The organism is Micromonospora sp. NPDC049060, assembly GCF_040649055.1.
In the GTDB taxonomy this organism is placed as follows: Bacteria; Actinomycetota; Actinomycetes; order Mycobacteriales; family Micromonosporaceae; genus Micromonospora; species Micromonospora reichwaldensis.
Window position 1 is genome coordinate 1 of the sequence record NZ_JBEZEV010000033.1, and the last position, 56,880, is coordinate 56,880.

Consider the following 56,880-nt stretch of genomic DNA (forward strand, 5'->3'; position numbering starts at 1 on the left):
GACCCGCAGGCCGGGCCGGGAGGCGAGCCGCCGCAGGTTGCCCACGTGGGCCAGCCTCGGACCACCCTGGCGGGGTGGTCGCCGGGCCGGCGACGGTACGGCTACGTCAGGAGACGTTCAGCGCGGTGTCGTCCACGACGAAGGACGTCTGGAGCGACGAGTCCTCGACGCCGGTGAACTTCAGGGTGACGGTCTGCCCCTTGTACGTGGCCAGCGAGAACGACTTCTGGCTGTAGCCGGCGGCCTTGTTCAGGTTCGAGTACGTGGCGAGGGTCGCCAGCACCGTCCCGGAGGAGTTGAGCACCTGCACCCGCAGCGTGTCGTACGCGGTGCTGCTGGTGGTCTCCGCCGAGTCGATGTGCAGCCAGAAGCTGAAGTTGTACGACGTGCACCCGGCCGGCAGGCTCACCGACTGGGCGAGCGTGTCGGTGCGGGTGGTCCCGTACCCGTTCAGCCAGGCGCTCCACGTGCCGGTGCGGGCCGGCTGCGAGGTGCCGTGCTGGCCGATCACGCCGGAGGTCTGCGTCCAGCCGGTGGCCCCGGACTCGAAGCCCGCGTTGGCGAGCTTCTGACCCGGGCTGGTGCAGCCGCCGCCGGTGCCGTTGACCGTCAGCGTGTAGGTGGCGCTGCGGGTGACCGAGCCGGCGCCGTTCACGGTGACCGTGTAGGTGCCGGGCGCCGTGGCGGCCGTGGTGGCGATGGTGAGGGTCGACGAGCCGCCCGAGGTCACCGAGGCCGGGCTGAACGAGGCGGTCGCCCCGCTCGGCAGGCCGGCGGCCGACAGCGTCACGGTCTGCGCCGAGCCGCTGGTGGTGGCCGTGGCCACGGTGGTGGAGACCGAGCCGCCCGGGTTCACCGCGCCGGAGGTCGGCGAGAGCGAGACCGAGAAGTCGTTGCCGGTCGAGCACGGCGCGTCGTTGCCGGCCACGTTCACCGCGGTCCAGGCCGCCTGGACGGTCTTGTACTCGGTGGAGCAGCTGCCGTACAGGTCGGTCGCGGCGCGCAGGCTGTACGCCCGGGCGGTGTTGGCCGGGTTGCTGGTGTTGACGTACGAGGTGTTGGAGGTGAAGTACGCGTCCAGCGCCCGCCACCAGATCTTCTCGGCCTTGACGCGGCCGATGCCGGTCACCGCCGGGGCGGAGCCGCAGATCGGCGAGGTGCCGTACGGGGTGGCCCCGGTGCCCTCGGCGAGGTTGAAGAAGAAGTGGTTGGCCACGCCGGACGAGTAGTGCACGTCCTTGGTCCGGGTGGAGGTGGACCAGCAGCTGTCGCCCTTGCCATCCAGGGCCGGGTTGTACATGTAGCGCAGAGGGGTGCCATTGCCGTTGATGTCGATCTTCTCGCCGACCTGGTAGTCGCCCGGGTCGGCGGGGCTGTTGGCGTAGAACTCGACCATGTTGCCGAAGATGTCGCTGGTGGCCTCGTTGAGGCCGCCGGACTCGCCGGAGTAGGTCAGGCCGCCGGGGACGACGTTCTCGGTCACGCCGTGGCTCATCTCGTGGGCGGCCACGTCGATGGAGACCAGCGGCCGGGAGTTGCCGCTGCCGTCGCCGTACGTCATCCGGGAGCCGTCCCAGAAGGCGTTGACGTAGTTGTTGCCGTAGTGCACCCGGCTGGGCACGCCCCGGCCGTCACCGAAGATGCCGTTGCGCCCGTGCACGTTCTTGAAGTAGTCGTACGTCTTGGCGGCGCCGTAGTGCGCGTCCACGGCGGCGGACTGCCGGTTGGAGGTGGCGCCGGTGCCCCAGGTGTTGTCGGCGTCGGTGAACGTGGTGCACGTCGACGTGCCGTTGTTCATGTCGCACGTGGAGCCGTTGCCGCGCAGCGGGTCGATCATCTGGTACGTGCTGCCGGAGAGCGTGGTGTCCACGGTGACGGTGCCCGAGTAGACGCTGTTGCCCGTGCCGGCGACGGCCTCGATCTCGTCGTACGAGCCGACGACCTTGCCCGTGGTGGCGTCGGTGACGACGTGGAACCGCGACGGCGTCTGCCCGTCCGGGTGCCAGCCGGTGACGACGGTCTCCCAGGCGAGCCGGCCCTTGCCGGAGCTGGCGTCGACGAAGAGTTCCGGGGTGCCCACGGCGGTGAGCGTGCCGGAGAACTCGGCGCGGGCGGCCTTCTTCGCCGCCGCGGCGGGGACCTTCGCCGTGGTGGGCAGGGTCAGCGGGGCGTCCAGACCGACCGAGGAGCCGGCGTAGCCGCCGGTCGGGGTCGTGTGGATGACGAAGTCACCGCCGTACACCCGCAGGCCCTGGTAGGTCCGGGTGTAGCGGGTGTGTGCGGCGCCGTTGGCGTCGACCTTGGTGCTGTGCACCTGGTAGGCCTCGGCGCCGGTGCCCTGCACGGCGCCGGGGTTGGTCCGCAGGACGCTCGCCGCGGCGGCGGCGGGGCCGCCCGGGGCGGGGGCGGCAGCAGGTGCCGCGAGCGTCGGGGTACCGACGCCGGTCAGCAGACCGCCGGCTAGCAGGGCCGCACCGACGGCGGCAAGGGGTCTCTTCACGTGCCCTCCTGGACAGGAACGCGTGACGGGGGTAGTCACGCATGTAGATACAACGATGTTTTAGCCAAAAAGAGAAGGGTTGATCGGATTTCCGCTTGAGACATTGGCCGTTCGGTGGAATCGACGCTGGTGGGAACCGGATCGCCATCCCGAGCGTCCGACGAACATGAGATCAGCTTCGATGGCCGGCGCCGGGATCGCGCTCGCGGCGACCCTCCTGGCCGGCTGCGCGCCGACCGGACCGGCGGACCAGGACGCCCCGCCCGGTCCGGCGCGAACGCCGGCCACACCGACGGCCGCCGCGCCGTCCCCGCAGCCGACGACCGCGCCGCGCTCTCCCGGGCCGGCGGCCACGACGGCCCGGATCATGCTGACCCGGTCGGGCGGGTTCGCCGGACGCGGCGACACCGTGACGGTGGAGCACGACGGCCGGTGGACGGTCGTCGACCGCGCCGGATCCCCACGCACCGGCCGGCTCTCCAGCGCGGATCTCGACCGGCTGCGCCGGCTCGTCGTCGACCCCGGGCTCGCCGCGGAGGCGGGCCACCCGTCGGCGCCCACCGCCTGCCAGGACGCCTTCAGCTACCGGCTGACCGTCGGGGCGGTCGAGACCGGTTACGTCGACTGCCCGGCCGACGCCGCCCCACCGGGGACGACCCGGGCGGTGGTGGAACTCCTGCTCACCGCCATCGGCTGAGCGCCGCCCGGGCAGACCGGGCCGGTGGACGACGCCGGGTTGACGGTCGCGACGGCCCGCAGCAGGCGCTGCCCCAGCGGGGTCAGCGAGTGCCGCACGGCGGAGCCGGTCCGATGAGTCGTGATCAGCCCGGCCGACCGCAGGACCGCGGTGTGCTGGCTGACCGAGGCCGCGGAGACGCCGACGTCGCGGGCGACCTGGGTGGTGCTCCGTCCGTCAGCCACCGCGCCCAGCACGGCCGCGCGGGTACGACCGAGCAGGTCGGCCAGCGGTGCGCCGGTGGTGAGCTCACGACGTGTCCGCTCGACGGGGTAGGCAAGGACCATCGGGCCCGCCGGGTCGTCGAGGACGCACGGCTGCGGAAGGAAGTACGACGGCACGAGCGTGACGCCCCGACCGCTCGGCTCGACGTCCAGCCGGGTGCCGAACGCGCACTCGTAGGACAGCCGGTAGGCCCCGCCCGACGACGACCAGTGCAGGTACGGGCTGAGGTTACGCAGCACCCGGTCGATCCCGGCATCGACCATGGTGTGCCCACGGGCGGCCCGGTCGGCGTGCACGGCCGCGTCGATCTCCGCACGGTACGGGGCGACCGCGACGGCGTGGAACGCCGCAACCGCCGTACGCAGCCGCTGCCGCGCGGCGGGAGCACCGGCGGCCAGCTCACCGACCCGGGACGGCAGGTCGCCGGCGGCGACCCGGGGCCCGAGTTCGGCGCTCAGCGTCGCGGCGGGAGTGGCGGCCAACCGGTCGAGGGCGGTGGCGACGTCCGGGTCGGCGCCGATCGGGGTCAGGAAGTCCGGCAACCACCACGGCAGGCGGCACAGATCGAGGTACGGCCGCATGACCGGGCGCAGAGCCGCCCGGGTCCGGGCCCGCCACCCTTCGAGGTGCCCGGGGACGGTCGGCAGGAACATCCGCTGCCCCGCCGCAGCCAGTTCCAGCGAAACCGACGGGCGGGAGCGGACCACCGTGCGACTGAGGTCCGCCGCGTTCAGGTGCAGGGTCAGCACGCCGCCGACGGTAGCCGCCTTTCAGGCCCGTGTGAAAGGCGTGGAGACACGGTCGGGGGTAGCCGACGCTTCCCTCATGAGAAAACTGATCGCCGTCGCCGTCGCGGCCGTACTCGCGTCGACCGCCGCCCCGCCGTCACCCGTCACGGCCACCACGGCCTGTCCCGACACGTACGTCGTCTCGCGGGACGCGGGCGTGCTGCCGGAGGGCATCGCGGTCACCTCCGCCGGCACCATGTACGTGACCAGCGTCGGCACCGGAGCCGTCTACCGGGGGCACACCCGGTCGGCCGAGTTGGCGCCCTTCCTGCCGGCGGGGGCCGACGGGCGGACCAGGGCGGCGGGTGTACAGGTCGACGGGCTGGGGCGGATCTTCGTGGCCGGTTGGGACACGGGGGCCCTGTTCGTCTACCGCCCGGACGGCTCGTTGGTGGCCAAGCGGGTGGCACCACTGGCCGGTGCCGCCCTCAACGACCTGGCCGTCACCGACAACGCGGTCTACGTCACCGACTCGGGCACGGGCACCCTGTGGCGAGCGACGACAGCCGGCCCCCGGATCGGCGAGCTGACTCCCTGGCTCACGCCCGCCGACTTTCCGGAGGCTCCCGGCTTCCTCAACGGCATCGTCGTCGACAACCGGGTCGCGCTCGTCGCCGACCAGGGCAGCGAGCGCCTGTACCGGGTGGATCTGTCCCGCAGGAGAGCGAGCGTGGTCGAGGTGGCCGGCGGGCGGATGGCCGCCGACGGCCTGCTACTGGAGGGGGACCGCCTCTACGGGGTGGTCAACTTCCCGGACGGCGCGGGCGGCGTGGCCTTCGCGGTCGACCTGGCGATGTTGGACGACGACCGTCGCACCGCCCGGGTGGTGCGACGGTCGGCCCCCGCGTCGTTGGACCGGTCACCGACGACGATCGCCCGGGACGGCTCCCGGCTGCTCTGGGTCCACAGCCAGCTCAACAATCCGTCGCCAGCCCCACCGTTCACCGTCACCGTGGTCCCCGGCCTCCGCTGACCGGCGGCGCCGCCGTCGCCCGGGCCGCACGGGCGCCGTGGTCGGTCTCGGCCCGTCGGCCCGCTCGACGGCCATGAGGCCCGTCAGCAGCCGGCGTACGGGGGCGGACCTCCGGTCACGACCGCCCGCCGCGCGGCTCAGCCCCTGGGGAACATCTGGCCGATGCGGATCTTGTTGCCGAACGGGTCGCGGATGCCGAAGTCGATCCCGTACGGGCGCTCCATCGGCTCGTCGGTGATCTCGACGCCCTTGGCCACGAGGTCCTCGTACGTCTTGTGCGCGTCGTCGGTGGTCATGAAGAGGTAACCGCCCAGCGCCCCTTTGGTGAGCAGCTCACGGACCTGCTCGGCGGTCGCCGGGTCCAGCGCCGGCGGGCCCGGCTTCTCCAGCAGGATCTCGCGCTCCGGGTCGCCGGGCAGGTTCACCGTCAACCAGCGCATGAAGCCGAGGTCCTGGTCGGTGTTGACCTCCAGGCCGAGCTTGCCCACATAGAAGTCGAGGGCCTCGTCCTGGTCGAGCACGTAGATCTGGGAGCGGCTGATCGCGTTCATCGTCATGTCGGGAACGCTACGGGGCTCCCCTGACCTGCTGCTTATCCAAAACTGAGGTCTCTCATCCGAAGCTGCTGGGCCGGGTCCAGGCCTTCGTGAAGCACACCGGCACGGCGGCGGTCGGCGCCTTGCGCCGGCGGTACTCCGACGGCGACTCCCCGACGATCTGCCGGAACGTGCGGCTGAACGTGCCCAGGCTGGCGAAGCCGACCGCGTAGCAGACGTCAGTGACGTCCCGGTCGGTGTGCAGCAGCAGGTACATGGCCCGCTCCACCCGCCGCCGCTGGAGGTAGCGGTGCGGGGTCTCGCCGAAGGTCGCCCGGAAGGTGCGGATGAAGTGCGCCTCGGAGACGTACGCGATCCGGGCCAGGGCGGGGATGTCGAGCGGCTGGTCGTACGCGCGGTCCATCGCGTCCCGGGCGCGCAGCATGGCCCGGTTCGACTCCTCCGTCGCCCTGCTCACGCCGCCCAGCATAGGTGCGCCGGTTACCGGCCCGCCGCATCCTGCCGGTCGGCGACCTCCCGCGCTCGCAGCGAGTCGATCACCCGTGTCGCCTTGGACGGGAGTCGCGCGGTGGAGCGGATCAAGAGCCGATGCCGATCGCCCACGCTGTCCTCAGCCAGGATCTCGACGTCCAGGTGGCCGATGGCAGCCAGGGCACGATAGGAGAATTCGCCGATCTTGAGGCCGTCGACCCCCCGCTGCTGCGGAACGACCGGGGTGCGCCCGATCCACGTCAACTCGGCGTCCGCTTCTTCGATGCCACGACGCCGGAGTCGAGCGTCCAGATCGGGAAACCTGATCCACTCCGACGCGCCCGTCCGCTCCTCCCCGTGAAAGGCGATCCGGTAGAGGATCTGCGTCACCGTCGCGTGACCTGGCCCCGCGTTGAAGAAATAGAGGATCCAACGCCCGCCGTCGCCCTCCTTCTGCATCCAGCCGTAACCGAAGTGGGGCCGGACCGTCTTGGCGAACTGCGCACGGGCGAGCATGAGCCCGCCGAACACGGCGAGCAGGTTCGCAGTGGTGGGAAGGTCCAGGACGGAAAGTCGCCACGGCAGTTCGCCCACGGGCACCTTCACGTTCGCCCGCACGGCTTCCCAGAGGAAGTTGCCCGCCAGAATCGACACGAGCGCGGCGGGGAGCGCCGTGAACATCTTGGATCGCCGCACCTGGTGCCAGTGCCTGTCGTGTTCCGTCACGCCCTGACGCCAGCGCTGAACCCGCTTCGCACCAAGAGACTCCACCAGATCGGCTCCTGACCATCCTCGGACGACAGGCGTATCGACCATCCTCGGAGGGAGAGCGTATCGACCCGAGGCAACCGGCTGCGTAGTCGTCCGCTGCACGATGAGTTCGTCGATCGGCCGCCACTGCTACTTCCTCTACTGCGACGGCTGCCCGATGCGGGTGGATGTCAGTTACTACGACAGCACGGCCATGGCCATCGCGGACGCGCTCCCTGCCCGGGACGAGACCTACCCCACGCTGATGGCGGCATTCGAGGCGCGGCTACGGCGATGCGACTGCGGCGGGCGGTTCCGGGACTCGGCTCCTCGGCGCTGCCACCGATGCGCCACCATCCTCGCGACCATCAGCGCGCCTTCCGGTGTCGATGTCTGGCCAGGCTGGTGGACGGATGAGGCGAACACGGACTCCCTGGAAGAGGAGTTCACCGCCCGGTACTTCCGGGCGGAGTGCCTCTGGAAGCACTGACGCCGGGCGGTCGGGCGGTCGGCCGCGTGCGACAGCGCCCGGCGAAGGATGCCTGATGAAATTTGGAGCCCCCGGCCGGGATCGAACCGGCGACATCTCGCTTACAAGGCGAGTGCTCTGGCCAGCTGAGCTACAGGGGCGTGTGGTGCCGACGCCAGCATAGCGACTGACGTCCGGATTTCCGCCGCGGCAGGCCTCCCGACCACCGGAAACGTCTCCGCCCCCCTGCGGCGGACCGACATTGACGGTCGATTGATGTCCGCCCGTGCCCGAGTGACCGGAATGTCTATGCGGTCCGTCCCATCCCGTGCGCCCCGCCTTGGCAGGTGGCGGAAAGCCGTTTACGGTGCAGTGACACGGACGACATCTCGGTCACCGAGAGGCTGCCCGTGGGCCGGCGCGTCCCGTGCCGGCCGCTCCTTCACTCGGATCGTCCGGCACGTTCCTGCCGGTGAAAGGAAGCACCCCACCATGGCTACGGTCACCTACTCCAAGGCGTCCCGGATCTACCCGGGCACGGAGCGTCCCGCCGTCAACCAGCTCGACCTGGAGATCGGCGACGGCGAGTTCCTCGTCCTGGTCGGCCCCTCCGGTTGCGGCAAGTCCACCAGCCTGCGCATGCTCGCCGGCCTGGAGGACGTCGACCAGGGCTCGATCCACATCGACGACCGGGACGTCACCCACCTGCCGCCGAAGGCCCGCGACATCGCGATGGTCTTCCAGAACTACGCCCTCTACCCGCACATGACGGTGTACGAGAACATGGCGTTCGCGCTCAAGCTGCGCAAGACCTCGAAGGCCGAGATCGACCGGCGGGTCAAGGAGGCGGCGGCGCTGCTCCAGCTGGAGGAGTACCTGGGCCGCAAGCCGAAGGCCCTCTCCGGCGGTCAGCGCCAGCGGGTGGCCATGGGCCGGGCGATCGTCCGCGAGCCGCAGGTCTTCCTCATGGACGAGCCGCTGTCGAACCTCGACGCGAAGCTGCGTGTGCAGACCCGTACCCAGATCGCGTCGCTCCAGGCGAAGCTGGGCGTCACCACCGTCTACGTCACCCACGACCAGGTCGAGGCCATGACCATGGGTCACCGGGTGGCGGTCATGCTCGACGGCGAGCTCCAGCAGGTGGACACCCCGCGGGCGCTCTACGACACCCCGGCCAACGTCTTCGTCGCCGGCTTCATGGGATCCCCCGCCATGAACATCAAGACCGTGCCGCTGAACGAGCGGGGCGCCGCCTTCGCCGACCTGCAGATCCCGCTCACCCGTGAGCAGGTCGAGGCGGCCCGCGCCGACGGCGGCGACAACAAGGTGACCGTCGGCTTCCGCCCCGAGGACTGCGACCTGGTCAGCCCGACCGAGGGCGGCATGCCCGTCGTCGTCGAGCTGGTCGAGGACCTCGGCTCGGACGCCAACATCTACGGCCACGCCGCGCTCGAGGGCAGCAACGAGCGCTTCGTGGTCCGTACCGACCGGCGCACCATGCCGAACATGGGCGACACCGTGTTCGTCAAGCCGCGCGAGGGCCGCAGCCACGTCTTCAACGCGGGCACCGGCAACCGCATCTGACGTACGACGAGATGGGGGTGCCCGCCGACCGGCGGGCGCCCCCATCGTCGTCTCCGGCTGAAGGCCCCCGGACAGACGAAGGGCGGCCCGCCATCGGCGGACCGCCCCTTCTCCGTGTCTGCGGATCAGCCCTCGGCGGCCCGGCGGCGCGCCACCTCGGCGAGGGTGACGGCCGCGGCGACGCTGGCGTTGAGCGACTCGACGTCGGAGACCATCGGGATGCTTACCGTCAGGTCGCAGGTCTCGCCGACCAGGCGGGAGAGCCCCCGGCCCTCGGAGCCGACGACCACGACCAGCGGGCCGACGGCGGCCTCCAGGTCGTAGAGGTCGGTCTCGCCGTCGGCGTCCAGGCCCACCACCAGGAAGCCGGCGTCCTGACAGGCCTTCAGCGACCGGGTCAGGTTGGTCACCTGGGCGACCGGCACCCGCGCCGCCGCGCCGGCGCTGGTCCGCCAGGCGGTCGCGGTGATCCCGGCAGCCCGCCGCTCCGGTACGAAGACACCCTGCGCGCCGAAGGCGGCGGCGGACCGGATCACCGCGCCGAGGTTGCGCGGGTCGGTCACCCCGTCCAGCGCCACCAGCAGCGGGGCGGTCTGCTCCAGCGCCGCCGCGACGAGGTCCTCGAAGGGCTCGTACGCGAACGCCGGCACCTGGAGCCCGATGCCCTGGTGCAGCACGCCGCCGGTCATCCGGTCCAGCTCGGCCCGGCTGACCTCCAGGATCGCGATGCCCCGGTCGGCGGCCGTCCGGACGATCTCGTTGATCCGGTCGTCGGCGTCGATGCCCTGCGCGGTGTAGAGCGCGGTCGCCGGCACCTGGGCGCGCAGCGACTCCAGCACCGGGTTGCGCCCGACCAGCAGCTCCGGCGTGTCCTTGGACGGGTTGGACTTGCGGCCCGGCGCGACCCGGGGGCCGCCACGACCGGTGGGCCTGGCGCCCCGACCGCCCGTACCGCGCCCGCCGCCGGTCGGCACGCCCCGGCCACCGCCCTTGCCCCAGGTGGTGTCCTTGCTGCCCGGCTGGCCGATCTTGGGGGCGCGCCCCTCCTCGGCCGCCGCCCGGCGCTCCTTGTCCTGCTTCCAGGCGGTGCGCTGGGGCAGCTTCTCGGTGCCCGAGTAGGCCTTGTGCCAGGGCCGCTCGTCGGCGGGCAGGGTCTTGCCCCGCCCGGCGAGGGAGTCCTTGTTCTTGCCACCGGAGCCCTTCGGGGCTCCCGCCTTCGGCGTCAGACGCCGGCCACGGCGCTGCGAGTTGCCGGCCATCAGTCCTGCTCTCCAATAGTCCAACGGGGGCCCTGGGGGGTGTCCTCGACCACCACGCCGGCCTGCTTGAGCTGGTCGCGTACGGCGTCCGCGGCGGCCCAGTCCTTGCGACCGCGGGCCTGTGCGCGCTGCTCCAGGGCCAGCGCGACCAGCGAGTCCACCACGCCGCGCAGGTCGTCCGTGCGGCCGCCACCGGTCCACGCCGGGTCGAGGGGGTCGACCCCGAGGATATCCAGCATGGCGCGCGCGGAGGCCAGCGCCGTGCGGACGGTCACATCGTCGCCGCCGGTCAGCGCGGTGTTGCCGTCGCGGACCACCTCGTGCAGGACGGCGAACGCGGCGGAGGTGTTCAGATCGTCGTCCATGGCCGCCGCGAACGCGCCCGGCAGCTCGCCGAGCTGGCCGGCGCCGACGCGCTCGACGGCCCGCTGCACGAAGCCCTCGATCCGGCGGTACGCGACGGCGGCCTCGCGCAGCGCGTCCTCCGAGTAGTCGATCCGGGACCGGTAGTGGGCGGCGGCGTAGTAGTAACGCAGCTCCACCGGGCGCACCCCGAGCGAGTCGACGTACGTCAGGTCGAGGGCGTTGCCGAGCGACTTGCCCATCTTGGCGCCGCCGATGCTGAGCAGCCCGTGGTGCACCCAGTAGCGGGCGAACGGCAGCCCGGCGGCCTGCGACTGGGCGATCTCGTTCTCGTGGTGGGGGAAGGTGAGGTCCAGTCCGCCGCCGTGGATGTCGAACTCGGCCCCGAGGTAGCGCCGGCACATCGCCGAGCACTCGATGTGCCAGCCCGGCCGGCCCCGCCCCCACGGCGACGGCCAGTAGGCGTCCGCCGGCTCGTCGGGCTTGGCGCCCTTCCACAGCGCGAAGTCGCGCGGGTCGCGCTTGCCCCGGTCGGGCGCGTCCCCCGCCGACTGCATCGCGTCCGGCGACTGCCCCGACAGGGAGCCGTAGGCCGGCCAGGAGCAGACGTCGAAGTAGACGTCGCCGGAGTCGTCGGTGGCCGGGTAGGCGTGCCCGTCGGCGATGAGCTTGGCGATCAGCTCGTGCATCTCCGGGATGTGCCCGGTGGCCCGCGGCTCATACGTCGGGGGCAGCACGTTGAGCGCCCGGTAGGACTCGGCCAGGACCAGCTCGTTGGCGTACGCGATCGACCAGAAGGGCTGACCCCGCTCCATGGCCTTGACCAGGATCTTGTCGTCGATGTCGGTCACGTTGCGGATGAAGGTGACCTCGTAGCCGGCGGCGAGCAGCCAGCGGCGCAGCACGTCGTAGTTGACGCCGGAGCGAAGGTGACCGATGTGCGGCGGGGCCTGGAGGGTGAGACCACACAGGTAGACCCCCACCTTGCCGGCTTCCCGCGGGACGAAGTCCCGCACCGATCGGGTGGCGGTGTCATACAGGCGTAGCGTCACCGTACAAGGGTAGCCGTCCCCGCATTCCTGGGTTGTCCGGAGCCGGGTCGTACGCTGCTGGGCGTGGATACGACGGCGCGGGGCGGGGAGACGGCGCAGACGCTGGACCGGGGGCTGCGACTGCTGCACCTGGTTGCCGACGCGCCGGGCGGGCTGACCGTCACCGAGGCGGCGAACCGGTTGGGCGTCGGCCGGGCGGCGGTGTACCGGCTGGTCGGCGCGCTCGCCGCGCACGGCATGCTGCGCCGCGACGGCGAGGGCCGGCTGCGCCTCGGCGCCGGGGTGCTGCACCTGGCCCGGCGGGCCCAGCCGCTGCTCGCCGAGGGGGCGCTGCCCGCGCTGCGCCGCCTCGCGGAGCAGGCCGGCGCGACCGCCCACCTGACGGTGGTCGAGGGCGGCGAGGGGGTCGCGCTCGTCGTGGTCGAGCCGAGCTGGACGTCGTTCCACGTCGCGTACCGGACGGGGGCGCGGCACCCGCTGGAGCGCGGGGCGGCCGGGCGGGCCATCCTCGCCGGCCGGGCGGGCGCCGCCGGCCCGGTGAGCACCGCCGGGGAGTTGCAATCCGGGGCGTACGGCGTGGCCGCCCCGGTGCTCGGCGTGCCGGGCCTGGAGGCGAGCGTCGGGGTGGTGGCGCTGGCCCCGCTGGACGCCGAGGTGGTCGGCGCGCAGGTCCTCACCGCCGCCACCGCCATCGCCACCGCCCTCTCCTGAGCCGTCACTCTGTCCTGAGCCGCCGCCCTGTCCTGAGCCGCCGCCCTGTTCGGAGCCACCGGCCCTTTCCGAACCGTCGCCCGTCCTCGGGCGCGGACGGGTGCTCTACCACATCCGCGCCCCGCCGTGCCGGTTGTCCACAGTCGGCATTGACCGGGGTGGCCCCGGTTGTCCACAGGGCTGTCGGGCGGGGCCGGACGGCGGGCACGCTGCCCACATGCCACCTCCACCGCACCGTCCCGGCGTACTGGCCTGGCAGGTCTTCCGCGGCTCAGACGCGATCCGACAGGCACTGGTCACCGAGCACCAGCTGCGCAGTTCGGCCTGGCTGCGCCTGCGCCACGACGTCTACGCCGACGCCCGGCTGGACCGGGACCACGCCCTCGCCTGCCGGGCCGCCGCCCTGCGGCTGCCGCCCGAGGCGGTCGTCGCCGGCCCTTCGGCGGCCTACCTGCACGGCGTCGAGCACGCCGCCTCCTTCGCCGACGACGTGCACGTCCTCGTCCCCAGGGCGATGCGCCTCGGCCCGCAGCGGGGCCTGCGCGTGCACTCCACGGGCCCGGCCACGTCGCCGTCGTACGCGTCCGCCCGGTCCCGAGGGACGGGCTGCGGTCCGGGCACGGCGGTCGGCCAGCCCGCTGGAAGCCTGGGCGCCGCGGTCCGCCAGCCCGCCGTCCGCCGGGACGTCCCGGTCAGCCCGGGCGCTGGAAGCCTGGGCACGGCTGTCCGTCAGCACGCGGGCGGCAGCCGGCGCACCGCGGTCCGCCCGTCCCCGGGCGGCCTGCGGGTGGCGGACCTGCGGACCGCCGGCGTGCCGGTCGCCACGGACCCGACCTCGGCGGCGTGGGAGACGGCGGTCTGGTTGGAACCGCTCCGTGCGGTCGGCATCGTCGACTCGCTGCTCCGGCAGGGATCGACCAGCCGCGAGGCACTCGCCGACGTCGCCGACCGCAACGCCGACCGGCCCGGCGGCCGCCGGGCGCGCTGGGTGTTCGGGTTGGCGGATCCGGGCGCCCGGTCGCCGGCCGAGTCCGAGCTGCGGGTGCGGCTGGTGCTGTCCGGGCTGCCGCGCCCCACCGCCCGGCACCCCGTCCGGGTCGCCTCCGGGCTGGTGCTGCACGCCGACCTGGCGTGGCCGGCGTACCGCGTCGCCGTCGCTCAGGACGGGCAGCACGCCGAGGCCGGCGGCGGGCACCTCGACCGGATCGCCACGCTGGTCGGTGCCGGCTGGCTCGTGCTGCCCGTGACCGGCAGGCGACTGCGCCAGGACTTTCCCGGTGTCCTGCGCGAGGTTCGCGCCGCGCTCGGGGCCCGGGGCTGGCGCCAGTGACCGGGGCGCTCCCGCCACCGTCCGGCGGGTCGGCCGCCCACCGCCGGACATGCGAGGGGCCCGGCCGAACGAGTCGGCCGGGCCCCTGCCGTCCACCCCTACGGGCGGGCGTTGGGCTTGAGCGGGGTCTTCACCGCCGCGTACGCGTCGACGATGCCGTAACCGTAGAAGCCGTTGAAGTTCAGCCCTCCGGCGCAGTAGGCGTCGAACTCGGCGTCCCGGCCCTCGTTGGCGTACGACTGCAGGCGCGGCTCCGGGCAGGCGTGCTCGGCCGCCGTCCGGTAGAGGTGCTGCTCCACCAGCTTCGGCGCCATGCCGAAGCCGCCGTGCCGCTCCTTCTTGCCGTGCTTGCTGACGATCAGCGCGGCGACGCCGGAGGCGTGCGGGGCCGCCATGGAGGTGCCCTGAAGGTAGGTGTAGTACCCGCACTCACCGTTGGCCTTGCACTCCTTGAAGACCGTCTCCTCGAACCCGGCGACGATGTTGCCGTCCGCGTCGACCGAGCCCTCCTCCTGGAGCACCTTCTTCGGGTACGTCGAGAGGATCATGTTGGCGTCGGTGCGGAAGGTGTCCGTGCCGAAGCCGTCACGGAACCAGCCGCCGGGGGCCGCCACGGCGGTCTGCTCGGTGCCGTAGTTCGAGAAGTCCGACTTCTTGCCCGACGGCCCGACCGCCGACACGCTGATCACGTTGGGGCCCTCGGTGGGCAGGTCCCAGCAGCTGTCGTTGTCGATCTCGCGGGGGTAGGGCGCGGTGTCGCCGTAGTCCGGGCTCGACACGTCGGTACGCGGGGCGCCCAGGTCCTCGTGGTTGTTGCCCAGCGCGCCGACCAGCGTGACGCCCCGGTCGTGGGCGAAGTTCAGCGCCCGCTTCATGGCCTTGATGGTGGCCCGCTGCTCGGCCTGGTCCTCCGGGGAGTCGGCCGGGTTGGCGGTGCAGTTGTAGAGCCAGGGGTCGACGTAGAAGGACATGTTGACCACATCCAGGCCGACCTTGCCGGCGTGCAGCAGGCTGTTGACCACCGGCTCCAGGAAGAAGTAGCCGGAGTCCTGGCCGCCCTTGAGCTCGACCAGGGAGATGTTCGGGGCGACGCCGGAGAGGCCGAAGCCGTTGGCGGCGGCGCCGATCGTGCCGGCCACGTGGGTGCCGTGCCCGCCGTCGTCGGTGCCGACCGGGTCGAGGCAGCTCGCCACCTCGCACGGGCCGTCGACGTCCACCATGTCCGGGGCGAAGTTGCGGGACAGCGCCCAGTTGAAGTTCGGCGCGATGTCGGGGTTGCTGGCGTCGACGCCGGTGTCCAGCACGCCGACGGTGACCCGGCGGTCGCCCGGCTCGACCTTGCGGGCCTGGTCCGCCCGGATCATCTCCAGGCCCCAGAGCTTGTCGTCCAGCGGATCCATCTTCTTGCCACGCTTGGCGCCCGCGCCCTTGGCCGCGGCGGCGGCCAGCAGGTGCTCCTGCTCGACCCGGTCCAGCTTGGGCTTGCGGCCGATGGCCTTCTGCTCGGTGGCGCCGATCAGCGCGGTCGCGGCGGTGGCCTTCGCCGCGAAGTCGGCCCGGTCGCTGGTCACCCGGAACATGCCGACGTCGTCGGAGCGGGAGACCACCGTGCCGCCGGCCGACCGGATGGCGGCGATCGCGGCGTCCGCCGAGACGCCGTCCTCGGCGACGACGGTGAAGGTACGGGCACTGCTCGGCTCGGCGCTGGCCGGCACGCTCATGCCGGTCACCGCAAGTGCCAGTGCCGTCGCGGACGCGACGGCACCGGCGGTGAAGCGCTTGCTCACCACATCGGATCCTCTCGTTGAGGGACGTGGCAGCCATCAGACAACACCGCGGCACTTTCCGCCACAGCAAGGTCGGGCTGTGGCGCGAATCTGTCTTTCATCCGTGGTGGGCGCCGTCGGACGGCCCGTTCGAGTCACGGCAGGGCGGGCTCGGCGACCTGCGGCCGCGGGTCGTCGGCACGGGGAGCGCGCAGCTCGTCGACGCGTACCAGGGCGACACCGGCGACGATCAGAGCGCCGCCGAGCAGTTGCACCACGGTGGGCAGTTCGCCCAGCACCAGCCAGGCGATCAGCACGGCGAACATCACCTCGGTCAGCCCGACGAACGACGACAGCCGGGCGCCGAGGATCCGGGTGCCGGCGATCCCGGCGAGGTACGCGACGACGGCGGCGACCAGCGACAGGCCGATCACCGGCACCAGCCAACTGGTGCGCTGCCCGGCGAAGGTGACCTCGCCGAGGGACACCCGCAGCGGCAGCGCGCCGACGGCGCCGAGCAGCAGCAGGACGGCGGCCCCGACGGCCATGCCGCCGCTGGCCATGGCCACTGAGGGCAGCTCCTCGTCGACCCGTCCGGCGAGCACGAAGTAGCCGGCGAGGCCGACCGCCGCCCCCAGCCCCCAGAGCACGCCCACCGGGTCGAGCCCGCCGGCGCCGGTCAGGTCCAGGACGAAGAACAGGCCGGCGAGGGCCGCCACCGAGCCGACGACGGTCAGCCGGCGGGGACGCTGCCGGTGGACCAGCCACATCCAGCCCACCACGAGCACGATCCCGAGGTACTCCAGCAGCAGCGCGACGCCGACCGGCAGGTAGCGGACCGCGTTGAAGAAGCAGACCTGTGCCGTGGCGACCCCGAGCAGCCCGAACACGCCGATCGCGGCGAGGTTGCGGCGCAGCACGCCCCATTTGCCGCGCAGGGACAGCACGGCCGGGACCGCCACGACCAGCGCGGCGACGCCGACCCGGGCGGCCACGGCGGCTTCGGCCGACCAGCCGGCGTCGATGAGGGACCGGGCGAACGTGCCGGACGTGGCGAAGGTGACGGCGGAGAGCAGGGCGAGGCCGAGACCGAGCCCGGCGGCGGGTGGTTGACGCATCGATCCACTCCCACTGTCATGAGTAAACTGCCACTATGCTCATGACGCTAGGCGGGCGCCACGACAGGAGTCAAGTTGCTCTTCACCCATGACACGGAATGCTCCCTGACTGCCGTGGCCGCGCTGGTCAACACCGACGGCCGCGCCGGTGAGGGCCTGCCCGACGTCGCCGCCCTGGACGCCTTCTTCGTCGCCCACACCTACAGCGGGCGGCACGAGCACAGCGAGGACGAACTGCGGGCGGTACGCGACCTCCGACCCCGGCTGCGCCGCGTCTGGTACGCCGACACCGAGGGGATCGTCGCCATCGTCAACGGGCTGCTGCGCGAGAACGACGCGCTGCCCCAGCTCATCACGCATGACGACGAGCCGTACCACATCCACGCCGTGCCGCGTGACGCGCCGCTGGCGACCCGGATGGCAGTCGAGGCCGCGATGGCGCTGGCGGATCTCGTACGCACCGGCGAGCTGCGCCGGCTGCGGATCTGCGACCACCCGGACTGCGAGAACGTGCTGGTCGACCTGTCGAAGAACCGGTCCCGACGGTTCTGCGACGCGGGCTGCGGCAACCGCGCCGCCGTCACCGCCTACCGTGCCCGCAAGACCGCCAGCCGGAACTGAGCCGACCACGCGCACCGCCGGCACTGCGCCCCCCGGCGCCCACCGGAAGTGTTTCCATGCCTGTCGAGCTGCCCCATCTGTGCGACCGGGCGGACCTGGCGCCACTGGCCGGTGCGGACACCGGCCGTCGCGCGTCACCAAGGCGCAAGACGGACAACTGGTCCCATGCACAAGGCAGCTCGACAGTGATGCGACGCCCAGCCTCAGGCCGAGCCGAGCCGAGCCAGGCCAGGCCAGGCCGAGCCAGGTCCAGCCGGGCCAGGTTCAGGGGTGGGTCATCCGGAGCAGGTCGAGTGCCTCGTCGAGCTGGGTCTCGCTCAGCTTGCCTGAGTCGACGTGCCCCCGGGAGACGACCACCTCGCGGATCGAGACCTGCTTGGCCAGCGCCTCCTTGGCGATGGAGGCGGCCTCGTCGTACCCGAGGTAACGGTTGAGCGGGGTGACGATCGACGGCGAGCCCTCCGCGTACGCCAGGCAGACCTCGGCGTCCGCGACCAGGCCGACCACCAGTCGGTCGGCGAAGAGCCGGCTCGACGCGGCGAGCAGGCGGACCGACTCCAGCAGGTTGCGGCCCATCACGGGGAGCATGACGTTCAGCTCGAAGTCGCCCTGGGAGCCGGCGAACCCGACGGCGGCGTCGTTGCCGATCACCTGGGCGCAGACCTGCCGCACCGCCTCGGCGACCACCGGGTTGACCTTGCCCGGCATGATCGACGAGCCGGGCTGGAGGTCGGGGATGCGCAGCTCGCGCAGGCCGGCGCGGGGGCCGGAGCCCATCCAGCGGATGTCGTTGGCGATCTTGTAGAGACCGACGGCGACCGTACGCAGCTGCCCGGAGGTCTCCACCAGCGCGTCCCGGGCGCCCTGCGCCTCGAAGTGGTTGCGCGCCTCGGTCAGCGGCAGCCCGGTCGAGCCACGCAGCTTCTCGATGACCTTCGCGGCGAAGCCGAGCGGGGTGTTGATGCCGGTGCCCACCGCCGTGCCGCCCAGCGGCAGCTCGGCCAGCCGGGGCAGCGCCCCCTCCAGCCGCTCGATGCCGTAGCGGACCTGGGCGGCGTACCCGCCGAACTCCTGTCCGAGGGTGACCGGGGTGGCGTCCATCAGGTGCGTACGCCCGGCCTTCACCACGGTCTCGAACTCCGCCGCCTTGCCCTCTAGCGCCTCCGCCAGGTGGGCCAGCGCGGGCAGCAGGTCCCGCGCGACCGCCTCGGTGGCGGCCAGGTGGATCGAGGACGGGAAGACGTCGTTGCTGGACTGCGAGGCGTTCACGTCGTCGTTCGGGTGCACGTCCCGGCCCAGCTCCCGGCTGGCCAGCGTGGCGATGACCTCGTTGGTGTTCATGTTCGACGACGTGCCGGAACCGGTCTGGAACACGTCGATCGGGAACTGGTCGTCGTAGCCGCCCTCGGCCACGTGCGCGGCGGCGGCGGCGATGGCTGCGGCCACGTTCGCGTCGATCACGCCCAACTCGCCGTTGACCTCGGCCGCCGCCCCCTTGATCTGGGCCAGCGCCCGGATCTGGGTCGGCTCGATGCCCCGGCCGGAGATCGGGAAGTTCTGCACCGCGCGCTGGGTCTGCGCCCGCCACAGCGCCTCGGCGGGCACCTCCACCTCGCCCATCGAGTCGCGTTCGATCCGGTAACCCGTCGCCTCTGGAGTCGTCACGCGTACCATCCTGCCGCCTCGACGAGGGACTCGCAGATGATCGCCCAGTCCAGCCCGGCCGAAAGTCTGGCGCCCGGCGTCGACTCATCGATTTAAACTCACGAAAATTTTGCCTCTTCGATGGAGGACTCCGACTTGCACGACAACGGGGGTACCACCGGCGTGCCCGCCGCACGCCAACGGCGCGTTGCGCGCCGACTCCTGGCCACCGGCCTCGCCACCCTGCTCGCCGCCACCGGCGCGTTGGCCGTCACCGCACAGCCCGCCTCGGCCGGCTCCACCTTCCTCCGGCCCACCAGCGTCGCCGTCACGGACGCCGAGCGCCCCACCGGTACGTTCCCCTCCACCGACGGCACCGTGCCGGTCGGCACGTGGAAGGACCCGGACGGCGACCGGCACACGTCCCGGGCGTACTTCACCTTCGACCTGACCCGGTACCACGGGCAGCGCATCATCAGCGCCCGCGCCATCACCGGCGAGCACTCGGTCAACAACTGCGACAAGCCACGACAGCTGGAACTGTGGCGGACCGACACCCCCGCCACCCCGCCGACGTGGAAGGACGCGCCCACCGCCCGGGCGAAGATCGCCGATCTGAGCCTGCCGGAGGCGCCCTGCCCCTGGAGCTACCTCTCCAGGCTGATCACCGAGACCGTCGCCACGGCGGTCACCGGACAGCAGGAAACCCTGACCCTCATGATCCGGGTCGGCGACGCGGAGGAGTCCCTCCACTACGGGCGGCGGATCACCAACCTCGGCCTTGCGCTGGAGCACAACGCCAATCCGGACGCGCCCGGCAAGCTGAGCGTCGGCGGCGTCGCCTGCACGGAGGCCACCTTCGTCGGCACCACCACGCCCGAGCTCCAGGCCGAGCTGACCGACCCGGACGTCAACGAGACCGGCGGCGGCGACCAGGTGACGGCGACCTTCGCCTGGTGGCCGGTGGACCGGCCCACCGAGCGGACCGAGTTCACGTGGCCGAGCTCGATGCACGCGCCCGCCCGGTTCCGGTACGTCGTACCGCAGGGGCAACTGGTCGACGGCGGACATTACGCCTTCGCCGTCCGCGCGGCCGACCAGTACGGGGACACCTCGGCCTGGTCGCCGGAGTGCCGGTTCACGGTCGACACCCGCAAGCCGGCGGAGCCGACGGTCGTCTCGACGGACTTCCCGCGCTACCCGGAACAGTCCGTCAGCGGGCCGAACGTCCCCGGTCGGTTCACCCTGGGCGCCAACGGCTCCGACGATGTCGTCCGCTACCAGTACTGGGGTTACGACGGATCCGGGCAGGTCGCCGCCGACGGGCTCGGCGGCGCCACCTTCACCTACATCCCGAAGCGCCCCGGTCCGCACCGGATCGAGGTGTACAGCGTGGACCGCACCGGCAACCGGTCCACCACGGTCAGCTACGAGTTCTGGGTCCGGGACACCGCGCCCCGGATCACCGACGGCAACCCCGAGGGTCGGCTGGGCCAGCCACGGGAGATCACCTTCTCGCCGATGATGGCGGGCGTCACCGAGTACGTGTGGTGGTTCAACGGCGAGGAGCACACCGTCGCGGCCGACGCCGACGGCGTCGCCACGGTGACGGTGACCCCCACCGAGATCCAGAACACGCTGCGGGTGCGCAGCCGCACCAGCGGCGGCGTGCCCTCCGGCGACGCGGAATACAACCTGTACGTCCGGACGTCGCCGTTCGTCACCTCCCCGAACTGGCCGGACAACGGGTGGCCCGGTACGCCGGCGGGCACCGAGGGGACCTTCGTGTTCCGGCCGGCGATGGACGACGTCGTCGAGTACGTCTACAGCTTCGACGGCGGCGACCCGCAGACCGTGGCGGCCGGCCCGGACGGCAGCGCGACGATCACCTACACCCCGCGCGACGTGTCGAATCAGACCCTCGAGGTGTTCAGCCGGACCGGAGCCGGGGTGCAGTCGGAATCCACCTACTACGCGTTCCACGCGGCCTCCGTCGCCCCCGGGGTGGATTCGCAGGTGTACCCGCGGAACCTGACCGGTGGCGGGCCCGGGGTCCCGGGCACGTTCACCTTCACGCCGCACGCCGGCACGAGCGGGGTCACCTCGTACGTCTACCGGTTCGCGGACGAGCCGGAGCGGACGGTCGAGGCCGGCGCCGACGGCACCGCCACCGTGGAGTGGACGCCACGGAGCGTCGACAGCGGGTTCGGTGGCTGGGTCCAGCTCCAGGTGCGGGCCAGGACGGCCGGCGGGATCGTCACGGACGCCCAGTACTACTCGTTCCGGGTCGACCCGAAGAGCCCGCTGGTCACCTCGGACGTGTTCGGCCCCCAGGGCGGGGCGGTGGTCGGCCAGACCGGCGAGTTCGTGTTCACCAGCCAACTGGCCGGCAGCACCGAGTTCGTCTACTCCATCGACAGCGGCCCGGAACGCACCGTCGCGGTCGGCGCGGACGGCACGGCCAGGGTGACGTGGACGGCGGACTCGCCCTACAGCCACAACATCACCGTCCGGAGCCGGACGGTGACCGGGATGGTCTCCGGCGAGGCGTACTACGGCATCTGGATCGACTGGAGCTGACCACGGGAACGTCGAGGGGGCGTCGGGCGGCAGGCCCGGCGCCCCCTTCGCGTACGCGGCAGGGACCGGCCGGCGCACGGAGTCGGTCGAAAGTCGGGCGCCGGCACCGGGACCAGGCACTTAAGATCGTGGAAGTATTCGCACTCCATCGGAGGGTCTTCCACCTTGCACGGACAACGGGGTTCCACCGGCGTGCCCGCCGTACGCCGACGGCGCGCTCCGCGCCGGTTCCTCACCACGGGGCTCACCGCGCTGCTCGCCGCCACCGGGGCGGTCGTCGTCACCGCCCAGCCCGCCGCCGCCGCACCGATCCGCTGGGTCCTGCCGACGAGCGTGAGCTACACGGACGCGCGGCAGCAGGGCGCCGCCTTCACCACCACCGAGGCGGACGTCCCGGTCGGCACCCTGGTGACCGCCGGGGTCAAGCACACGACCAGGGCCTACCTCACGTTCGACCTGACGCCCTACCGGGGCAAGGAGATCATCGACGCCACGTTGCGCACCGGGGAGTCGGCGGTCGCGGACTGCGACCGGCCGCGCGAGCTGGAACTGTGGCGCACGGACTCGCCGGCGACCGCGCCGACCTGGGACGACGCGCCGACCGTACGGGAGAAGGTCGGCGACCTCGGTCCCACCGCGCCCTGCCCGGCCGCCCACCTCGAACTGCCGCTCACGCAGACCGTGCAGCAGGCGGTCGACGCCGGGCGGGACTCGCTCACGCTGATGATCCGGGTCCCCGGGGACCACGAGGAGAACAAGCACCACGGCCGGCGGCTGCGTACGCCGGGCATCTCGCTGACCGCGAACGCCGCCCCCGACGTGCCGGGTGCCCTCACCGTCGCCGGTCGGGCCTGCGGTGGCGACCAGGTGGTCGGCACCGCCACGCCGACCCTCTCGGCCGAGGTCACCGACCCGGACGCGGGACCGTCGAACGCCGAGCCGGTGACCGCCACCTTCGCCTGGTGGCTGGTGACCGATCCGACCAGGCGGACCGAGTCGACATCCCCGGCCAAGGCCGCCGGGTCGATCTTCCAGTACACGGTGCCCGCCGACGCGATGGTCGACGGCGGCAGCTACGCCTTCGCGGTCCGCGCGGCCGACCAGCACGCCAGCTCCGCCTGGTCGGCGGAGTGCCGGTTCACGGTCGACACCACCAGCCCCGCCCAGCCGACGGTCAGCTCCACCGACTACCCGGCCGACGACGGCTGGTACGGCGGCCCCGGCATCCCGGGCCAGTTCACCTTCTCGGCCGGCGGCGACACCGACACGGTGCGATTCCGCTACAGCATCTCCGGGCAGCCGGCGACCGACGTGGCGGCCGACGCCCCGGGCGGCTCGGCGACCGTCACCATCACGCCGGACCGGGACGGGCCGAGGACGCTCACCGTCGAGGCGATCGACCTCGCGGGCAACCGCTCCCCCGCCACGAGCTACGTGTTCCGGGTGCGCACCACCAGCCCGACGATCACCGACGCCAACCCGACGGCCGGGTACGGCCAGCCGCGCACCCTGACCTTCGCGCCCCGCATGGACGACGTCGTCGAGTACACGTACCGGCTCGACGACGGGCCGGAGCAGATCGTGGCGGCGGCCGCCGACGGCACGGCCACGGTCACGATCACGCCGGCGAAGCCGGGCTACACCACCGTGTACGTGCGCAGCCGGACGGCCGGTGACCTGCCGTCCGGCGAGGGCACCTACCGGTTCCACCTGGCGACCAAGCCCACGGTCAGCTCGGTCGAGTACCCGATCAACAAGTTCCAGGGGGCGGTCGCCGGCACGCCGGGGACGTTCGTCTTCCAGGCCGGCATGCCCGGGGTGACGGAGTTCGTCTACTCCCTCGACGGCCGCCCGGCCGAGACGGTCGCGGCGGGCGCCGACGGGTCGGCGTCGGTGGCTTACACCCCCATGACCGCCGGAATCCGCCGGGTCACCGTCTACACGCGGACCGGCGACGGGACCGTGTCGGAGACCTTCAGCGGCACGTTCTACGTCAGCCGGGCGAGCTGACGTAGGAAGACGACGAGGGGCGCCGGGCCACTGCCCGGCGCCCCTTCGCGTACGCGTGGATCAGCGGCGACCGACCGTCAGCACCGGCTTGGTGACCTCGGCGAAGAAGTCGTTGCCCTTGTCGTCGACCACGATGAAGGCCGGGAAGTCCTCGACCTCGATCTTCCAGACCGCCTCCATGCCCAGCTCCGCGTATTCCAGGACCTCGACGTGCTTGATGCAGTCCTGCGCGAGCCGGGCGGCCGGGCCGCCGATCGAGCCGAGGTAGAAGCCGCCGTGCTGCTGGCAGGAGCGGGTGACCTGGGCGGACCGGTTGCCCTTGGCGAGCATGACCTGCGAGCCGCCCGCGGCCTGGAACTTCTCCACGTACGCGTCCATCCGACCGGCGGTGGTCGGACCGAACGAGCCGGACGCGTAGCCCTCCGGGGTCTTGGCCGGGCCGGCGTAGTAGACCGCGTGGTCGCGCAGGTACTGCGGCATCGGCTCGCCGGCGTCCAGCCGCTCGGCGATCTTGGCGTGCGCGATGTCGCGGGCCACGACGAGCGGACCGGTCAGCGACAGCCGGGTCTTCACCGGGTACTTCGACAGCTCGGCGCGGATCTCGTCCATCGGCCGGTTGAGGTCGACGCGGACAACCTCGGACGCGTCGAGCGTCTCGTCGGTGACGTCGGGCAGGAAGCGCGCCGGGTCGGTCTCGAGCCGCTCCAGCCACACGCCCGACGGGGTGATCTTGGCGACCGCCTGCCGGTCGGCGGAGCAGGAGACGGCGATCGCCACCGGGCACGAGGCGCCGTGCCGGGGCAGCCGGACCACCCGCACGTCGTGGCAGAAGTAGCGCCCGCCGAACTGCGCGCCGATGCCGAAGTTGCGGGTCAGCTCCAGCACCTCCGCCTCCAGCTCCAGGTCCCGGAAGCCGTGCGCGGTCATCGAGCCGGAGGTGGGCAGCGCGTCGAGGTACTTGGCGCTGGCGTACTTGGCGGTCTTCAGCGCGTACTCGGCGGAGGTGCCGCCGATGACGATGGCGAGGTGGTACGGCGGGCAGGCGGCGGTGCCGATCAGCCGCAGCTTCTCCTCCAGGAACTGCATCATCCGCGTGGGGTTCAGCAGCGCCTTGGTCTCCTGGTAGAGGTACGACTTGTTGGCCGAGCCGCCGCCCTTGGCCATGAAGAGGAACTTGTACGCGTCGGGCTGCCCGTCCGGATCCTCCGCATAGAGCTCGACCTGGGCCGGCAGGTTGCTGCCGGTGTTGCGCTCCTCCCACATGGTCAGCGGGGCGAGCTGCGAGTAGCGCAGGTTGAGCCGGGTGTAGGCCTGGTAGACGCCGCGCGAGACGGCCTCGGCGTCGCTGCCGTCGGTGAGCACGTGCCGGCCGCGCTTGCCCATCACGATGGCGGTGCCGGTGTCCTGGCACATCGGCAGCACGCCGCCGGCCGCGATGTTGGCGTTGCGCAGCAGGTCGAGCGCGACGAACCGGTCGTTCGGCGAGGCCGCCGGATCGTCGATGATCGCCCGCAGCTGGGCCAGGTGCGCGGGGCGCAGGTAGTGCGCGATGTCGTGCATCGCCTCGGCGGTCAGCGCGGTGAGCGCGGTCGGCTCCACGGTGAGGAACCGGCGACCCCCTGGCCCGTTGACGACGTCGACGCCCTCGTCGGTGACCAGGCGGTATTCCGTCTGGTCAGGGCCGGTCGGCAGCAAGGGAGCGTACGAGAACGCGGCGGCACTGCTCATGAGCGGAAAGCCTAGGGCAGAAGGGTCGATCAGTCCCACCCGCCGGGTGGGTCCTGGGACGACGCTCTCACCCGGGGCAGAGCTCCCGCTTCGGGCCGCAGGTGTCCTCCGGCCCGGGTACGCCCGCCGTGCCGCCGGGACCGGGTACGCCGCCGTCGCGCGGCGGGACGGGGGCGCCCGGCACCCCGCCGAAGCGGACGTAGCCGATCTCCCGCCCCTCGCCGATGATCATGCCCCTCGGGCCGACCGCGAGGGCGTTCGCGGAGCTGCGCAGGCTCGCCAGTTCCCGCCCGGTACGCGGGTCCAGCGCCACCAGCCGGGACGGCTTCTCGTCGGCGATCACGGCCGCGTACGGGGTGAGCGCCGCGCCGGCCTTCGGCCCGGTCGGACGGGTCCACCGGACCCGCCCGGCGCCCAACTCCCGGCCGACCACCGCGCGCTTGTCGGCCGGCCGGACCAGGGCGTACCGGTCGTCGACCGCGAGCAGCTTCTCCCCGGCGGAGGTGACCAGCAGCAGCCGTCCGTCGTAGCCGTCGAGGACCGCCTCGCGGGCGTCCGGGGCCACCCCGATCAGCACGTTGCGCGCGCCGTGCGGGTCCTCCCGCTGCACGCAGCCGGCGTTGTCGGCGGTCCGCAGGTTGATCCCGGCCCGCTGCCACGTCTCCTGGCCGGTCGCCGCGTCCCGGCCGGAGATGGCGAAGTAGCAGGTGCCGTCCTGGGAGCGGGCGGTGATCCGCAGCAGCCGGCCGCCGACCACCGACAGCCGTTCGTCCCGGCCGGGCTCGACGTCCTGGAGCACCCGCCCGGTGGCGGTGTCGAGGACGTGCACCCGGCCGTCGATGGGGAAGCCGAGCAGCGGCGGTACGGGCTCCGGGCCGGCCACCCCGTCGTCGATGCGGACGGCGTCGAGCCGGCGGGTGTCGAGCAGCCCCGGATTGTCGCCGAGCAGCCCGCTGCGCACCCCGGGCACGAAGGCCGTCCAGAGCGGGGCGGTGCCGCGCGCGTCCCAGGCGCTGACCGTGCAGTCGGTGGCCTCGACGCAGCGGGCGTCGAGCAGCATGTTGCGGTACGTCCAGACGGCCACCGCGTCGCCGTTGCGCCGCCGGGTGGCGCCGGTCGTCGGGTCCAGCACCTCGTAGCCCTTGACCAGCAGCTTGCCCACGACGACGACGGAGTCCCGGTCGCCGCCGGCCACCGCGGCCCAGTCGGCCTTGCGCTCCCACAGCTGGGCGCCGGTGGCCAGGCTGCGCGCCTCCACGCGGGTGCGCTGCTCGACCACGACGGTCTCGCCGGCGATTGTCACGCTGCGCGGGGTGCCGCCGACGCGCTGCTGCCAGACCACGTCCGGCTCGGAGATGGGCTGGCTACGGTTCACCCAGTCCCACATCCCGGGGAACGGGTTCCACACTCCGGTCGCGGCGAGCGCGACGACGACGACGAGCGCGAGCAGCAGCCCGCCACGCCACCCCCCGAGGCCGCCCGCCTTCGCCACACGCACACGGTAGCGACGACCGCCGCGGCGCCGCCGTCCCGCGCCGCCGTGTCGCCCCCCTTTCTCGCGCGCCTGCTCAGCGTTGGGCGGCGGAGCGGATCAGGGGGAGGGTGCGGTAGGTGATCTGTTCGGCCAGGGCGATGATCGTCGAGGCGCGGCGGATGCCCTCGTACGACACGATCTGGTCGATCACCCGCTGGAGGTCGGTGTTCGATCGGGCCACGATCCGGCAGAGCAGGTCGCTGGAGCCGGTGATGGTGTGCGCCTCCAGCACCTCCGGGATCGCGGCCAGGTGCGCGGCGACCAGGTCGTGCCCGTCCCGCTGGCTGATCTCCAGGGTGACGAAGCTGGTCACCCCGAACCCGATCGCCGCCGGGGAGATCTCCGGCCCGAAGCCCGAGATGACGCCCCGCTCGACGAGCTTGTCCAGCCGGGCCTGCACGGTGCCCCGGGCGACCCCGAGGCGCCGGGAGCACTCCAGCACCCCGATCCGCGGTTCCTCGGCGAGCAGTTCGATCAACCGCGCGTCGAGGGCGTCGAGCTGTACACCCTGACCAGCACTCATGGCAGATCACCCTACTGAATGCGCAACCTGACCAGGCTTGGGCGCGACAGTTGCCCAGTGCGGCACTTCCCCGCGATCCTCGCCACAGCACCACCGCACACGACCGACGGCGGCGGCCACGGGGCCGACCGGAACTTGAGGGAGACCGCGATGACCCAGGCGATCGACCGACCCCAGGCGACCGACGACGTCGACGTCGACGTGCTCGTCGGCGCCGTCGACCACGACATCAGCCGCGACCCGTTCCCGGTCAAGGGCCTCGACCACGTGCACTTCCTGGTGGGCAACGCCAAGCAGGCCGCGCACTACTACTCCACCGCGTTCGGCATGACCTGCGTGGCGTACCGGGGCCCCGAGCAGGGCTACCGGGACCACGCCCAGTACGTGCTGACCAGCGGCTCGGCGCGGTTCGTGCTGACCGGCGCGGTCCGCCCGGACGCCCCGGGCGCCGAGCACGTGACCAGGCACAGCGACGGCGTCTCCGACATCGCGCTGGAGGTGCCGGACGTCGACGCCGCGTACGCGCACGCGACCGCGCAGGGCGCCACCGGCCTGACCGAGCCGCACGACGTCAGCGACGAGCACGGCACCGTCCGGATGGCCTCCATCGCCGCGTACGGCGACACGGCGCACACGCTTGTCGACCGCTCCCGCTACACCGGCCCGTTCCTGCCCGGCTTCGTGGCCCGCAAGCCGATCGTGGACCGGCAGCCGATGATCGACGCCGGCCTCCAGCCGAAGCGCTTCTTCCAGGCCGTCGACCACGTGGTCGGCAACGTCGAGCTCGGCCGGATGGACGAGTGGGTCGAGTTCTACAAGCGCGTCATGGGCTTCTCGAACATGGCCGAGTTCATCGGCGACGACATCGCCACCGACTACTCGGCGCTGATGAGCAAGGTCGTCGCGAACGGCACCCGCAAGGTGAAGTTCCCGCTCAACGAGCCGGCGATCGCCCGCAAGAAGTCGCAGATCGACGAGTACCTGGAGTTCTACCGGGGCCCGGGCGCCCAGCACATCGCCGTGGCCACCAACGACATCCTGGCCAGCGTCGACGCCATGCGCGCCGCCGGCGTCGAGTTCCTCGACACCCCGGACTCGTACTACGACGACCCGGAGCTGCGCGCCCGGATCGGCCAGGTGCGGGTGCCGATCGAGGAGCTGAAGGCCCGCAAGATCCTGGTGGACCGGGACGAGGACGGCTACCTGCTCCAGATCTTCACCAAGCCGGTGCAGGACCGCCCGACGGTCTTCTTCGAGCTGATCGAGCGGCACGGCTCGCTCGGCTTCGGCAAGGGCAACTTCAAGGCGCTCTTCGAGGCCATCGAGCGGGAGCAGGAAGCGCGCGGCAACCTGTAACACTGACGAGCGTGACGCAGCCTCCGACGTACCCGACGCCGCCGGCCGGTGGGTTTCCGCCCGCCGCCGGCGGCTTCGCGCCGCCTTCCGGTCCCTCCAGTCAGGGGTACGCGGTGCCACCGCAACACGCCCCGTCGCCCGGTCAGGTCCCGCCCCCGGGCTGGACCCCGCCGCCCCCGGGCTGGGCCGGGCCGCCCCGTCCGGCCCCGGCGCTCGGGCCGGGCGGCCAGCCGCTCGCCAGCTTCGGGGACCGGCTGCTCGCCGCGCTGATCGACGTCGCGCTGAGCACGCTGGTGGCGACGGTGCTCTTCCTGCCGCCGTTCCTGATCGTGATCTGGAACATGATGGACGACCTGACCCGGACCAACCCGGACGGCACCCTCGCCGATCCCGACCCCGCGTCGTTCCTGACCGACTTCATGCTGCCGATCCTGCTGCTTGAACTGGGCCTGATGGTGGTCATGCTCGGGCTCTACTGGCTCTACCACGTGGAGTACATGAAGCGCACCGGGCAGACGTACGGCAAGCGGGTGATGAAGCTGCGGGTCGTGCCGCTCGACCCGGCCGCCACGCTGGACCGGCGGATGACCGGCAAGCGGTACGCCGTGCAGTACGTCGCCGCCATGTTCCTGCCCGGCCTCAGCTACCTCGACGGGCTCTGGCAGTTGTGGGACAAGCCCTGGCAGCAGTGCCTCCACGACAAGTTCGCCGGCACCGTCGTCGTTAAGGTGTCTGCGTGAGCGAGCGCAGCGAGGCCAGGCCATGAGTGTCGGACCGGGATGGTACGTCGACCCGGCTGATCCGGAGACCCGACGTTACTGGGACGGCGAGGGCTGGATCGGCGCACCGATCCCCGTCGACGCCACCCCGCCCGAGGGGCCGCCGCCGGCCGAGCCGCCACCCGCACCCGCCCCGACGTCACCCGCGGCCCCGGTGCCCGCGTCGGGCGCCCCCGCGGGCGGGCAGCCCTTCCCGGGGCAGCCGCACCCCGGGCAGCCACACCCGGGGCAGGCCTATCCCTGGCAGCCGCCGCAGGGTCACGGCCACCCGCAGGGGCCGGGCCACCCGCAGGGGCCTCCGCCCGGCTGGCCGCCCGGCGGCGGTCCGCCGCCCGGCTGGCCGCCCGGTGGCTGGCCCGGACGGCCGCCGGAGCCACGCCCGCACGGGCTCCCGCTGGCCGGGTTCGGCGCCCGGCTGGTCGCCCGGCTGATCGACTTCACGGTCGTCTTCGCGCTGAACGCCGTGGTGAACGGCTGGTTCGTCTGGCGGCTGGTCGAGGAAACCACGCCGTACTGGCGGGAGGTGTTCCGGCGGGCGATGGCGGGCGACAGCTCCACCGACAACCTGCCGCAGCCCAGCGAGCAGGCCGGCGGCCTCCAGGTCGTCATCCTGCTGATCGCCACCGCCCTCTGGCTCGCGTACGAGGTGCCGACGACGGCCTCGGGCGGGCAGACCTTCGGCAAGCGGCTGGTGGGCGTCAAGGTGCTGCCGGTGAGCGCGGACGAGCCGCTCGGCTTCGGCCGGGCGCTGCGCCGGTGGAACACCCTCGGCCTGCCCACCCTGCTCTGGTACTGCTGCGGCCTGGGCCTTCTGCTCCAGCTCGTCGACGCGCTCTCCCCGCTCTTCGACCACCCGCTGCGTCAGGCGCTGCACGACAAGCGGGCGCAGACCGTGGTGGTCCAGCTCCCCCGCAGCAAGCGCGGCACCACGGGCGAGCGCGGCACGCCGGACGACCGCACCAGCACGCGCGAGCCCACCACCACGGACGACCGCACCCCCGACGACCGCACCGACCCCTCGGGAGACACCCCATGACCGACCCCGGACGTCACCAGCCGGAGCTGCGGCTGACCCGCCCCGACCTGAACGCGCTGCCCAACTACGTGCCCGGCCGCAGCCCGGCCGACCTGGCCCGCGAGCTCGGCCTCCCCGAGGCGATCAAGCTGGCCAGCAACGAGGTGCCGTACGGGCCGCTGCCCGGCGTCGTGGAGGCCGTCGCCGGGGCCGCCGCCGGGGTGCACCGCTACCCGGACATGGGCGCGCTCGCGCTGCGCGAGGCGCTGTCCGAGCGGTACGGCGTGCACGTCGACCAGATCGCCACCGGCTGCGGGTCGGTGGCGCTGGCCGAGCACCTCGTCCGGGCCACCTGCCTGCCCGGCGACGAGTTCCTCTACGCGTGGCGCTCCTTCGAGGCGTACCCGATCATCGCGGCGACCAGCGGCGCGACAAGTGTGCGGGTGCCCAACGACGCCGGGCATGGGCACGACCTGGCGGCGATGGCGGCGGCGGTGACCGACCGGACCCGGCTGATCGTGGTCTGCAACCCGAACAACCCCACCGGGACGTCGGTGCGCCGGGCGGAGCTGGACCGGTTCCTGGACACGGTCGGCGAGGACGTGCTGGTCGTGATCGACGAGGCGTACCGCGAGTTCGTCACCGACCCGGACGTGCCGGACGGCCTCACCTACCTCGACCGGCCGAACGTGGTCGTGCTGCGCACGCTCTCCAAGGCCTGGGGCCTGGCCGGCCTGCGGATCGGCTTCCTGGTCGGCCAGCCGGCGGTGGCGGCGGCGATCCGCAAGGTCGTGACGCCGTTCTCCAGCAACATGGCCGCGCAGGCGGGCGCGCTCGCCGCACTGGCCCAGGAGGACGAGGTACGGCGGCGGTGCGCCCTCGTGGTCAGCGAGCGCGACCGCGTCACGGAGGCGCTGCGCAAGCTCGTCCCGGACGTGCCGGACAGCCAGGCGAACTTCGTCTGGCTGCCGCTGGGCGACCGGGCGGTGGACTTCGGCAAGGCGTGCGAGGCGAGGGGCGTGATCGTCCGGCCGTTCGCGGGCGACGGGGTCCGGGTCACCATCGGCACCCCGGCCGAGAACGACGCCTTCCTGGCGGCGGCGGAGACCGCGCTGGCCTGAGGCAGGTGCCGGTCCGGTCCGCCATCCCCTCGCGGACCGGACCGGACTCTCAGGCGGCCTCCACCGGCCCCGAGCCGCACCCGTCAGGCGGCGGGACGGTCGTCGGCGCCGTGGTGGACGCCGCCGGCCGGGCGGGTCGGCGCGGCGTCGGCCGGCGAGGCGGTGACGAGGATGAGGATCGCGCCCAACAGGGCAGCCAGGAAACGCACAAATGGACTCTAAGTAACTTATGTCCGTTTTGTCGAGCAGCCGGGCCGGCGTTTCACGTCGCGGCGAAGAGCATCGGCTCCGAGGTCAGGTAGTACCGCTGGTCGTCCGCCGTCGGATCGACCGGCTTGCGGAGCCGCTCCACGGCCACGAAACCGCCGGCCGCGTACACCGCGCCGGGCACCCAGCCGATCCCGTCCGAGCCCACGTTGAGCGCGAAGAAGGACCGCTGCGCCCCCGTCGCCGGGTCCAGCGTCAGCAGGTCGTTCGTCTCCGTCAGCAGGTGCACCCGGTCGGGCTGGACGGCGAGCAGCCGCGCCTGCGACGGGCCGGGACGGCGCCACAGCTCCGCGCCCGTACGCGCCGAGCGGCCGACCGCCACCCCGTCCACGACCGCCACGGCCGTCCCGCCGACGAGTTCGGCGTCCGGCCGGTCCAGGGCCGGGGCGGTGACCGGTTCCCCGGCGCCGAGCAGCCAGCCCCGGCCCGCGTCGTCGCCCGGCCTCGCCGTCCGCAACCCGGTGCACCCCGTCCGGCCGGTGCCGCAGCCCAGCAGGGTCGCCACCAGCTCGTCGCCGGCATCCGGCGGTCGCCAGCGCAGGCCCACCGCCCCGGTCGCAGCGTCGCGGAACTCCATCGTCGCCGGCCCCGCGCAGGAGTCGACGGTGATCAGGTGTCCCGACGCGGTCGTGCCGAGCGCGTCCCGGCACCCGGCGACCGTGTCGCCCGGTGGCAGCGTGACGGTGACGTGCGACCGCCACAGTTCGCGGCCGTCGGCCAGGTCCACGGCACGCGCCCACTCCGCCCCGGCCGCCACCACCACCTGCCGCCCGTCGGGCGCGGGGGCCACGAAGATGCCCTGCGGGTCCCAGACGGTCGCCGCGCCCGTGCGCCGGACCGCCCGCTCCCCGACCGGTGCTGGCCCGTCCGCCCGCCAGGCGACCCGGCCCGTCCGCGCGTCCAGCGCCACGAGCCGCCCGTCGGACCAGCGAGTGACCACAGTCGTCCCGCTCGCCACGACCCCGTCGAGCGTCGCCGGCCAGCGGCGGTACGACCAGTACGGGGTCGTCCGGTGCCGGCCGTCGACCGGGCGGTCGGCGTAGACCTGGCGGTGGGCCGCGTAGACCCGCAGCCGGCCGTCCACGACGAGCGGGGCCACGGGGAGCCGGCCGATCACGCCGGCTGAGGGGGACGCGGCAGCCGGGTACCCGGCCCGCGCGGGCGTGCTGACCTCGGCGGGGGCGAGCACCCGGTAGACCGTCGCCGCGACGGCGACGGTGCCGAGCAGCGCCGCGACCGCCACCGCGATCCGCCGCCGGCCGTTCGGGAACCCCATGCCGCACCTCCGCCCGGCACCCTACCCAGCGGAACCGGTCAGGGCCCTGTCAGGTCACCGGCGCCCGGGCACTCCGGCGGTGACGTGCCGGGGGCATCCACGAAGCGCCCTGGGCATGCGCCTCGGACCACCCGGCGTGCGCCTCAGATCGCCCGGCGTGCGCCTCAGACCGCCCGCGTGCGCCTCGGACCAGCCCGGCGTGCGCCTCAGGCCGCCTCGGTCGCGTTGGCGGCCGCCGCGGCGGCGGCCAGGTCGGCGAGGTCCTGCCGCAGCGCGCGCTCGACCGCCCGGGCCGCCAGCCCGCCGAGCAGCAGCGCGACCACCCGACCGTAAGGGGCGGTCGGCACCGCCTCCTGCTCGACCGTGACGGCGGTGCAGCCCCGGCGACGCCGCTCGACCGGGCGCAGCGCCCAGGTGATCCGGTAGTCCACGCCGGCGCCCCGCGAGCCGAGCACCAGCCGTCGGGGCGGCTCGGCCTCGATGACGAGGAACTCCTCGACCAGCGCGGTGCCGTCGGGCTGGGAACGGGTCTCCCGCCACACGGTGCCGGGGCCGAACGGGTTGGGGGTGAGCACCTCCACCGGGCCGGTGAAGCGCCGGGTGCGGGTGGTCAGGTCGGTCAGCAGCCGCCAGAGGTCGACGTCGTGCGCCTCCACGAACTCCGTGACCGCCACCGTCGACATGCCACCTCCCGTGGCCTCGACGGTACGCCGGGTGAGCGCGGATCGGGGCCCCCGGAGCGGATTTTCCACCGCCGGGAGCCCCGATCCGGAGCGGTCGACCCGTCAGCGACCGAACTGGCCGGCCCGGATCGCGCCGACGAAGGCCGCCCACCCCGGCGGGCTGACCGCCAGCGTGGGGCCTGCCTGGTCCTTGGAGTCGCGTACGCCCACCACGCCGAGGTCGTCGACCAGGTTGTCCGCCACCTCCACGCAGAGCCCCTGGTCGTTGGAGCGGCTGCTGGTACGCCAGACCGCGCCCGGGAGATCGTTCATCGTCGTCACCTTCCTGTCGTCGGTACGCCAACCGGCGGCCGGGGCCGGAACCGGAAGGGGGACGTCCGGCCCGGCCCCGGCGCGGCATGGCGACGGAATCCGCGACGATCAACGCGCAAGCAACGGTCCCCGGTCGCACCAACTGTGCGACCGGGGACCGTCGATGATCGGAAGGTGGGTCAGCGGGCGGCGAGGACCTGCCCGGTCACCTCGCCCAGGGCGATCGTGGTGCCGTCCGGGCCGGGCGCGGTGGCGGTGATCGTCACCGTGTCGCCGTCCTCCAGGAAGGTGCGGGTCCCGCCGTCGGCGAACTTCACCGGCTCGCTGCCGCCCCAGGTGAGTTCCAGGAACGAGCCGACCTGTCCCCGTTCCGGCCCGGAGACGGTGCCCGAGGCGTAGAGGTCGCCGGTGCGCAGCGAGGCGCCGTTGACCGTGAGGTGGGCCAACTGCTGCGCCGGCGTCCAGTACATGGTGGCGAACGGCGGCTCGCTGACCCGCTCGCCGTTCCACTCCACCGACAGGCGCAGGTCCAGCCCGAGGTGCGGCACGTCGCGCAGGTAGGCGGCGACCGGCGGGTCCTGGTCGGGGGCGGGGACGAAGGCGTCGCCCAGCGCGTCCAGCGGGGTCACCCAGGCCGCGACCGAGGTGGCGAAGGACTTGCCGAGAAACGGGCCGAGAGGCTGGTACTCCCAGGCCTGGATGTCGCGGGCCGACCAGTCGTTGACCAGCACGACACCGAAGACGTGGTCGGCGAAGTCGTCGACGGAGACCCGATCGCCCAGCGGGCTGGGCACGCCGACCACGAAGCCGACCTCGGCCTCGATGTCGAGGCGTACGGACGGGCCGGTGACCGGGCCCTGCGGGGTGGCCCGCTGCCCGCTCGGCCGCACCACCGGCGTGCCGGAGACGACCACCGTGCCGGCCCGACCGTGGTAGCCGATCGGCAGGTGCTTCCAGTTGGGCAGCAGCGGCGGCTGACCGGGGCGGAAGATCTGGCCGACGTTGGACGCGTGGTGCTCGGAGGAGTAGAAGTCGACGTAGTCGGCGACCTCGAACGGCAGCTGCATCCGCACCTCCGCCAGGGGCACCAGCAGCGGCTCCACCGCCGGCCGGTGGGCGGCGTCGGTGAGCAGCTCGGTCACCCGCTGCCGGACGACCGTCCACTGTGGTCGACCGAGGGCCATGAAGTCGTTGAGGGTGGGCCGACCCAGCGTCCCTGCGGCCAGCACCAGGCCGGCCTCCTCCGCGCCGGCCAGGTCGAGCACGAAGTCGCCGATGCGTACGCCGACGCGCGGCGCGCCCTCCGCGTGGCGGAACACCCCGTACGGGAGGTTGGCGACCCCGTACGACGAACCGTCGGCACCCGTCACCCAGGTCATGCTTGAAAGCCCCCGTTCACCAGCCCCAGCCGGATCAGATCGGTAAGTGGTTCCAGGATGCTGCACGAGCCGAAGCCGATCCACAGCGGGCGCGGGGCGTCCAGCCCGGCCTCGGCGTACTGCACGAGCGGGCGCGGATCGGTCGCGGTGAGCAGCTCGGCGACCGACTCCACGGTGGCACCCCCGGCGGCCGCCAGCGCCGCCGCCAGCACGTTGACGAAGCCGTGGTGGGTGAAGCCGGTCTCCGGGTCGAGGTGCCGGACCGCCTGGTGCAGCCCGGCGGTCAGCTTGAACGGCAGGTCCCGGTCCCGGCAGGCGCAGATCACGGCGGCCAGCTCCGCCGGGGTGGGGAACAGCTCGGCGGCCAGCCCGCCGGTGCGGAACTTCGCGGCGATCGGCAGGCCGTCGGCGCGGGCGGCGGCGAGCGCGTCCAGCGCCCCCATCAGCCCGAACGTGAGCGGCAGTTCGGCGTAGACGGCGTCGAGGGTGGCCGGACCGGCACCGGCGCGGCGGGCCAGCGCCACCAGCTCGGTCAGGCCGGGCAGCGGGTCCTCGCCGCGCTTGGCGACCGCCGCCTCCACCTGGCGCACGCGGATGCGCGGGTCGGCCGTGGCCCGCACCTCGTCGAGCCGGTCGAGGGGCACGTCGCCGATCACCCCGACCGCGATCCGCTCGTCGGCGCCGAGCAGGCCCGCCACCTCGGGCAGCCTCGTGGCCGGGACCAGGAGCGGGCCGACCAGGTCGGCGTACCAGGAGGTGCGGTGCCGCCGGTGCGCGGCGACGGCGGCGGGCAGCGGCGCGCTGCCGGGCGGGAAGACGGCGGCGTCGTCGACGAGGCCGTCGACGAGCGCGGGCACCTGCGTTGACACGAGACAAGAATGTACGGGACGCTACAAGGAACGGACAACAGCGTCCGATTATCGGACGCCGTTGGATCGGTGAACGGGACGAACCGGGAGGCGAGATGCCGTACTACCGCAGCGTCGGCGAGGTGCCGCGCAAGCGCCACACCCAGTTCCGCCAGCCCGACGGCAGCCTCTACGCCGAGGAGCTGATGGGCCAGGAGGGCTTCTCCTCCGACTCGTCCCTGCTCTACCACCGGCACGCGCCGACCGCGATCGTGGCCGCCGAGGAGTTCACCCCGCCGGCGTTCACCCGGGTGCCGAACCTTCCGCTCAAGCCCCGCCACCTGCGCACCCACAAGCTCGACGGCGCCGGCGCCGACCCGGTGCTCGGCCGGCAGTACCTGCTCGCCAACGACGACGTGCGCATCGCGTACGTGCTGGCGGACCGGCCGTCCCCGCTGTTCCGCGACGCCACCGGCGACCACTGCCTCTACGTGGAGTCGGGCACCCTGCGGGTCGAGTCCACGTTCGGCGTGCTCGACACGGTGCCCGGCGACTACGTCGTCATCCCCACCTCGACCATCCACCGGCTGGTGCCCACCGGCGACGCGCCGACCCGGCTGCTCGCCGTCGAGGCGGCCGGCCACATCGGCCCGCCCAAGCGCTACCTCTCCGTGCGGGGCCAGTTCCTGGAGCACTCGCCCTACTGCGAGCGCGACGTCCGGGGGCCGGACGCGCCACTGCTGGTCGACGGCGAGGACGTGGAGGTGCTGGTCCGGCACCGCCGCGGCTGGACCCGCTACACCTACGCCCACCACCCGTTCGACGTGGTCGGCTGGGACGGGCACATGTACCCGTGGGCGTTCTCCATCCACGACTTCGAGCCGATCACCGGCCGGATCCACCAGCCGCCGCCCGTGCACCAGACCTTCCAGGGCCCCAACTTCGTGATCTGCTCGTTCGTGCCCCGCAAGGTCGACTACCACCCCGACGCGATCCCGGTGCCGTACAACCACCACAACGTCGACTCCGACGAGATGCTCTTCTACACCGGCGGCAACTACGAGGCCCGGCGCGGCTCCGGCATCGAGCAGGGCTCGATCTCGCTGCACCCGTCCGGCTTCACCCACGGCCCGCAGCCGGGCGCCGCCGAGCGTTCCATCGGCGCGGACTTCTTCGACGAACTCGCCGTCATGGTCGACACCTTCCGGCCGCTGGACCTCTGCGACGCCGCGACCGCGTGCGAGGACGACGGCTACGCCTGGACCTGGGCCCGCCGGCCCTAGGCGGACGGTTCCGGGTGAGCGGTGCCGCGGTCCGGCAGAAGCGGACCGCGGCACCTTCGTGCGCGCGGGGGCGGGCGGGCGTCTGCAGCCGCGTCCGCAGTGCCTCCTGCCTCCCGCGCATCAGCCGCGGGAGCGCACTTCCTTCTCATCGTCCGTCCACAGCCGTCGTACGGCCATCGGCGACTGGACGCTCGGACGAATAGTTCGTGGGCAGAGCTGACTAACATCTTGCGCACTGTCCATCTTGTCATCGACAAGTGCGCTTGTTCGTCGACGACATCCCCTGAAATCGGAGTACACGATGCGCGACATGACGGCCACGCTGGCCGACCTCGAAGACCTCAACCTGGCCGACCTCGAGGTGTCCGACCTGCTGGAGGTGCACGCCGTGCGCGAGTCGGTGGCCCTGCCGGAGACCGGCGCCTCCGCGAGCGTCTCGATCGTCTGGGAGTGGCTCGGCTACTCCTCCTGCGCCTACGAGCTGCCCCAGTAACAGGCCGTGACCGACCGGTGGGGCCGGGACGCCGACAGCGGCGGCTCGCCGGCCCCACCGGCTCGACCGTGGTCGCGGTCGACGACCGCGTACGGAGGAACGCGTGACAACCACCCGCCAGTCCCCTGCCCCGCCGCCGGCTCCGGCAGCGGATCACCGCGCCGCGTCGGCCGTGCAGGTCGCTCCGTACGTGCTGATCCGCCGGACGGCGGTGGACCAGCCGGCGGCCGGACCGGCCGGACGGCACCTGCGTCGCCTCCAGGACCAGCTCGTCGACCGGCTGGTCGAGTGCCGCACCCTCGGCCCCGGACTCACCGAGGAGCTGTACCGGCTCGGCGGTCAGGTGCCGCCGGCGTACCGCCGCTCGGTCCTGCTGCCACTGCGCCGCGACGTCCACAACGGCCGCTCCCCGGCCGACGACCTCCGGACCCGGCTCGGCGACCTGCCCGGCCGGCTGCCGGCGCTGGGGCGCTGGCTGCGGGCCCGGGCCGAGGTCGACCGGCTCACCGCCGCCCTCGACGCCGGATCCGACGCCACGCTGGCCGAGGAGCGCGCCGCGCTCGCCGCCCTGTGCGGCAGCGAGGCGTTCGGTCGGGCCGCCGCGTTGACCAGCCCCGAGCTGTTGGCGGCGGTACTGCGGGCGGCGGCGCGCGGCGGCGACCCGGACGCCCGCGGCCGCAAGTCCGAACCGACCGTGCTCCGGTACGCCTTGCGGGCCACCACCCGGACCAGCCCGCTGTCCTGGTACACCGTCGTCGGCTGGGCCTCCTGGCCGGACGCGGAAGCAGTCCCCGCCGCAGCGGCGTCCCCGCCCGGCGGGGCAGACCTCGCGGCGGGCCTGGACCTGACGGCAGCGGGCGAACCGGTGGCGGTGACCCGTCCTCCCGCCAGCCTCGTCGCCAGCCTCTTCCTGGCCGGGAGCAGCCGCCCGGGCCAACTGCCGCGCATCCCGCACCGGCTGGCGCCGGGCACCCGCGTGCACGACGGGCACGTGGTCTTCTACCGGGAGCACCCGACGACCGGCGCCGACGGCATGCCGGTGATCCGGGAGGAGCGCGTCCGGATGCCGCTGCGGCCCGCGCTGGCCGCGATCGTCCGGGTGCTCCGCGCCGCACCGGGCGGACACCCGCCGGCGGAACTCGTGGCGGCCCTCGGCCGAGGCGCCGGCCGCCCCGCCGCTGACGCCGCCGAGGCCGAAGGTCTAGCGCGGCGTCTCGTCACCCAGCTCTGCGACGAACGCCTGCTGATCCCGGTGCCCCCGACCACCGAGCACGACCCGGCGGCGCTGGCGGCGGTCGCCGACTGGCTCGGCGACACCGGCGCGCCCGCCCTCGCCGACCAGGTACGCCAACTCGACCAGGACATCCGGTCACTGGCCGAGGTCGACGCGGCGCGACGCGGCGCGTTCGTACGACGGATCGGGGCCGGCTGGCAGCAGGCCCTGGGGCAGCTCGGCGCCACCGCGCCGCCCCACGCGCCCGTCACCGAGGACGTCGTGCTGCCCGGACCGGTGCGCCTCACCCGGCCGCCCGCGGACACCGCCGACCTCGCCGCGCTGACCGGCCTCGCCCTGCTGTTCGACAGGGACCAGGTGTCGCGCCGGCTCCTGCGACACCGGTTCGTCGAACGCTACGGTCCCGGTGGCCGCTGTGCCGACCTCGGCGAGTTCTTCGCCGAGGTGGGTGCCGGTTTCGGTGACCTGCCGACGGTGGCCCCGGACGGGACCCTGACGGGCGGCTCCGTCGACCGGGTGCCCGAGCTGGCCGAGCTGGCCGCGCTGCGCCAGCAGGTGGTCCGCGCCGTACGCGCCGACGGGGCGAGCGACGGCGTACAGACCGTCGTCGCCGCCGAAGTCGTCGCCGAGGCGGCCGCCGCGCTGCCCCGCTGGCTGCGGTCCCGACCGGTGTCGTACGCCTTCTTCGGCCAGCACGGCCCGGACGGATCGCTGCACCTCAACCACATCTACGGCGGCTGGGGCCGGTTCACCAGCCGCTTCCTGGACCTCTTCGGCGACACCGGCATGCGCGACGCGGTCGCCGCCCAGCTCCGCCGGGTGCTGCCCGGCCGGGTGGCCCAGTTCCGGCCGGTGCACGGCTTCAACGCGAACCTGCACCCGCTGCTGGTGGGCGAGGACATCGGCGACGACCGGCGACTGGGCGGGCTCGACCTCACCTCGATCGAGCTGGTGCACGACCTGGTAGACGACCAGATCCGGCTGCTCGACCCGGCCACCGGCGAGCTGCTCGACGTGTTGTACCTCGGCTTCCTCGCGCCGCCCGCGCTGCCGGCCCGGGTGGCCGCGCTGCTCGGCGACCTGGGCACCAGCGAGGTCGGGCTCCGCCACCTGGCCGCGACCCGCACGGTGTCCGGGCCGGGCGGGCAGGCCGTGGTCTCCGACCGGCTCCGCTGCGGCCGCGTCGTCCTCGCCCGCCGGAGCTGGCGCTTCGACGAGGGCGCCGAGCGGCACCTACGCGGGCTCGGCTCGCCGTCAGTGGCCGCCGCCGCGGCGCTGCGGGCGGGCTGGGACCTGCCCGACCAGGTCTTCCTCAACCAGGGCGGCCGGCACGCCGGGCAGCCGCCCGCACCGGGCCACGCCGCCCGGCACTCCGGCGGCCAGGCCCGGCAGCCGTCGGAGCTTGCGTCCGCACCGCCGCCTTCCCCGGCGATCGCCGGGCTCCGGGAGGCCGTCGCCCGACCCAAGCCGCAGTTCGTCGACCTGGCCAGCCCGCTGCACCTGCGCTGCGTGCCCCGCTGGCTCGCGCGGATCACCGGCCGGCTGGTCGTCGAGGAGGCCCTGCCCCGCCCCGCCGGCCACGACCGGCCGCACCGGGTCACCGAACTGGTCGTCGAGACCTACCTGCCGGCGGCCCGACCGTGACCGCCCGCGTGGCCCCGGAAGTCGTCGACCGACATGAACGTGAGCGGCGCCGGCCGCCCGACCGCACCATCGAGCCGAGTGGAGCCGAGCGATGACCGAGCCGAGCACGACCGGACCGTCCCCGACCACCGACGTCGTGTGCCACTACCACGAGGAGGCCAAGGCACCGCTGCTGCGCGACGCCGTCCTGCCCGTCGCCGAGCGGCTGCGCGACGCCGGGCTCTCCGTCCACCTGGAACGGCACTGGCTGCACGGCCCGCACGTACGCCTTCGGCTGCGTGGGCCCGAGGCGCACCGGGCCTCGGCGGCCGCCGAGGCCGCCGAGACGTTGCGTGCGCACCTGGCGGTGGCGCCTTCGCGTGCCGGCCTCGACGAGGAACTGCTGCTGCGGCGTTCCGAGGCGGCCGGCCGGGCCGAACTCGTGCTGCCCCCGTACGACCCGATCCGGCCCGACAACACGGTGCTGGTGACCGACGGCGACCAGAGTGCCCTGGTCGCGCTGCTCGGCACGCCGGGCGCGGTCGAGTGCCGTGCCGACGTCCTCGCCGCCGGGCTGGCTCCCGTGCGGGTGTCGCTCGATCAGCTCGCCCTCGTCGGAGACGCCCAGGCCGCCCGGGTGGGCGTGGTGGTCACCGCCATGGCCGCGCACGCGGACACCTGGCCCGGACGGCTGTTGTCCGGCTACCACACCTTCCTGTCCCACCTGGAGGACTTCCTCTTCGGCGAGCGGGGCGACCTGCTGCGCCCGCGCTTCGCGGCCTTCGCCGAGCGGGCCGGCGGGAGGTACCACGACCTGGTCCGACAGGCGTCCACGCCGGACACCACCGAGCCGGTGGCGGCGGCGTGGCGGGCCTGGAGCGCGGCCGCGTGGCGGATCGCCGAGCGGGCGTACGACGCGGGCGCGCTCAATGGCGCCTTCTCCGCCGAGTTCCGGCGTCTGACCACCTCGTTCGACGACGCCACGGCGATCCGGTGGGACCTGAGCCGTCGCGGGGCGAGCGCCTACCACCAGGCGCTGGAGGCGTCGGGCTTCCAACGGATCGCCGCGAGCCGGGAGTTCCAGGTCTACCGGTTCTGCACGAACATGCTCTACCAACTGCTGACGCTCTGCGACGTCGCGCCGATGGAGCGGTACCTCGGCGCCCACCTGCTCGTCGAGGCGACCCAGGAGATCCACGGTCTGTCCTGGCAGGACGCCTTCGCCGCCCGCACCGGATGATCCGCGTGGACGCGGGCGCGGTGACCCTGCGACCGGGCACCCTGGTCCGGGCGGTCGAGGGCGGGCTGCTCGTGGGCGGCTGGTGGTCCGGTTCGGTGGTGACCTGCCCGCCGGTCGCCGGCGAGCTGTGGCGACGGCTGGAGCCGCTCCTGCGCCGGGGCCTCGACCCGGCGACCGCCACCCCGGGGCTGCCCGAGCCCACTGCCCGGGCGGTGGGCTGGCTGCTCGACCTCCTCGCCGAGCACGACGTCCTGGTCGACGTCCGCGTGGCGCGCGACGCCCACCCGTTGGCGGCCTGCCTGGCGGGGCTCGCGCAGGATCCGGCCGGGGCGCTCGACGCGGTGTCGCGGTGCAGGGTCGGGGTCGCCGGCGAGGGCGACCTTCCGCCGGCCGTACGGGCGGTGCTGACCGCCTGCGGGCTGTCCACCGGGGACGACGCGGACCTCGTCGTGTGCGTGCACCCGGAGGACCCCGGCGACCGGCGGGAGCCGTGCCGCCGGGCCGCGTCCCGGCAGCCCGGCTCCTCCCGACCCGCCGTGTTACCGGTGACGATCCGGCCGGACGGCGCGCTGATCGGCCCGCTGGCCCCGGCCGGTCACCCCGCCGCCGCAGACCTGTCAGCCGCCACCGGCCGGGCCACAGCAGCCACGGCCGCCACCGGCCGGGCCACCGACGCCACCGCCGCCGCAGGCACGGACGCCGGTCCGGTCACGCCGGCGACCGGCCACCGGTCGCTGCCGTTCCTGGTGGCGCACGAGGTCGTACGCGCGCTGGCCGGGCTCGCCGACGGCACGGCCCTGTCGCTGCGCGGCGGGGTCGTCCAGCGCGTCGGCGAGCCGACCGGCAGGCAGTCCCGGCCGTTCGCAGCGCGGACCGGGGCGCTCACCGGTGCCCCTGCGCCGGGCGCCGGGGCGCTCCCCGATGGCCCGCCGCCGGGCACCGGGGCGACGGCGGGAACGGTGCCGGGCCGCCCACCGGTCGACCCTGGCACCGCATCCCTCGGTTCGGGCGCGGCGGACGACGGCCCGGTGCGGGTGATCGGAGACGACGACCGCCTGGTCCGGGCGATCGCCGTCGGCGCCTCGGCCGTACGACGACGGACGGGTCGGCCGGTGGTGGTGGGTGTCGGGGCGGACTGGCCGGCGGCCCGGCACCTGGCCGGACAGCGGGCCGCCCACGCGGCCGGCAGGGCGTACCTGCCGGTGCGGGCGCGCGGGACGGCGATCGAGATCGGCCCGCTGAGCAGCCCCGGCGCCGGCGGCTGCCTGCGGTGCGCCGACACCCGGCACCAGGCCGTCCTCGGTGCTGGCAGCACCGCCGCGCTGCTCGCCGACGGTCGGCCGCTGCCGCTGCCGCCGTACTGGCTGGGGCTGATCGGCCAGTTGGTCGCCGACCGGCTCGCCGACGACGCCGACCCCCGCCTCGCCAGCGTGCTGTCGGTCCGCGACGGCGCGGTCGGCCGGCACCTGATCCGCGCGGTGCCGGACTGTCCGGCCTGCGGGGCCCTGCCACCCGACTCGGCCACCGCCGCCACGATCAGCCTGCACCCCCGCCGGCAGCCCGCACCCGACCGGCTCCGGGTCCGTCCCGGGCTGCCCGACCTGGCCGGGCTCCGCGCCGAACTCGTCGACCACCGGTACGGGCCGGTCACGCACGTCCACACCGAGCGCCGGGGACCGCTCGCGCTCGCGGCGGCGGAGATGCCCGTCCCCGGCCGGTCCGGTCGGGTCGGTGGGTACGGCCGGGCGGCGGACCATCCGACCGCCCAAACCCTGGCGCTGCTGGAGGCGGTCGAACGGGAGGCGGGGCGCTGCCCGCAGGGCCGCCGGACGACGACGTTGGGAAGCTACCGGGAGCTGGCCGCCGACGCCGTCGACCCCGCCCGGCTGGGCCTGCCGGAGCCCGAGGCCGTCCGCCGTCGGGCGTACCGGCTCGACCCCTACACCCCGGACGCGGTCACGTCGTGGGTGTGGGCGTACGACCTGGTCGCCGCTCGGCCGGTCCTCGTGCCGGAGCACGCGGCCTACTACGGGGTGGCACGGGCCGGAGCCGCCCGGTTCCTCCGCGAGTCGTCCAGCGGCTGCGCCGTGGGTGGCTGCCTGGAGGAGGCGGTCCTGCACGCCTGCCTGGAGACGATCGAGCGGGACGCCTTCCTGCTCACCTGGTACGCGGGCCGTACGCCAACGGCCCTGGCGCTGCCGCCCGACGCCGATCCGCTGACCCGGCGCATCGTCGACCGGATCGCGGCGCGGGGCTACCGCCTGCACCTGCTCGACGTCACCAGCGACGTCGGGATCCCGGCCGTCTGGGCCCTCGCCGTCACCGACCGGGCCGGCCGGGGCGCGACCTTCTCCGCCGCCGGGGCGCATCCCGATCCCCGCCGGGCCGCCGCGGCGGCGATCCTGGAGGTCGGGGTCAACGTGGCGGTCGCGGCGAAGGTGGCCCGCCCGCCCCGCGACCGGCTGCTCGCCATGCTCGCCGACGCCGACCTGGTGGACGAACTCGGGGACCACGCGGCCCTGCACCTGCTGCCGGAGGCCCTGCCCCGCTTCGACTTCGCGCTGCGGGAGGCCACCGCCGGCCCGGCGCGACCGCTCGACGAGCACTTCGCCGGCTGGCGCGAGCGGTGGCTGCACCCCGACCTGACCGAGGTGCTGCGCAGGGTCGTCGACGCGATGGCCGCCGCCGGGGCGCCGCCGCTGGTGGTGGACCAGACCGGGCCGGCCGAACGACGCCTCGGCCTGGCCGTCGTCAAGGTCCTCGCCCCCGGGGCCGTGCCGATGACCTTCGGGCACCTCAACCGGCGGGTCGACCTGCCCCGCCTGCGGCAGGCCCGGCTCGCCGCCCCCGGTCGCCCGATCCTGCCCCACCCGTTCCCCTGAAGGAGAGCCTCCGCATGGGTCGCTGGTCCGCCCTGCACGTACACCTGCACGCCGGTTCCGACAGCACCGAGGCGGTGCTGCGGGAGCACATCGTGCCGGCCACGACGGACCTGCTCGCCCGGGGCGAGATCTCCTCCTGGTTCTTCGTCCGGTACTGGGAGGGCGGCCCGCACCTGCGCTGGCGGGTGGCCGACGCGACGCCGGAGACGGTGCGGCGGATGCGCGCCGGGCTGGTCGAGGCGGTGGCCGCGCTGCCGCCACCGGCCCGGGAGCTGCGTCCGGCGGACTGGTACGCCCAGTTCGGCGTGCACACCTCCGACCGGGCCGACGTGGGGCACGGGGCCGGCGGTGGGCCGGAGCTGGGCTGGCACCCGCACGGCACGGTGCTCGAACAGCCGTACCGGCCGGAGGTCGACCGGTACGGCGGCCCGGACGCGATCGGCGCGGCCGAGGAACTCTTCGCCGCGTCCAGCCGGGTCGCCGTCGCGCTGCTCGACGCCCCGCCCGCCCGGCGTCGGTCGACCACCGTGGACCTGCTGTTCGCGTTCCTCACCGCCAGCGGTCTCGACGGGCACGAGGCGGTCCGGTTCCTGCGCGGCTACGCCAACGGGTGGGCGCTCGTGCCCGAGTCACGCGGTCAGGACCTCGGCCCGGCACTGGTCGCGGCCGAACGCGACTTCCACGCCGACCCGTCCGTCTACCCGGCCCGGCAGCGGCTCATCGCCGACATCGTCGCGCGGGGCAGGGGTGCGAGCACGTCGGTGAACTACTGGGCCGACGAGGTCGCCGCCTACGTCGAGCGGCTACGCGCGCTCGACGGGCAGGGCCGACTGCGCGGGACGGTACCGGGCGTCCTCTCGTCGCAGCTGCACATGCTGCACAACCGCCTCGGGCTGAGCATCCCGGCAGAGTGCCACCTCGCCCGGTTGGCGTCGCTGGCGTACGGAGCGCCGGCCGCTGCGCCGGACTTCCACGCCGACGGGGTCGACGCCCCGGACCGGGCCTACCACGAGGGGTCGAAGTTCGTCCGTACGCGGTGGCCGAGCCAGCGTCCCCGTACCGTCGGGGCCGCACCGGATCGTCCCCGCCCGTCCGACGCCGTGACCCTGCCCGAGCCGACGCCCGGCGCGCTCGCCGACACCACGCTCGCGGCGGTGTTGCTCGACCGCCGCACCCGGTACGACTTCGGCGGCGGGGAGACGGACGTGGCGGACCTGGGCCGGCTGCTGCGCTACGCGGCGGGTGACACCTCGCCACCGGGCGGCGACCAGCGACGGCTGGCGTACCCGACCGCGGGCGCCCTGGCTACCGCCCGGCTGCTCGTGCTCCCCCGGCGGGTCGCCTCGGTGCGGGCGGCACTCTACGAGTACCTGCCGCAGCGGCACGCCCTCCAGCGGGTGGCACCCGATCCGGGCACCGACCGGCTGTCCCGGGTCGCGCCGCAGTTCACCCCCACCGGTGCCGACGTCCCGGCCGATCCGAACCGGCTCGACGTCGAGACGGTGCCGCTCTGGCTGTTCGTGGTCGCGGACCTGCGCCGGGCCAGGTCCCGGTACGGGCTGCGCGGCTACCGGTTCGCCGCCATGGAGACCGGCCACCTCGCCCAGAACCTGCTGCTCGCCGCGACGGCCCTCGGGCTCTCCACCGCCCCGATCGGCGGATTCTTCGACGACGACCTCAACCACCTGCTGCTGCTCGACGGGCTGGACGCCAGCGTCTTCTACGCCCTCGCCCTCGGCTGAGGGCGGATCCCCCCGGCCAGCCGACGGGCCGATCGGTCCCGACGGTGCCGGTTCACGCCGTGGTGCGGGAGAGGACGGCGAGTTCGGCGGCGGTCGCGGCGAGGATGGCGAGCACCAGCGGCCACGGGGTGCCGACCAGGGCGTAGAGCAGGATCAGCGTCGGGGCGGTCGCCGCCGCGTAGACGGCCAGCGCCAGGACGCGGTCGGAGCGCAGCAGGCTCGGCAGGATGGTGCGGGCCAGGCCGGGCAGCCGGGCGGCGAAACGCCAGACGACCAGGGCCCCGCCGAGCGCCGCGAACGCCGCCGCGACCCGGGACAGCCCGGCGCTGCCCGGCGCCATGCAGGCGATCAGCACGGCGGTGATCATCGTCCAGCCCGCGCCGTAGACCACGAGCTGGCGCAGGCCGACCGAGATGGTCCGGCCGGAGTCGACCCGGCCGGGGCTCATCGCGGCGGCCTCGGCCAGGTGTTCCAGCGCCTCGCTCCAGCGCCGCTGCTCCAGCCGCAGCACCCCGATGTCGTGGCGGGCCTCGGCGAGCTGCGGGTCCAGTCGCAGCGCCTCGCGGTAGGCCCGCTCGGCCAGGTCGTACAGCTGCATGTTGGCGGCGACCAACCCCAGGACCAGGTGCGCCTCGGGCTCCTCGGGGGTCAGCTCGACCCCGCGCCAGGCCGCGTTCAGCGCCGGCTGCCCGTTGCGGGAGCCGGCCAGGATCGCCGCGGCGCTGCGCTGGGCGTACGCGTCGTCGGGTCCCAGCGCCAGGATCCGGTCGGCGGTGCGGGCCGCCTCGGCGTACTGCTCCAGGTCACCGAGGGCGAGGGCGCGGGCGACAAGCGCCGGCACGGCGTCCGGAGCGGCGGCGACCGCGGCGTCGGCGGCGGTGAGCGCCTCCGACGGCCGGCCGGCCGCGAGGTGCACCCGGGACAGCATGGTCAGCGCCCCGGCGCTGGCCGGGTCCAGCGCGACGGCGTACGCCAGCTCGCCCGCGGCCTCGTCGTAGCGGCCGAGTTCGGCGAGGAGCTTGGCGCGCTGGACGTAGCCGTCGAAGGCGGAGCGGTCGGAGGTGGCGTCGCTGGACATCGCGGCGAGCCTAGGCGGCCGGAGCCTCGTAGACCAGGGCCACCGCGATGCCGGTGAGGCCCTCGCCGCGCCCGGGGAAGCCGAGGCCGTCGGTGGTCGCCGCGGAGACGGTCACCGGCGCGCCGACCGCCTCGGAGAGCACCCGCTGGGCCTCCTCGCGGCGCGGGCCGATCTTGGGCCGGTTGCCGATCACCTGCACGGAGACGTTGCCGATCGCGAAGCCGGCGGCCCGCACCCGGCGGGCGCTCTCGGTGAGCAGGGCGACGCCCGACGCGCCGGCCCACTCGGGCTGGCCCACGCCGAAGTTGGCACCCAGGTCCCCGAGGCCCGCCGCCGAGAGCAGCGCGTTGCAGGCGGCGTGCGCGGCCACGTCGGCGTCCGAGTGCCCGGCCAGGCCGTCCTGGTCGGGCCAGTGCAGGCCGGCCACCCAGCACGGCCGGCCCGCCTCGAAGGCGTGCACGTCGGTGCCGATGGCCACCCGGGGAACGATCATGCGAAGAGGGTACGCGTCAGGCCCCGGTGGCGAGCAGGTGCTCGGCCAACGCCAGGTCGAACGGGCGGGTGACCTTCAGCGCGTACTCCGAGCCGGGGACGCAGGACACCGGGACGCCCTGCTTCTCGACCAGGCCCGCGTCGTCGGTGAGCGGGTCACCGGCGGCGGCGTGCGCGGCCGTCAGCACCGCCCGGCGGAAGCCCTGCGGGGTCTGCACCGCCCGCAGGGCGGAACGGTCGACGGTGCCGAGGACGACCTCGTCGGCACCGACCTCCTTGATCGTGTCGACCACGGGCAGCACCGGGATCACCGCGTCGTGACCGGCGCGGACTGCCGCCGCGACGGACTCCACCAGGTCGGGCGGGGTCAGCGCCCGAGCGGCGTCGTGCACGAGGACGATCTGCGGACCGGCGGGCACCGCCGCGAGGGCGGCGGCCACCGACGCCTGCCGCTCGGCGCCGCCGGGCACCACGGTCACCGGGGCGACCGGGGCGAGCAGGTCGCGCACCGCCTCGACCTCGGCGGCCGGGGCAGCCACGACGATGGTGTGCACCGACGGCGCGGCGGCGAGTCGACGGACGGCGTGCACCAGCAGGGGCTCCCCGCCGAGCAGGCGCAACGCCTTGGGGCGACCGGGGCCGAGCCGTACGCCGGCACCGGCCGCAGGCACGAGGACCGCGACGTCACCGCGCGGATTGAGCTGCGCGGTCACGTCGCGGTCCTCGGTGGTTTGTTCGCTACGAATCGGGTACGACGATGCTGTGGGGACTAGGCCTCGGTGAGGACCTTGTCGAGCAGCGTCTCCGCCTCGTCCTTGGTGCTCTTCTCAGCCAGCGCGACCTCGCCGACGAGAATGTCGCGGGCCTTCGCCAGCATGCGCTTCTCACCCGCGGAGAGACCCCGCTCCCGCTCCCGGCGCCACAGGTCGCGCACGACCTCGGCGACCTTCAGCGGGTTACCGGAGGCCAGCTTCTCCAGATTCGCCTTGTAACGCCGCGACCAGTTGGTCGGCTCCTCGGTGTGCGGTGCACGGAGCACGTCGAAGACCTTGCCGAGGCCCTCTTCGCCGACCACCTCGCGCACACCCACGATCTCGGCGTTCTCGGCGGGCACCCGGACCGTCAGGTCACCCTGTGCGACCCTCAGGACGAGGTATTGCTTAGGCTCGCCCTTGATCACCCGAGTCTCGATTGCCTCGATGAGTGCGGCCCCGTGGTGGGGGTAAACAACGGTCTCGCCGACACTGAAAACCATAGGTTCGAAACCCCTTTCGCTGTGTCTAGGGTAACACGCTCAGGCACCGATGTCTCACCGCTGTCCTGACCGTTGGCGCAGCTCAGGGGCCCTGTGAGAGGTCTTTCTTCAGCTTGACAGACCGCCAAACCAGTGGTTTGACCACGCTCCGTAACGCTCGGATGACGTCCCGGTACGAGTGACGCGAACGTCGAGATCAAGGGCTATGCGCTCCTCCCATGGTAGCCCGCCGGCCGGGTACGCGCCCAGGTGTAGCGGCAGCCCGCCCCGTGCGGGACGCTGGAGACCGAGCCGCTGTCCGCTCGCCGAGACGTCCTGGGGGTCCGATGGGCAAGCCCGACGCAGACGGCCCCGGACTGCCCGACCTGCCACCGGAGTGGGGTCGGGTGGTCGTGCCGGACGACGCCTCCGCGCTGGCCGCCGAGGCCGAACAGCTCCGCCGCGAGCTGGGTGGCACGCTCCGGCGCGCCGTCCCGCCTCCGCAGACCCGGTCCCCGTTCGCCCTCGCCCTGCTGGTGCTGCTGGTGGCGGTGCTGACCACCCTCGCCGGCCTCGCGGCGGTCACCTGGCCCCGGCCCGGCCGGTCCACCCCGGAGCCCGCCCCCACCCCGTACGCGCCGCCGGCCGGGGCGGCCGGTCGACCGCTGCCCGCGCTGGACCTGGTCGACACCGGCCAGTCACCGGTACCCCTGCGCGGACTCGTGCCAGCGATGATCATCCTCGTGGACGGCTGCCCCTGCCCGGCTCACGTGGCCACCGCCGCCGCCCTGGCACCCGCAGGCGTCACGGTGGTCACCGTCGCCGGCACCCGGCCCGTACGCGCCACGCCACCGCCCGCCGGGGCCACGGTGCGACCGCTCGCCGACCCGGCCGGCGGGCTGCGCTCGTTCCTGCACCTGCCGGCCCGCCCCGGCGCCGTCACCGCGCTGCTGGTGGACCGGACCGGCGTCCTCGTCAAGGTGGTCCCCGAGATCCACTCCGCCGAGGACTACCGCGCCGACCTGACCCGCCTCGCCGCCTGAGCCGCCCCGCCGGGAGGGGGTCAGGGCAGGGCGACCAGCTGCGCCTCGACCCGCAGCGGCTCCGCGTTGGCGCTCGACAGCGAGACCTGGAACGGCCCGCCTCTGCCGGTGACCTCCGTCGACGTGACCGAGCCGTCGCAGGCGCTGGTGATCGGGTCGGCCGCCCAGGCCCCCTCGACCACGATCAGCAGCTCTCCCGGGCCGACACAGCGGTACTGGAGCAGGTGACGCGCCCCGCCCTCGGCGGAGGCCCTCTTGACGAGACCCTCCGCCGGACTGAGCACGGCCCGGGCGGTCCAGACCGTGTCGGGGAAGCTGGCCAGTCTGCCCCGACGCCCGTCGCCCGCCTGGAGCGGGTCGTCCCCGGCGCGGCGCCGCTCCGGGTCCTCGGCGTCCGCCCGGACCGTCGCGCCGCCGCGCGGGTCCACCCGCACCGTCGCGCCCTCACGCGTCTCCGTCCGCACCGCCGCGCCGCCACGCGGGTCCGCCCGCACCGTCGCGCCGCTGCGCGGGTCGACGAGCCAGAAGCTGGCGGGCCGCCCGGATCCCTCAGCGGGAACCACGAACCGGACGTGGGCGTCCGGCGGGGCGGCGAACCGGACCCGGTCCGCCGGTGCGAGGTTCGACAGGTCCGGCACGGGGCCGGTGCGGGGCGCCTCGGCCTGCCACCAGAAGCCGCCGCCGATCAGCGCGGCCAGCCCCGCCACGGCCAGTACGGCGCCACGCAGCCGATCGTCGGCTCCGGTGCCAGCCGTGTGCCCACCCGCGTCCGGCCCGGTCTCCGGCCGGTCTGCCGCATCGGCGTCCATCAGCAGAGGGTAACCGCGCCTGGCGAAACGCTCACTCCTGTCCGTTCCAGCAACGCGGCGAAGAGGGTCAGGCCGGGGCCGAACGCCAGCATCACCACCCGCCGCGGCGGCGACGCGGCCCGACGCAGCCGGTCCAGGATCAGCAGCACCGTCGGCGACGAACAGTTGCCGTGCTCGTCCAGGGTCGCCCGGGACGCCGCGAGGCCCTCCGGCGGCAGGGCCAGCTCCCGCTCGACCACGTTCAGGATCCGCGGGCCGCCTGGGTGCACCGCCCAGCCGTCCACCTCGGACAGCGTCGTGCCGTGCCGGGCCAGCAGCCCCTCGACCAGGCCCCGGACGTGCGTGGAGAGCACCTGCGGCACCTTCGGCGACAGCCCCATCCGGAAACCCGTGTCCGTGACGTCCCAGGTCATGTGGTCGGCCGTCGAGGTGTCCGTGACAGAGGTGACCTCGCGCAGCGCGTACCCCCGGCCGCCGGGAACGACCACGGCGGCGACCGCGGCGTCCGAGAAGAGCGCGTGGGAGACGATCTGCTGGGTGTCCACCCGGGCGCTGGAGGGCTGGATGTGCAGGCTGGTCAGCTCCGCGCAGAGCAGCAGCGCGGGCCGGCCCCGGGCGGTGACGAAGTCGCTCGCCGCGCCCAGGCCCGGCAGCGCGGCGTAGCAGCCCATGTGCCCGACGAACAGGCGCTGCGTGTCCGGGGCCATGCCCAGGTCCCGGGCGAGCAGGATGTCCAGCCCCGGGGTGGCGTACCCGGTGCACGAACAGACGACGAAGAGCCCGACGTCGCCCGCGGAGAGGCCGGCGGCCGTCAACGCCCGGCCCACCGCCTCCTTGCCCAGCGGCAGCGCCTCGACCAGGTAGCGGCGCATCCGCCGCTCCGTGGGCCAGTCGGAGACGTCCTCGAGCAACGGGTTCACGGCGGCCTGCCTGCGGGTGACCCCCGAGTGCGCGAAGATCCGCTGCGCCAGCGCCCGCGTGCTGCCGGAGAAGTGCTTCGAGAAGAAGCCCTCCCACAGGTCGTCCTGCGCGGCCGACGGCGGGTGTGCCGTCCCCAGCCCCGCGATCACCGGTACGGCCACCATGCCCACCTCTCGTCCGGCCTTGCGCACCGGGCGGTCGAACCCGCCCCTGGACGGGCCGCGCGCCCGCGCGTCCGCCGAGGCGGCGGACTCCCCACGCTCACCAACGAGGCACCGTTCCGTCGCGGTCCGGGTCGCCGCCCAGCGCGGCGACGCCCAGCCAGTCCGCGCAGACGTCCGAGGTCGCCGGGTGCAGCGAGCCGCAGCGGGCGTCCCGGTAGAGCCGCTCCAACGGATGTCCCCGCCGGGTCGCGGACGTGCCGGCCGCCTCCAGCACGGACGCCGCCACGTCGGCGGCGGTGGTGCCGGCGAGCAGCTTCGCCCGCCAGACCCAGCGGTTGGTCTCCGCGTCCCCCGGTGCCTCGTCCACCCGGCGGGCCGCCTCCGCGACCACCAGCTGGGCCGCCGCCACCGCCGCGTCGGCCCGGCCCAGGCGGGACCGGACCGCCGGCAGTCCGGCGAGGTTGCGGGCGTTCAGGTGCTCGGCCGCCGCGTCGACGGCCGCCCGGGCGACCCCGACGTAGACGGCGGCGTAGCTGGCCACCAGCCAGTGCGGCATGAGCTGGGCGACCACCAGGGCCAGCCCCTCCACGCCGCCGAGCAGCCGGTCGGCCGGCACGGTCACGTCCAGGTGCAGGTCGTGCGAGGAGGTCGCCCGCATGCCGAGCGAGTCCCACGTGGGCTCGACGGTCAGCCCGTCGCCGGCCGGCACCAGGAACTGGGAGACCACCGACTGGTCGGCGGCGCTGCGGGCGGCCACCAGATAGCCGTCCGCGTGCCCGGCCCCGGAACAGAACGTCTTGCTGCCCTTGAGGTGCCAACCGCCGTCGGCCGGCTCGTAGACGGTGCTGAGCTGGGAGAGCCGGGCACCGGCGCCGCGCTCGCTCATCGCCACGGCGTACCAGGCGCCCTGGGCGGCGGCGGTGAGCAGCCGGTCCCGGGCGGCCAGCGCCTCGTCCGGAACCCCGAGCGCCTCGGCCAGTTCCTCGGTCACCGCGCCGAGCGCACCGGTGACCGAGGCGTGCATGTTGAAGACCAGGGCCGTCGCGCCGTTGCCCCGGGCCAACTCGGTGGCGACCGCGGCGTACTCGGCGAAGGTGGCGCCCATCCCGCCGAGGGCGGTGGGAACCATCAGGCCGAAGAGCCCGGCCTCGCGCAGGTCACGGAAGTCCTCGACCGGGAACGAGCCGTCCCGGTCGTGCTCGGCCGCCCGGGCGGCCAGCCTCGGTGCCAGGCGGCGAGCCGCCTCCAACGCGTGCTGCGTCATACAGCCCCCTTCTCGGCCCTCTCCCTACCCAGGGACGGGCACCGCTATCCGCTCCGGGTACCACGCCCCTGGTAGAGCACGGCCGTCGACCAGGTCGGCACGATCCGCGGCGGCGGGCCGGCGACCGTCGCGTGCGGACGGTCGGCCGGGACCGCGTACGGGCGGCCGGCGGCGCGCATCCGGCGGACCAGCCAGCCGAGCAGGCCGGGCATCCCCGGGCGGATGCCCCGCAGGCGCAGGTCGACCCCGTGCCGGGCGCACTCCGCCACCAGCGCCCGGGCGTCCACGAACAACCGTGGATCGTGGATGCCCTTCGGCACCGTGGGCAGGCGCTCGGCGATCCGCACGGCCAGCAGGCGGCTCAGCGCCGTGTCGTTCAGCGTGTCCAGGACGAGCAGGCCGCCGGGCCGCAGCAGCCGGCACGCCTCGGCCACCGCGCGCCGCCAGTCCGGCACGTGCTCCAGCAACTCGCCCGCGGCGACCACGTCGGCGCAGCCGTCGACCAGCGGTACGGCGGTCACGTCGCCGTTTACGACGGTCACCCCGTGCGCGGCGGCCTGCGCCAGGGCCGACCGGGTGAGGTCGACGCCCACGTGCCGGTAGCCCTTGCCGGCCAGGTGCGGGGCGAGCAGCCCGGCGCCGCAGCCGAGGTCGACCAGGAGGGCGCCGGGGCGGGACGCCGTCGGCACGAGGGCCGCGCGGGCCTCGGCCAGCCAGTGCAGCATCGCGAACGCGCCGTCCGGCCGCCACCACTCGCCGGCCAGGTCGTCGTACTGGCGCGGATCGTTGCGTGGCAGGGTGCGGCCTGCGTCTGGCATGGACCGAGCGTGGCACGACTGCCCGGTAACGACCAGACTTTCCTCATGTCGCCAACGGTGCTAGGGCTGGTCAGGGCGAGTCACCCGGAGCCGGCCGCCGCGGTCACCACGGTGGCCGGGCTGCTCGCGTGGGGCGTCGGGCACCGGCCGGGCGGGATCCTCGCCGTGGTGCTCACCGTGGCGGCCAGCCAGCTCGCCGTCGGCTGGGCCAACGACGCGCTCGACGCCGATCGGGACGCCACGGTGGGGCGTACCGACAAGCCGGTCGCCGCCGGCGCGGTCGGCCGGCGCGCGACGGCCGTGGCCGCGGCGGTGGCCGCGCTCGCCACCCCGGCGCTGGCGCTGGCCACCGGCCCGGCCGCCGCGCTCTGCGCCACCCTCGGGCTGGTCTCCGCGCTGCTCTACGACTGGCCGCTGAAGTCGACAGCGGTCTCGGTGCTGCCCTACGCGGTCTCCTTCGGTTCGCTGCCCGCCTTCGTCGTGCTGGCGCTGCCCGGGGCGGTGGTGCCGCCGGTCTGGCTGGTCGCCGCCGCGGCCTGCCTGGGCGCCGGGGCGCACTTCGCCAACGTCCTGCCCGACCTGGCCGACGACGCCCTGACGGGGGTGCGTGGGCTGCCCCACCGGCTCGGTCCGGCCGGCAGCCGGGCCGCCGCCGCGCTGCTGCTGCTCGCGGCGACCGCCACGCTGGTCCTCGGGCCGCCCGGGCCGCCGTCGGGGGTCGGCCTCGCCGCGGTCGCGGCCGCCGTCGTGGTGCCGCCGCTGAGCTGGTACGCGGGACGCGCCGCCACCCGGGCCGGCGGCCGGCAGGTGGCCGCCTTCCGGGCCGTGATGCTGGTCGCCCTCATCGACGTCGTCCTGCTGGTCACGAGCGGCCGACTGGTGTGACGCGCGTCCCCCCGGGTGCCATCTCCGGGTCGGCGTGCGGGGGTAGATCAGGCCCAACTACCCTGGAGCGCGGTCTGCGCGGGCATGGCCACCACGCCCGGCGTGAGCACCGGGTGGGATCGTGACGAGGAGGACCGACGTGACGCGCTCGATCAGGGGTTCCCGGCGGGCGGCCCTGCTGCTGTCCGGGATGGCCGCGGCGACCGGGCTGCTGCTGTCCGGCTGCGGCGCCGGCCAGGTCTCCGAGACCGCCAACAAGGCGCCGTCGGTCCAGGGCGTCAACCTGTCGGCCGGAAACGGCGCCTACGCGGTCCGCGGCCTGCTGGTCGAGTTCCCCGGCACCGAGGGCTACAAGGCGGGTGCCAACGCCGTCCTGAGCGCCGTGATCTACAACGACTCGCCGAACCCGGTGACCGTGACCGTGACCACTGACAGCGCGCGCGAGGTGGTGATCACCGGCACCGGCGCCTCGGCCAGCCCGTCGGCGTCCCCGAGCGAGTCGGAGTCGCCCGCCCCGTCCGGGTCGCCCTCGCCTGCGGAGTCGGCCAGCCCGGGCGCCTCCGAGAGCCCGTCGGGATCGGCCAGCCCCGGCGCCTCCCAGAGCCCGTCGGAGTCGGTCAGCCCCGGCGCCCCGGAGAGCCCGGCCGCGCCGGCCGGCGAGCCGGCCCGGATCGAGATCGCGCCGCTGAGCTACGTGCAGCTCAACACCCAGTCGAACCGGGTCTTCCAGCTCATCGGCCTGAACGAGGCGCTGCGCTCCGGCCAGAACGTCACCCTGACCTTCGATTTCGGCAACGGTGCCACGGTCACCGGCCCGGCCCCGGTCGCCGTGCCGCTCACCCCGGCCGCGCCCCCGTCGAAGATCGTCGAGCGCCTGGGCGGCTACGAGGAGAACGAGGGCGGCGGTCACTGACCCTGCGCCCCGCTGTTTCCGACGACACCGTCGGCGTGGTGACCGCCACGCCGGCGGTGTCTTCGTCGTACCTGAGGACTAACGTCCCGGTGTGACCACCTCCCGATCGAGCTCCCCCCGCGCCGGCGGGCGCGGCCGGGCCGCCGCCCGCGAGCCCCGGCCGGCCTACGAGTGCGACGCCTGCGGGCACCAGCCGCCGAAGTGGGTCGGGCGCTGCCCGGAGTGCGGCGAGTGGGGCTCGGTGGTCGAGTGCACGGTCACCGGCCCGACGGTCTCCGGCAAGGTGGTCAGCTCCCGGATGCCGGCCGAGCCGGCCCGGCCGATCGCCACCATCAGCGCCGCACCGGCCCGGGCCCGGCCCACCGGCGTCAGCGAGCTCGACCGGGTCCTCGGCGGCGGCCTGGTCCCCGGCGCGGTGGTGCTGCTCGCCGGCG

The 56,880-nt window shown here is 74.0% G+C and carries 50 protein-coding genes and 1 tRNA gene (1 of these 51 only partly in view); 23 read left to right on the top strand and 28 right to left on the bottom strand.

Annotation, left to right across the window (positions count from 1 at the left end):
- Positions 1-106 precede the first annotated feature (106 nt).
- Entirely contained in the window at positions 107-2,500 is a 2,394-nt protein-coding gene (locus AB0B83_RS14570) for a M4 family metallopeptidase (RefSeq protein ID WP_357578601.1), read from the bottom strand.
- Positions 2,501-2,666: 166 nt separating this feature from the next.
- Between AB0B83_RS14570 and AB0B83_RS14575 the strand changes: the two genes are divergently transcribed.
- Positions 2,667-3,197, top strand: a complete 531-nt coding sequence (locus AB0B83_RS14575; protein WP_357578602.1) for a hypothetical protein — start codon at positions 2,667-2,669, stop codon at positions 3,195-3,197.
- Here the strand turns inward: AB0B83_RS14575 and AB0B83_RS14580 are convergent.
- On the bottom strand, positions 3,116-4,210 hold the full coding sequence (locus tag AB0B83_RS14580; RefSeq protein ID WP_357578603.1) for a winged helix-turn-helix domain-containing protein: 1,095 nt from the start codon (positions 4,208-4,210) through the stop codon (positions 3,116-3,118). The two genes, AB0B83_RS14575 and AB0B83_RS14580, sit on opposite strands and share 82 nt — an antisense overlap.
- 76 nt (positions 4,211-4,286) lie before the next feature.
- Here AB0B83_RS14580 and AB0B83_RS14585 point away from each other — a divergent pair, with 76 nt between their 5' ends.
- Positions 4,287-5,222 (top strand): superoxide dismutase, encoded by a 936-nt coding sequence (locus AB0B83_RS14585; protein ID WP_357578604.1) that lies wholly within the window; start codon positions 4,287-4,289, stop codon positions 5,220-5,222.
- A gap of 137 nt (positions 5,223-5,359) precedes the next feature.
- Here the strand turns inward: AB0B83_RS14585 and AB0B83_RS14590 are convergent, their stop codons facing one another.
- The 3 genes from AB0B83_RS14590 to AB0B83_RS14600 are packed head-to-tail and all read right to left on the bottom strand — an operon-like array spanning position 5,360 to position 6,976.
- Positions 5,360-5,779 carry a VOC family protein gene (locus tag AB0B83_RS14590; RefSeq protein WP_121401524.1) on the bottom strand — a complete coding sequence of 140 codons (420 nt, stop codon included), beginning with the start codon at positions 5,777-5,779 and terminating at the stop codon, positions 5,360-5,362.
- A gap of 55 nt (positions 5,780-5,834) precedes the next feature.
- A complete protein-coding gene (locus AB0B83_RS14595; protein ID WP_357578605.1) occupies positions 5,835-6,236 on the bottom strand; it encodes an AraC family transcriptional regulator in 402 nt (133 codons plus the stop codon).
- A gap of 23 nt (positions 6,237-6,259) precedes the next feature.
- Positions 6,260-6,976, bottom strand: coding sequence for a hypothetical protein (locus tag AB0B83_RS14600; protein ID WP_311411707.1), 717 nt, complete (start codon positions 6,974-6,976; stop codon positions 6,260-6,262).
- A gap of 148 nt (positions 6,977-7,124) precedes the next feature.
- On the opposite strand from AB0B83_RS14600, the gene AB0B83_RS14605 reads away from it, so the two are divergent.
- The gene (locus AB0B83_RS14605; protein ID WP_357578606.1) at positions 7,125-7,490 is read left to right on the top strand and encodes a hypothetical protein; all 366 of its coding nucleotides are present in this window, start codon (positions 7,125-7,127) and stop codon (positions 7,488-7,490) included.
- A gap of 63 nt (positions 7,491-7,553) precedes the next feature.
- Here AB0B83_RS14605 and AB0B83_RS14610 read toward each other — a convergent pair.
- Positions 7,554-7,630 (bottom strand) — tRNA-Thr (locus AB0B83_RS14610).
- A gap of 331 nt (positions 7,631-7,961) precedes the next feature.
- Between AB0B83_RS14610 and ugpC the strand changes: the two genes are divergently transcribed.
- Positions 7,962-9,053: a sn-glycerol-3-phosphate ABC transporter ATP-binding protein UgpC gene (ugpC, locus tag AB0B83_RS14615; RefSeq protein ID WP_357578607.1), complete on the top strand. Its 1,092-nt coding sequence runs from the start codon at positions 7,962-7,964 to the stop codon at positions 9,051-9,053.
- 125 nt (positions 9,054-9,178) lie between these two features.
- Here the strand turns inward: ugpC and rlmB are convergent, their stop codons facing one another.
- Positions 9,179-10,312, bottom strand: a complete 1,134-nt coding sequence (gene rlmB / locus AB0B83_RS14620) for a 23S rRNA (guanosine(2251)-2'-O)-methyltransferase RlmB (protein ID WP_151455305.1) — start codon at positions 10,310-10,312, stop codon at positions 9,179-9,181.
- Complete coding sequence (gene cysS / locus AB0B83_RS14625; protein WP_357578608.1) at positions 10,312-11,727, bottom strand: cysteine--tRNA ligase; 1,416 nt, start codon at positions 11,725-11,727, stop codon at positions 10,312-10,314. The genes rlmB and cysS overlap by 1 nt, the downstream gene beginning before the upstream one ends.
- A gap of 63 nt (positions 11,728-11,790) precedes the next feature.
- On the opposite strand from cysS, the gene AB0B83_RS14630 reads away from it, so the two are divergent.
- Both AB0B83_RS14630 and AB0B83_RS14635 read left to right on the top strand, forming a co-directional pair.
- Positions 11,791-12,438 carry a helix-turn-helix domain-containing protein gene (locus AB0B83_RS14630; protein WP_357578609.1) on the top strand — a complete coding sequence of 216 codons (648 nt, stop codon included), beginning with the start codon at positions 11,791-11,793 and terminating at the stop codon, positions 12,436-12,438.
- Positions 12,439-12,655: 217 nt separating this feature from the next.
- Positions 12,656-13,768, top strand: a complete 1,113-nt coding sequence (locus tag AB0B83_RS14635; protein WP_357578610.1) for a hypothetical protein — start codon at positions 12,656-12,658, stop codon at positions 13,766-13,768.
- Between the two features lie 98 nt (positions 13,769-13,866).
- Here AB0B83_RS14635 and AB0B83_RS14640 read toward each other — a convergent pair whose 3' ends face one another.
- Together AB0B83_RS14640 and AB0B83_RS14645 are read right to left on the bottom strand one after the other, a co-directional pair.
- Complete coding sequence (locus AB0B83_RS14640; protein WP_357578611.1) at positions 13,867-15,555, bottom strand: S8 family serine peptidase; 1,689 nt, start codon at positions 15,553-15,555, stop codon at positions 13,867-13,869.
- Between the two features lie 134 nt (positions 15,556-15,689).
- On the bottom strand, positions 15,690-16,652 hold the full coding sequence (locus AB0B83_RS14645) for an EamA family transporter (protein ID WP_357578612.1): 963 nt from the start codon (positions 16,650-16,652) through the stop codon (positions 15,690-15,692).
- 75 nt (positions 16,653-16,727) lie between these two features.
- Between AB0B83_RS14645 and AB0B83_RS14650 the strand changes: the two genes are divergently transcribed.
- The gene (locus AB0B83_RS14650; protein WP_357578613.1) at positions 16,728-17,273 is read left to right on the top strand and encodes a CGNR zinc finger domain-containing protein; all 546 of its coding nucleotides are present in this window, start codon (positions 16,728-16,730) and stop codon (positions 17,271-17,273) included.
- 264 nt (positions 17,274-17,537) lie between these two features.
- On the opposite strand, the gene AB0B83_RS14655 is transcribed toward AB0B83_RS14650, so the two are convergent.
- Positions 17,538-18,947: a class II fumarate hydratase gene (locus AB0B83_RS14655; protein WP_357578614.1), complete on the bottom strand. Its 1,410-nt coding sequence runs from the start codon at positions 18,945-18,947 to the stop codon at positions 17,538-17,540.
- A gap of 111 nt (positions 18,948-19,058) precedes the next feature.
- Between AB0B83_RS14655 and AB0B83_RS14660 the strand changes: the two genes are divergently transcribed.
- Both AB0B83_RS14660 and AB0B83_RS14665 read left to right on the top strand, forming a co-directional pair.
- The gene (locus AB0B83_RS14660) at positions 19,059-21,497 is read left to right on the top strand and encodes a hypothetical protein (RefSeq protein WP_357578615.1); all 2,439 of its coding nucleotides are present in this window, start codon (positions 19,059-19,061) and stop codon (positions 21,495-21,497) included.
- Between the two features lie 192 nt (positions 21,498-21,689).
- Positions 21,690-23,507: a DNRLRE domain-containing protein gene (locus AB0B83_RS14665; RefSeq protein ID WP_357578616.1), complete on the top strand. Its 1,818-nt coding sequence runs from the start codon at positions 21,690-21,692 to the stop codon at positions 23,505-23,507.
- 60 nt (positions 23,508-23,567) lie between these two features.
- On the opposite strand, the gene AB0B83_RS14670 is transcribed toward AB0B83_RS14665, so the two are convergent.
- From AB0B83_RS14670 to AB0B83_RS14680, 3 genes are all read right to left on the bottom strand, one after another.
- Entirely contained in the window at positions 23,568-25,235 is a 1,668-nt protein-coding gene (locus tag AB0B83_RS14670) for a fumarate hydratase (protein ID WP_151455297.1), read from the bottom strand.
- Between the two features lie 67 nt (positions 25,236-25,302).
- Entirely contained in the window at positions 25,303-26,727 is a 1,425-nt protein-coding gene (locus AB0B83_RS14675) for a PQQ-binding-like beta-propeller repeat protein (RefSeq protein ID WP_357578617.1), read from the bottom strand.
- 76 nt (positions 26,728-26,803) lie between these two features.
- On the bottom strand, positions 26,804-27,292 hold the full coding sequence (locus AB0B83_RS14680; RefSeq protein ID WP_132239914.1) for an Lrp/AsnC family transcriptional regulator: 489 nt from the start codon (positions 27,290-27,292) through the stop codon (positions 26,804-26,806).
- Positions 27,293-27,442: 150 nt separating this feature from the next.
- Here AB0B83_RS14680 and hppD point away from each other — a divergent pair, with 150 nt between their 5' ends.
- From hppD to hisC, 4 genes are all read left to right on the top strand, one after another.
- Positions 27,443-28,648 carry a 4-hydroxyphenylpyruvate dioxygenase gene (gene hppD, locus AB0B83_RS14685; RefSeq protein ID WP_357578618.1) on the top strand — a complete coding sequence of 402 codons (1,206 nt, stop codon included), beginning with the start codon at positions 27,443-27,445 and terminating at the stop codon, positions 28,646-28,648.
- 113 nt (positions 28,649-28,761) lie between these two features.
- Entirely contained in the window at positions 28,762-29,388 is a 627-nt protein-coding gene (locus AB0B83_RS14690; protein WP_357578619.1) for an RDD family protein, read from the top strand.
- 22 nt (positions 29,389-29,410) lie between these two features.
- The gene (locus AB0B83_RS14695) at positions 29,411-30,463 is read left to right on the top strand and encodes an RDD family protein (RefSeq protein WP_357578620.1); all 1,053 of its coding nucleotides are present in this window, start codon (positions 29,411-29,413) and stop codon (positions 30,461-30,463) included.
- On the top strand, positions 30,460-31,563 hold the full coding sequence (hisC, locus tag AB0B83_RS14700; RefSeq protein WP_357578621.1) for a histidinol-phosphate transaminase: 1,104 nt from the start codon (positions 30,460-30,462) through the stop codon (positions 31,561-31,563). The genes AB0B83_RS14695 and hisC overlap by 4 nt, the downstream gene beginning before the upstream one ends.
- 83 nt (positions 31,564-31,646) lie before the next feature.
- Here hisC and AB0B83_RS14705 read toward each other — a convergent pair whose 3' ends face one another.
- The 6 genes from AB0B83_RS14705 to AB0B83_RS14730 form a co-directional block, all read right to left on the bottom strand.
- A complete protein-coding gene (locus tag AB0B83_RS14705; protein ID WP_357578622.1) occupies positions 31,647-31,772 on the bottom strand; it encodes a hypothetical protein in 126 nt (41 codons plus the stop codon).
- Between the two features lie 53 nt (positions 31,773-31,825).
- Complete coding sequence (locus AB0B83_RS14710; RefSeq protein ID WP_357578623.1) at positions 31,826-33,106, bottom strand: PQQ-binding-like beta-propeller repeat protein; 1,281 nt, start codon at positions 33,104-33,106, stop codon at positions 31,826-31,828.
- A gap of 206 nt (positions 33,107-33,312) precedes the next feature.
- Entirely contained in the window at positions 33,313-33,789 is a 477-nt protein-coding gene (locus tag AB0B83_RS14715) for an SRPBCC family protein (RefSeq protein ID WP_357578624.1), read from the bottom strand.
- A gap of 102 nt (positions 33,790-33,891) precedes the next feature.
- Positions 33,892-34,101: a DUF397 domain-containing protein gene (locus AB0B83_RS14720; protein WP_357578625.1), complete on the bottom strand. Its 210-nt coding sequence runs from the start codon at positions 34,099-34,101 to the stop codon at positions 33,892-33,894.
- Positions 34,102-34,280: 179 nt separating this feature from the next.
- Complete coding sequence (gene fahA / locus AB0B83_RS14725) at positions 34,281-35,480, bottom strand: fumarylacetoacetase (protein ID WP_357578626.1); 1,200 nt, start codon at positions 35,478-35,480, stop codon at positions 34,281-34,283.
- Positions 35,477-36,349: a hypothetical protein gene (locus AB0B83_RS14730; protein WP_357578627.1), complete on the bottom strand. Its 873-nt coding sequence runs from the start codon at positions 36,347-36,349 to the stop codon at positions 35,477-35,479. Before AB0B83_RS14730 ends, fahA begins: the two co-directional genes overlap by 4 nt.
- Before the next feature lie 95 nt (positions 36,350-36,444).
- Here AB0B83_RS14730 and AB0B83_RS14735 point away from each other — a divergent pair, with 95 nt between their 5' ends.
- From AB0B83_RS14735 to AB0B83_RS14760, 6 genes are all read left to right on the top strand, one after another.
- Positions 36,445-37,611: a homogentisate 1,2-dioxygenase gene (locus AB0B83_RS14735; protein ID WP_357578628.1), complete on the top strand. Its 1,167-nt coding sequence runs from the start codon at positions 36,445-36,447 to the stop codon at positions 37,609-37,611.
- Between the two features lie 310 nt (positions 37,612-37,921).
- A complete protein-coding gene (locus AB0B83_RS14740; protein WP_357578629.1) occupies positions 37,922-38,104 on the top strand; it encodes a thiopeptide-type bacteriocin in 183 nt (60 codons plus the stop codon).
- A 103-nt stretch (positions 38,105-38,207) separates the two neighbouring features.
- The gene (locus tag AB0B83_RS14745) at positions 38,208-40,982 is read left to right on the top strand and encodes a lantibiotic dehydratase (protein ID WP_357578630.1); all 2,775 of its coding nucleotides are present in this window, start codon (positions 38,208-38,210) and stop codon (positions 40,980-40,982) included.
- A 91-nt stretch (positions 40,983-41,073) separates the two neighbouring features.
- Positions 41,074-42,201: a lantibiotic dehydratase C-terminal domain-containing protein gene (locus tag AB0B83_RS14750; protein WP_357578631.1), complete on the top strand. Its 1,128-nt coding sequence runs from the start codon at positions 41,074-41,076 to the stop codon at positions 42,199-42,201.
- Positions 42,198-45,083, top strand: coding sequence for a TOMM precursor leader peptide-binding protein (locus AB0B83_RS14755; protein WP_357578632.1), 2,886 nt, complete (start codon positions 42,198-42,200; stop codon positions 45,081-45,083). The genes AB0B83_RS14750 and AB0B83_RS14755 overlap by 4 nt, the downstream gene beginning before the upstream one ends.
- 14 nt (positions 45,084-45,097) lie before the next feature.
- Positions 45,098-46,825 carry a thiopeptide-type bacteriocin biosynthesis protein gene (locus AB0B83_RS14760; protein WP_357578633.1) on the top strand — a complete coding sequence of 576 codons (1,728 nt, stop codon included), beginning with the start codon at positions 45,098-45,100 and terminating at the stop codon, positions 46,823-46,825.
- 52 nt (positions 46,826-46,877) lie between these two features.
- On the opposite strand, the gene AB0B83_RS14765 is transcribed toward AB0B83_RS14760, so the two are convergent.
- The 4 genes from AB0B83_RS14765 to AB0B83_RS14780 are packed head-to-tail and all read right to left on the bottom strand — an operon-like array spanning position 46,878 to position 49,650.
- Positions 46,878-47,903, bottom strand: a complete 1,026-nt coding sequence (locus tag AB0B83_RS14765) for a tetratricopeptide repeat protein (RefSeq protein WP_357578634.1) — start codon at positions 47,901-47,903, stop codon at positions 46,878-46,880.
- A gap of 10 nt (positions 47,904-47,913) precedes the next feature.
- Complete coding sequence (gene ispF, locus AB0B83_RS14770; RefSeq protein ID WP_091101607.1) at positions 47,914-48,396, bottom strand: 2-C-methyl-D-erythritol 2,4-cyclodiphosphate synthase; 483 nt, start codon at positions 48,394-48,396, stop codon at positions 47,914-47,916.
- Between the two features lie 16 nt (positions 48,397-48,412).
- Positions 48,413-49,108, bottom strand: a complete 696-nt coding sequence (gene ispD / locus AB0B83_RS14775) for a 2-C-methyl-D-erythritol 4-phosphate cytidylyltransferase (RefSeq protein WP_101413027.1) — start codon at positions 49,106-49,108, stop codon at positions 48,413-48,415.
- Positions 49,109-49,164: 56 nt separating this feature from the next.
- A complete protein-coding gene (locus AB0B83_RS14780; protein WP_007073334.1) occupies positions 49,165-49,650 on the bottom strand; it encodes a CarD family transcriptional regulator in 486 nt (161 codons plus the stop codon).
- A gap of 326 nt (positions 49,651-49,976) precedes the next feature.
- Between AB0B83_RS14780 and AB0B83_RS14785 the strand changes: the two genes are divergently transcribed.
- Positions 49,977-50,672: a hypothetical protein gene (locus tag AB0B83_RS14785; protein WP_357578635.1), complete on the top strand. Its 696-nt coding sequence runs from the start codon at positions 49,977-49,979 to the stop codon at positions 50,670-50,672.
- A 20-nt stretch (positions 50,673-50,692) separates the two neighbouring features.
- On the opposite strand, the gene AB0B83_RS14790 is transcribed toward AB0B83_RS14785, so the two are convergent.
- From AB0B83_RS14790 to AB0B83_RS14805, 4 genes are all read right to left on the bottom strand, one after another.
- Positions 50,693-51,481: a hypothetical protein gene (locus tag AB0B83_RS14790; RefSeq protein ID WP_357578636.1), complete on the bottom strand. Its 789-nt coding sequence runs from the start codon at positions 51,479-51,481 to the stop codon at positions 50,693-50,695.
- Positions 51,481-52,572: a type III polyketide synthase gene (locus tag AB0B83_RS14795; RefSeq protein ID WP_357578648.1), complete on the bottom strand. Its 1,092-nt coding sequence runs from the start codon at positions 52,570-52,572 to the stop codon at positions 51,481-51,483. The genes AB0B83_RS14790 and AB0B83_RS14795 overlap by 1 nt, the downstream gene beginning before the upstream one ends.
- 91 nt (positions 52,573-52,663) lie before the next feature.
- Positions 52,664-53,830, bottom strand: coding sequence for an acyl-CoA dehydrogenase family protein (locus AB0B83_RS14800; RefSeq protein ID WP_357578637.1), 1,167 nt, complete (start codon positions 53,828-53,830; stop codon positions 52,664-52,666).
- 44 nt (positions 53,831-53,874) lie between these two features.
- Positions 53,875-54,648, bottom strand: a complete 774-nt coding sequence (locus AB0B83_RS14805) for a methyltransferase domain-containing protein (RefSeq protein ID WP_357578638.1) — start codon at positions 54,646-54,648, stop codon at positions 53,875-53,877.
- A 45-nt stretch (positions 54,649-54,693) separates the two neighbouring features.
- Here AB0B83_RS14805 and AB0B83_RS14810 point away from each other — a divergent pair, with 45 nt between their 5' ends.
- The 3 genes from AB0B83_RS14810 to radA form a co-directional block, all read left to right on the top strand.
- On the top strand, positions 54,694-55,533 hold the full coding sequence (locus AB0B83_RS14810) for a UbiA family prenyltransferase (protein ID WP_357578639.1): 840 nt from the start codon (positions 54,694-54,696) through the stop codon (positions 55,531-55,533).
- Between the two features lie 139 nt (positions 55,534-55,672).
- Positions 55,673-56,446, top strand: a complete 774-nt coding sequence (locus tag AB0B83_RS14815; protein ID WP_357578640.1) for a hypothetical protein — start codon at positions 55,673-55,675, stop codon at positions 56,444-56,446.
- A gap of 91 nt (positions 56,447-56,537) precedes the next feature.
- Positions 56,538-56,880, top strand: partial view of a DNA repair protein RadA gene (gene radA, locus AB0B83_RS14820; RefSeq protein WP_357578641.1) — the start only. Its footprint extends 1,103 nt past the window's final position; the window shows 343 of its 1,446 coding nt (coding positions 1-343); it begins with the start codon at positions 56,538-56,540; its stop codon lies off the right edge, out of view.

Coding starts and splice junctions, on each gene's coding strand:
- AB0B83_RS14575 (WP_357578602.1), top strand. CDS start 2,667: ATGAGATCAGCTTCGATGGCCGGCGCCGGGATCGCGCTCGCGGCGACC.
- AB0B83_RS14585 (WP_357578604.1), top strand. CDS start 4,287: ATGAGAAAACTGATCGCCGTCGCCGTCGCGGCCGTACTCGCGTCGACC.
- AB0B83_RS14590 (WP_121401524.1), bottom strand. CDS start 5,779: ATGACGATGAACGCGATCAGCCGCTCCCAGATCTACGTGCTCGACCAG.
- AB0B83_RS14605 (WP_357578606.1), top strand. CDS start 7,125: ATGAGTTCGTCGATCGGCCGCCACTGCTACTTCCTCTACTGCGACGGC.
- ugpC (WP_357578607.1), top strand. CDS start 7,962: ATGGCTACGGTCACCTACTCCAAGGCGTCCCGGATCTACCCGGGCACG.
- rlmB (WP_151455305.1), bottom strand. CDS start 10,312: ATGGCCGGCAACTCGCAGCGCCGTGGCCGGCGTCTGACGCCGAAGGCG.
- AB0B83_RS14635 (WP_357578610.1), top strand. CDS start 12,656: ATGCCACCTCCACCGCACCGTCCCGGCGTACTGGCCTGGCAGGTCTTC.
- AB0B83_RS14645 (WP_357578612.1), bottom strand. CDS start 16,652: ATGCGTCAACCACCCGCCGCCGGGCTCGGTCTCGGCCTCGCCCTGCTC.
- AB0B83_RS14655 (WP_357578614.1), bottom strand. CDS start 18,947: ATGGTACGCGTGACGACTCCAGAGGCGACGGGTTACCGGATCGAACGC.
- AB0B83_RS14660 (WP_357578615.1), top strand. CDS start 19,059: ATGGAGGACTCCGACTTGCACGACAACGGGGGTACCACCGGCGTGCCC.
- AB0B83_RS14670 (WP_151455297.1), bottom strand. CDS start 25,235: ATGAGCAGTGCCGCCGCGTTCTCGTACGCTCCCTTGCTGCCGACCGGC.
- AB0B83_RS14680 (WP_132239914.1), bottom strand. CDS start 27,292: ATGAGTGCTGGTCAGGGTGTACAGCTCGACGCCCTCGACGCGCGGTTG.
- hppD (WP_357578618.1), top strand. CDS start 27,443: ATGACCCAGGCGATCGACCGACCCCAGGCGACCGACGACGTCGACGTC.
- AB0B83_RS14695 (WP_357578620.1), top strand. CDS start 29,411: ATGAGTGTCGGACCGGGATGGTACGTCGACCCGGCTGATCCGGAGACC.
- hisC (WP_357578621.1), top strand. CDS start 30,460: ATGACCGACCCCGGACGTCACCAGCCGGAGCTGCGGCTGACCCGCCCC.
- AB0B83_RS14710 (WP_357578623.1), bottom strand. CDS start 33,106: ATGGGGTTCCCGAACGGCCGGCGGCGGATCGCGGTGGCGGTCGCGGCG.
- AB0B83_RS14715 (WP_357578624.1), bottom strand. CDS start 33,789: ATGTCGACGGTGGCGGTCACGGAGTTCGTGGAGGCGCACGACGTCGAC.
- AB0B83_RS14720 (WP_357578625.1), bottom strand. CDS start 34,101: ATGAACGATCTCCCGGGCGCGGTCTGGCGTACCAGCAGCCGCTCCAAC.
- fahA (WP_357578626.1), bottom strand. CDS start 35,480: ATGACCTGGGTGACGGGTGCCGACGGTTCGTCGTACGGGGTCGCCAAC.
- AB0B83_RS14735 (WP_357578628.1), top strand. CDS start 36,445: ATGCCGTACTACCGCAGCGTCGGCGAGGTGCCGCGCAAGCGCCACACC.
- AB0B83_RS14740 (WP_357578629.1), top strand. CDS start 37,922: ATGACGGCCACGCTGGCCGACCTCGAAGACCTCAACCTGGCCGACCTC.
- AB0B83_RS14750 (WP_357578631.1), top strand. CDS start 41,074: ATGACCGAGCCGAGCACGACCGGACCGTCCCCGACCACCGACGTCGTG.
- AB0B83_RS14755 (WP_357578632.1), top strand. CDS start 42,198: ATGATCCGCGTGGACGCGGGCGCGGTGACCCTGCGACCGGGCACCCTG.
- AB0B83_RS14760 (WP_357578633.1), top strand. CDS start 45,098: ATGGGTCGCTGGTCCGCCCTGCACGTACACCTGCACGCCGGTTCCGAC.
- AB0B83_RS14765 (WP_357578634.1), bottom strand. CDS start 47,903: ATGTCCAGCGACGCCACCTCCGACCGCTCCGCCTTCGACGGCTACGTC.
- ispF (WP_091101607.1), bottom strand. CDS start 48,396: ATGATCGTTCCCCGGGTGGCCATCGGCACCGACGTGCACGCCTTCGAG.
- AB0B83_RS14780 (WP_007073334.1), bottom strand. CDS start 49,650: ATGGTTTTCAGTGTCGGCGAGACCGTTGTTTACCCCCACCACGGGGCC.
- AB0B83_RS14785 (WP_357578635.1), top strand. CDS start 49,977: ATGGGCAAGCCCGACGCAGACGGCCCCGGACTGCCCGACCTGCCACCG.
- AB0B83_RS14790 (WP_357578636.1), bottom strand. CDS start 51,481: ATGGACGCCGATGCGGCAGACCGGCCGGAGACCGGGCCGGACGCGGGT.
- AB0B83_RS14800 (WP_357578637.1), bottom strand. CDS start 53,830: ATGACGCAGCACGCGTTGGAGGCGGCTCGCCGCCTGGCACCGAGGCTG.
- AB0B83_RS14805 (WP_357578638.1), bottom strand. CDS start 54,648: ATGCCAGACGCAGGCCGCACCCTGCCACGCAACGATCCGCGCCAGTAC.
- AB0B83_RS14810 (WP_357578639.1), top strand. CDS start 54,694: ATGTCGCCAACGGTGCTAGGGCTGGTCAGGGCGAGTCACCCGGAGCCG.